This is a genomic window from Pseudomonas sp. JDS28PS106 (assembly GCF_036706555.1).
Lineage (GTDB): Bacteria > Pseudomonadota > Gammaproteobacteria > Pseudomonadales > Pseudomonadaceae > Aquipseudomonas.
In genome coordinates, this window is the sequence record NZ_JBAJGT010000011.1 from 1 (window position 1) to 56805 (window position 56805).

General features: G+C 63.3%; 51 protein-coding genes, 3 tRNA genes and 1 pseudogene (1 of these 55 only partly in view). 34 read left to right on the forward strand and 21 right to left on the reverse strand.

Translation table 11 applies throughout. The features are described from left to right. Positions 1-81 (forward strand): annotated as a pseudogene (gene glnQ, locus TRP66_RS17450) (glutamine ABC transporter ATP-binding protein GlnQ); the annotation flags it as partial. A gap of 102 nt (positions 82-183) precedes the next feature. Here glnQ and TRP66_RS17455 read toward each other — a convergent pair. Both TRP66_RS17455 and potE read right to left on the reverse strand, forming a co-directional pair. After that, positions 184-2469 (reverse strand): Orn/Lys/Arg decarboxylase N-terminal domain-containing protein, encoded by a 2286-nt coding sequence (locus tag TRP66_RS17455; protein ID WP_333405059.1) that lies wholly within the window; start codon positions 2467-2469, stop codon positions 184-186. Next, complete coding sequence (gene potE / locus TRP66_RS17460) at positions 2466-3884, reverse strand: putrescine-ornithine antiporter (RefSeq protein ID WP_333405061.1); 1419 nt, start codon at positions 3882-3884, stop codon at positions 2466-2468. The genes TRP66_RS17455 and potE overlap by 4 nt, the downstream gene beginning before the upstream one ends. A 283-nt stretch (positions 3885-4167) precedes the next feature. Here potE and TRP66_RS17465 point away from each other — a divergent pair, with 283 nt between their 5' ends. Beyond that, positions 4168-4647, forward strand: a complete 480-nt coding sequence (locus TRP66_RS17465; RefSeq protein WP_333405063.1) for a transporter suffix domain-containing protein — start codon at positions 4168-4170, stop codon at positions 4645-4647. A gap of 197 nt (positions 4648-4844) precedes the next feature. On the opposite strand, the gene TRP66_RS17470 is transcribed toward TRP66_RS17465, so the two are convergent. Continuing rightward, positions 4845-7595: a beta-glucosidase gene (locus tag TRP66_RS17470; protein WP_333405065.1), complete on the reverse strand. Its 2751-nt coding sequence runs from the start codon at positions 7593-7595 to the stop codon at positions 4845-4847. A 481-nt stretch (positions 7596-8076) separates the two neighbouring features. Here TRP66_RS17470 and TRP66_RS17475 point away from each other — a divergent pair, with 481 nt between their 5' ends. Genes TRP66_RS17475 through gspD form a run of 12 tightly spaced genes read left to right on the forward strand, consistent with a single transcriptional unit; the run spans position 8077 to position 18220 of the window. Continuing rightward, entirely contained in the window at positions 8077-8277 is a 201-nt protein-coding gene (locus tag TRP66_RS17475; RefSeq protein WP_333405067.1) for a hypothetical protein, read from the forward strand. Continuing rightward, a complete protein-coding gene (gene gspE / locus TRP66_RS17480) occupies positions 8216-9979 on the forward strand; it encodes a type II secretion system ATPase GspE (RefSeq protein ID WP_333405069.1) in 1764 nt (587 codons plus the stop codon). Before TRP66_RS17475 ends, gspE begins: the two co-directional genes overlap by 62 nt. A gap of 23 nt (positions 9980-10002) precedes the next feature. Continuing rightward, positions 10003-11208, forward strand: a complete 1206-nt coding sequence (locus TRP66_RS17485) for a type II secretion system F family protein (RefSeq protein ID WP_333405071.1) — start codon at positions 10003-10005, stop codon at positions 11206-11208. An 11-nt stretch (positions 11209-11219) separates the two neighbouring features. Further along, complete coding sequence (gspG, locus tag TRP66_RS17490) at positions 11220-11630, forward strand: type II secretion system major pseudopilin GspG (protein WP_333405073.1); 411 nt, start codon at positions 11220-11222, stop codon at positions 11628-11630. Continuing rightward, complete coding sequence (locus TRP66_RS17495; protein WP_333405075.1) at positions 11627-12073, forward strand: GspH/FimT family pseudopilin; 447 nt, start codon at positions 11627-11629, stop codon at positions 12071-12073. Before gspG ends, TRP66_RS17495 begins: the two co-directional genes overlap by 4 nt. After that, a complete protein-coding gene (locus TRP66_RS17500) occupies positions 12070-12438 on the forward strand; it encodes a type II secretion system protein (protein ID WP_333405077.1) in 369 nt (122 codons plus the stop codon). Before TRP66_RS17495 ends, TRP66_RS17500 begins: the two co-directional genes overlap by 4 nt. Then, positions 12435-13055 (forward strand): prepilin-type N-terminal cleavage/methylation domain-containing protein, encoded by a 621-nt coding sequence (locus TRP66_RS17505; RefSeq protein ID WP_333405079.1) that lies wholly within the window; start codon positions 12435-12437, stop codon positions 13053-13055. Before TRP66_RS17500 ends, TRP66_RS17505 begins: the two co-directional genes overlap by 4 nt. Next, entirely contained in the window at positions 13052-13774 is a 723-nt protein-coding gene (locus TRP66_RS17510) for a general secretion pathway protein GspK (protein WP_333405081.1), read from the forward strand. The genes TRP66_RS17505 and TRP66_RS17510 overlap by 4 nt, the downstream gene beginning before the upstream one ends. Positions 13775-13783: 9 nt before the next feature. Beyond that, positions 13784-14809: a PilN domain-containing protein gene (locus TRP66_RS17515; protein ID WP_333405083.1), complete on the forward strand. Its 1026-nt coding sequence runs from the start codon at positions 13784-13786 to the stop codon at positions 14807-14809. Further along, positions 14784-15401, forward strand: a complete 618-nt coding sequence (gspM, locus tag TRP66_RS17520) for a type II secretion system protein GspM (RefSeq protein ID WP_333405085.1) — start codon at positions 14784-14786, stop codon at positions 15399-15401. Before TRP66_RS17515 ends, gspM begins: the two co-directional genes overlap by 26 nt. Further along, a complete protein-coding gene (locus TRP66_RS17525) occupies positions 15398-15949 on the forward strand; it encodes a hypothetical protein (protein WP_333405088.1) in 552 nt (183 codons plus the stop codon). Before gspM ends, TRP66_RS17525 begins: the two co-directional genes overlap by 4 nt. A 21-nt stretch (positions 15950-15970) precedes the next feature. Then, positions 15971-18220: a type II secretion system secretin GspD gene (gspD, locus tag TRP66_RS17530; RefSeq protein WP_333405090.1), complete on the forward strand. Its 2250-nt coding sequence runs from the start codon at positions 15971-15973 to the stop codon at positions 18218-18220. A gap of 167 nt (positions 18221-18387) precedes the next feature. Here the strand turns inward: gspD and TRP66_RS17535 are convergent, their stop codons facing one another. Next, on the reverse strand, positions 18388-18663 hold the full coding sequence (locus TRP66_RS17535) for a peptidylprolyl isomerase (RefSeq protein WP_017133756.1): 276 nt from the start codon (positions 18661-18663) through the stop codon (positions 18388-18390). A gap of 71 nt (positions 18664-18734) precedes the next feature. Here TRP66_RS17535 and TRP66_RS17540 point away from each other — a divergent pair, with 71 nt between their 5' ends. After that, complete coding sequence (locus TRP66_RS17540; protein ID WP_333405096.1) at positions 18735-19907, forward strand: PilT/PilU family type 4a pilus ATPase; 1173 nt, start codon at positions 18735-18737, stop codon at positions 19905-19907. A gap of 21 nt (positions 19908-19928) precedes the next feature. Here the strand turns inward: TRP66_RS17540 and TRP66_RS17545 are convergent, their stop codons facing one another. From TRP66_RS17545 to TRP66_RS17590, 10 genes are all read right to left on the reverse strand, one after another. Next, positions 19929-20690, reverse strand: a complete 762-nt coding sequence (locus TRP66_RS17545) for a 3-hydroxybutyrate dehydrogenase (protein ID WP_442965217.1) — start codon at positions 20688-20690, stop codon at positions 19929-19931. A gap of 10 nt (positions 20691-20700) precedes the next feature. After that, entirely contained in the window at positions 20701-22092 is a 1392-nt protein-coding gene (locus tag TRP66_RS17550) for a GntP family permease (RefSeq protein WP_333405100.1), read from the reverse strand. 278 nt (positions 22093-22370) lie between these two features. Beyond that, positions 22371-23789 (reverse strand): sigma-54 interaction domain-containing protein, encoded by a 1419-nt coding sequence (locus TRP66_RS17555; RefSeq protein ID WP_333405342.1) that lies wholly within the window; start codon positions 23787-23789, stop codon positions 22371-22373. 164 nt (positions 23790-23953) lie between these two features. Further along, positions 23954-25564, reverse strand: a complete 1611-nt coding sequence (locus TRP66_RS17560) for an ABC transporter ATP-binding protein (RefSeq protein WP_333405102.1) — start codon at positions 25562-25564, stop codon at positions 23954-23956. Next, positions 25565-26587 carry an ABC transporter permease gene (locus TRP66_RS17565; RefSeq protein ID WP_333405104.1) on the reverse strand — a complete coding sequence of 341 codons (1023 nt, stop codon included), beginning with the start codon at positions 26585-26587 and terminating at the stop codon, positions 25565-25567. After that, positions 26587-27645, reverse strand: a complete 1059-nt coding sequence (locus tag TRP66_RS17570; RefSeq protein WP_333405106.1) for a microcin C ABC transporter permease YejB — start codon at positions 27643-27645, stop codon at positions 26587-26589. Before TRP66_RS17570 ends, TRP66_RS17565 begins: the two co-directional genes overlap by 1 nt. Further along, complete coding sequence (locus tag TRP66_RS17575) at positions 27646-29526, reverse strand: extracellular solute-binding protein (protein ID WP_333405108.1); 1881 nt, start codon at positions 29524-29526, stop codon at positions 27646-27648. 198 nt (positions 29527-29724) lie between these two features. Then, entirely contained in the window at positions 29725-30006 is a 282-nt protein-coding gene (locus TRP66_RS17580) for a peptidylprolyl isomerase (protein WP_264427973.1), read from the reverse strand. Positions 30007-30088: 82 nt separating this feature from the next. Beyond that, entirely contained in the window at positions 30089-31168 is a 1080-nt protein-coding gene (locus TRP66_RS17585; protein WP_333405112.1) for a 3-deoxy-7-phosphoheptulonate synthase, read from the reverse strand. 703 nt (positions 31169-31871) lie between these two features. Beyond that, entirely contained in the window at positions 31872-32093 is a 222-nt protein-coding gene (locus tag TRP66_RS17590; RefSeq protein WP_333405114.1) for a DNA-binding protein, read from the reverse strand. A gap of 82 nt (positions 32094-32175) precedes the next feature. Between TRP66_RS17590 and TRP66_RS17595 the strand changes: the two genes are divergently transcribed. From TRP66_RS17595 to TRP66_RS17620, 6 genes are all read left to right on the forward strand, one after another. Beyond that, positions 32176-32541, forward strand: a complete 366-nt coding sequence (locus TRP66_RS17595; protein WP_333405116.1) for a helix-turn-helix domain-containing protein — start codon at positions 32176-32178, stop codon at positions 32539-32541. A gap of 135 nt (positions 32542-32676) precedes the next feature. Then, positions 32677-33321 (forward strand): response regulator transcription factor GacA, encoded by a 645-nt coding sequence (gacA, locus tag TRP66_RS17600; protein WP_333405118.1) that lies wholly within the window; start codon positions 32677-32679, stop codon positions 33319-33321. Positions 33322-33323: 2 nt separating this feature from the next. Further along, positions 33324-35147 (forward strand): excinuclease ABC subunit UvrC, encoded by a 1824-nt coding sequence (uvrC, locus tag TRP66_RS17605; RefSeq protein WP_333405120.1) that lies wholly within the window; start codon positions 33324-33326, stop codon positions 35145-35147. Between the two features lie 32 nt (positions 35148-35179). Further along, positions 35180-35740 (forward strand): CDP-diacylglycerol--glycerol-3-phosphate 3-phosphatidyltransferase, encoded by a 561-nt coding sequence (gene pgsA / locus TRP66_RS17610; protein ID WP_333405122.1) that lies wholly within the window; start codon positions 35180-35182, stop codon positions 35738-35740. Positions 35741-35803: 63 nt separating this feature from the next. Further along, positions 35804-35879, forward strand: a tRNA-Gly gene (locus TRP66_RS17615). 48 nt (positions 35880-35927) lie between these two features. Then, positions 35928-36001: transfer RNA gene (locus TRP66_RS17620), tRNA-Cys, on the forward strand. A gap of 144 nt (positions 36002-36145) precedes the next feature. Here TRP66_RS17620 and TRP66_RS17625 read toward each other — a convergent pair. Together TRP66_RS17625 and TRP66_RS17635 are read right to left on the reverse strand one after the other, a co-directional pair. Continuing rightward, positions 36146-36439: an addiction module antidote protein gene (locus TRP66_RS17625; protein WP_333405124.1), complete on the reverse strand. Its 294-nt coding sequence runs from the start codon at positions 36437-36439 to the stop codon at positions 36146-36148. Between the two features lie 645 nt (positions 36440-37084). Continuing rightward, positions 37085-37170, reverse strand: a tRNA-Leu gene (locus TRP66_RS17635). A 438-nt stretch (positions 37171-37608) separates the two neighbouring features. Between TRP66_RS17635 and TRP66_RS17640 the strand changes: the two genes are divergently transcribed. Beyond that, positions 37609-37998 carry a helix-turn-helix domain-containing protein gene (locus TRP66_RS17640; RefSeq protein WP_333405126.1) on the forward strand — a complete coding sequence of 130 codons (390 nt, stop codon included), beginning with the start codon at positions 37609-37611 and terminating at the stop codon, positions 37996-37998. 22 nt (positions 37999-38020) lie between these two features. Here TRP66_RS17640 and TRP66_RS17645 read toward each other — a convergent pair whose 3' ends face one another. From TRP66_RS17645 to TRP66_RS17665, 5 genes are all read right to left on the reverse strand, one after another. After that, complete coding sequence (locus tag TRP66_RS17645; protein WP_333405128.1) at positions 38021-39076, reverse strand: DNA topoisomerase IB; 1056 nt, start codon at positions 39074-39076, stop codon at positions 38021-38023. Between the two features lie 72 nt (positions 39077-39148). Continuing rightward, positions 39149-40237, reverse strand: coding sequence for a molybdenum ABC transporter ATP-binding protein (gene modC, locus TRP66_RS17650; RefSeq protein ID WP_333405130.1), 1089 nt, complete (start codon positions 40235-40237; stop codon positions 39149-39151). A 24-nt stretch (positions 40238-40261) separates the two neighbouring features. After that, positions 40262-40942, reverse strand: coding sequence for a molybdate ABC transporter permease subunit (gene modB, locus TRP66_RS17655; RefSeq protein ID WP_333405132.1), 681 nt, complete (start codon positions 40940-40942; stop codon positions 40262-40264). Beyond that, positions 40943-41701 carry a molybdate ABC transporter substrate-binding protein gene (gene modA, locus TRP66_RS17660; RefSeq protein ID WP_442965218.1) on the reverse strand — a complete coding sequence of 253 codons (759 nt, stop codon included), beginning with the start codon at positions 41699-41701 and terminating at the stop codon, positions 40943-40945. Between the two features lie 94 nt (positions 41702-41795). Next, positions 41796-42872, reverse strand: a complete 1077-nt coding sequence (locus tag TRP66_RS17665; protein WP_333405134.1) for an NAD(P)H-dependent flavin oxidoreductase — start codon at positions 42870-42872, stop codon at positions 41796-41798. Positions 42873-43001: 129 nt separating this feature from the next. Between TRP66_RS17665 and acuR the strand changes: the two genes are divergently transcribed. The 12 genes from acuR to TRP66_RS17725 form a co-directional block, all read left to right on the forward strand. Beyond that, positions 43002-43637, forward strand: coding sequence for an acrylate utilization transcriptional regulator AcuR (acuR, locus tag TRP66_RS17670; RefSeq protein WP_333405136.1), 636 nt, complete (start codon positions 43002-43004; stop codon positions 43635-43637). A 36-nt stretch (positions 43638-43673) separates the two neighbouring features. Beyond that, complete coding sequence (gene acuI / locus TRP66_RS17675) at positions 43674-44657, forward strand: acrylyl-CoA reductase (NADPH) (protein WP_333405138.1); 984 nt, start codon at positions 43674-43676, stop codon at positions 44655-44657. Between the two features lie 380 nt (positions 44658-45037). Then, positions 45038-45430, forward strand: a complete 393-nt coding sequence (locus tag TRP66_RS17680; RefSeq protein WP_333405140.1) for a cupin domain-containing protein — start codon at positions 45038-45040, stop codon at positions 45428-45430. Continuing rightward, positions 45423-46922 (forward strand): methionine--tRNA ligase, encoded by a 1500-nt coding sequence (locus tag TRP66_RS17685; protein WP_333405142.1) that lies wholly within the window; start codon positions 45423-45425, stop codon positions 46920-46922. Before TRP66_RS17680 ends, TRP66_RS17685 begins: the two co-directional genes overlap by 8 nt. Before the next feature lie 14 nt (positions 46923-46936). Then, complete coding sequence (locus tag TRP66_RS17690; RefSeq protein WP_333405144.1) at positions 46937-48067, forward strand: NAD(P)/FAD-dependent oxidoreductase; 1131 nt, start codon at positions 46937-46939, stop codon at positions 48065-48067. Then, positions 48064-49092, forward strand: a complete 1029-nt coding sequence (locus TRP66_RS17695) for an ABC transporter substrate-binding protein (RefSeq protein WP_333405145.1) — start codon at positions 48064-48066, stop codon at positions 49090-49092. The genes TRP66_RS17690 and TRP66_RS17695 overlap by 4 nt, the downstream gene beginning before the upstream one ends. After that, a complete protein-coding gene (locus TRP66_RS17700; protein WP_333405147.1) occupies positions 49089-50426 on the forward strand; it encodes a lysine N(6)-hydroxylase/L-ornithine N(5)-oxygenase family protein in 1338 nt (445 codons plus the stop codon). Before TRP66_RS17695 ends, TRP66_RS17700 begins: the two co-directional genes overlap by 4 nt. Positions 50427-50434: 8 nt before the next feature. After that, on the forward strand, positions 50435-52441 hold the full coding sequence (gene sbnB, locus TRP66_RS17705; protein ID WP_333405149.1) for a 2,3-diaminopropionate biosynthesis protein SbnB: 2007 nt from the start codon (positions 50435-50437) through the stop codon (positions 52439-52441). Positions 52442-52445: 4 nt separating this feature from the next. Continuing rightward, positions 52446-54206 carry an FAD/NAD(P)-binding protein gene (locus tag TRP66_RS17710; RefSeq protein WP_333405151.1) on the forward strand — a complete coding sequence of 587 codons (1761 nt, stop codon included), beginning with the start codon at positions 52446-52448 and terminating at the stop codon, positions 54204-54206. Between the two features lie 47 nt (positions 54207-54253). Continuing rightward, positions 54254-54898: a LysE family transporter gene (locus tag TRP66_RS17715; protein ID WP_333405153.1), complete on the forward strand. Its 645-nt coding sequence runs from the start codon at positions 54254-54256 to the stop codon at positions 54896-54898. Positions 54899-54915: 17 nt separating this feature from the next. Then, on the forward strand, positions 54916-56091 hold the full coding sequence (locus tag TRP66_RS17720; protein ID WP_333405155.1) for an iron-containing alcohol dehydrogenase: 1176 nt from the start codon (positions 54916-54918) through the stop codon (positions 56089-56091). Next, positions 56072-56805 carry the 5' portion of a serine hydrolase domain-containing protein gene (locus tag TRP66_RS17725; protein ID WP_333405157.1) on the forward strand. It continues 415 nt past the right edge of the window, so the window shows 734 of its 1149 coding nt (coding positions 1-734); its start codon is at positions 56072-56074; its stop codon lies off the right edge, out of view. Before TRP66_RS17720 ends, TRP66_RS17725 begins: the two co-directional genes overlap by 20 nt.

A 56805-nucleotide genomic window follows, 5' to 3' on the forward strand; every position in this document is an offset into this window, starting at 1 on the left:
GAACAGGCCGCGCCGAACGACTTCTTCGACAACCCACAGAGTGACCGGACCAGGCTGTTCCTGAGCCAGATCATTCATTAAGCCTGGGGCCGCTTTGCGGCCCTATCGCCAGCAAGCTGGCTCCTACAGCCCGTAGGAGCCACCTTGGTGGCGATCCGTCCTGGTGGCGATTTTCCGCTCAACTCACCTTAACACCAGCAACCGGTACACCCCGGCCTCGCTCTCGATGCCGTGGGTATCGTGGGTGAATCCGGGAAACGAAGCGTCGAACGACTCCAGCGCGGTCAGGTATCCGAGCAGCGGACCGTCCGCCGGGCCGGCGTTCTCACCCGGCATCAACAACGGGATTCCAGGCGGGTAGGGGACGATACCGGTGGCGACGATGCGCCCCGCGGCTTCGGCAAGGGTGACCAGCTCAACCTCGTTCCTGACCAGTTTTTCATAGGCTTCCACCGGGCTGAATTCGGCTTCGGGCAACAGGCCGAAAGCCCTGGCCATGGTGGCCGTGGTCCGGTGTTTCTTCATCGCCGCAAAGATCTCTTCCGCCAGATCCTTGAGCCCCATGCCCGCATATCGTTGCTGATTGGCCGTCAGCAGATCCGGCAGGCACAGCTCCAGTTCCAGGTTCTGATCGTAGTCGCGCTTGAAGTCGAGCAGGGCATTGACCAGCGTACCCCACTTGCCTTTGGTGATGCCGATGGAAAACAGGAACAGGATGGTGAAGTCAGTGGTTTTCTCCACGACGATGCCCTGATGGCTCAAGTAGGCACTTAGCACGCAGGCCGGGATACCGAAATCCAGCAGTTCGCCGTCGTCGCCCATGCCCGGGCTGAGTACCGAAACCTTGATCGGATCGAGCATGCAGTAGCCGTCTTCGATATCACCGAAGCCATGCCAGACTTCATTGGGATGCAGTACCCAGCAGTCCGGATCGCTTTTCAGCAACACCGGATCTGCCTCATGGAACGGGACTTGCCCGCCCTCGACCCGGACCGTCGGTGGCTGCCAGCAGGAGAAGAACCAGTCGTCCTGCCCCGGCATTTCGCTTTTCATTCGCGAGATGACCTGACGAAAGGCGATGGCTTCCTCGATGGATTCGTTGGTCAGGATATGCCCGCTGGGCGCCTCCATCATGGCGGAGCTGACGTCGCACGAGGCCATGATCGCGTAATTGGGCGAGGTCGAGGCGTGCATCATGAACGACTCGTTGAAGCGGCCATGGGGAATCGGATTGCGCCCGTTGCGTACATGGATCATCGAGGCCTGGGAAAGCGCCGCGAGCAGCTTATGCGTCGACTGGGTCGCGAATACCGTAGGTCCTGACGGGTCATGGTCGTCGGGGCTGCCGTGCATGGCGAATCGGTCCTTGTACAGCGGGTTGAAGCGCGCGTAGCCGTACCAGGCTTCGTCGAAGTGCAGCCGGTCGACGCTATCGCCCAACAGTTGCTCGACACGGGTGACGTTGTAGGTCAGGCCGTCGTAGGTGGAGTTGGTGATGATCGCGTGGACCGGCGTGGGGTCGATGCGCGGCTTGACCAGCGGGTTGGCGGCGATGGCTGCGGCGACGCCCTCGCGACTCAGCGTTTGCGGCAGGATCGGACCGATGATGCCGTATCGGTTACGGGTGGGGACCAGATAGGTCGGAATTGCACCGGACAGGGTCATCGCATGCTCGGCGGACTTGTGGCAGTTGCGATCGCACAGCGCGATCTGGTCGCGGGTGACGCTGGCCATCAGGATCACCCGATTGGACATCGATGAACCGTTGGTCACGTAGTAGGTGCGATGCGCGCCGAACACTTTGGCGGCGTAGCGTTCGCCCTGGCCGATCGGGCCGCTGTGGTCGAGCAGCGAACCCAGCTCGCCGACCGAGATCGACAGGTCCGAACGCAGCAGGTTCTCGCCGAAGAACTCGTAGAAGGCCCGGCCAGCCGTGCTCTTGAGGAACGCCGTGCCACCTGCGTGGCCGGGCGTGTGCCAGGAATATTCGTAAGACCTTGCGAACTTGAGCAGCGCCCCGAACATGGGCGGCAGGACCGCCTGCCGGTAGCGCTCGATGGCGGCGTAGATGCGGCCACTGAGAAAGCGGCTGGTGTCTTCCGGCAACCAGATGAAGTCGTCGGCATGTTGCATGACAATCAGTGGAATATTGGTCGCAGTGCTGCGGTCGCTGATCAGAAACACCGGGACGCGAGTATTGCGTTCGCGCAAGTCGGTCAGCAGCCGGATGCATTCGACGCGGCCCTCGCTGTCGTCCATCTCCCAACTCAGCAACACGCACTGGATAGCCGGATCGGAATGCAGAATGGAGGTTGCATCCGCCAGGCTTTCCGAGAGCAGGATGCTGATGGATCGACCCTCGACGTCGGTGATCAACTGGTTCAGCGCGCGGCCAAACACGGTACGTTTGTCCGGCGCGCTGCTGACCAGCAAGGCCAGCATGCCAAGGAGGTGGCGTTGTTCGGTCATGCTCTGATCTCCTGCGTGGTGTGTTGGAAACTGCCCAGATCGTTGACCGGAACCGGCTCGCTGGTGATGTGCTGCGCGCTGACGGTCTGGGTCGGCACGCTGTTGTTCAGCGCCTCCAGGCGGATCAGCCGATTGTTGACGAAGCCGAACAGGGTGTAGCCGAAGATGGTCGCCACCCCGCCGAGCATCAGGGCCTGGGCCCCCGAGCTATACAGCGCCAGGTAGGCGTAGGCCGCGGCGATCCAGGCCACGATATTGCTCAGCAAGGCTTGTCGGCGCGGCACGCCGGACACCATCTGAATTGTCATCAGCGAAGCCATCGACAGGATGTACGGCACCAGATTGGTCACCACCGCCAGGTTGACGAGGATGTCGAACTGCTTGGTCAGGTCAGGACTGATGGTGAGCAGCGCCAGCGCGGTCTGCAGTGCGAGCAGGATCAGCATGCCGACGATGGGGGTTCCGGCCTTGTTGGCCCGGGCGAAGATCGGGATGAAGTATCCGGTGTCAGCGGAGCTCTTGAATACCTGGGCAATGGTGAACTGCCAGCCCAGCAGCGAGCCGATGCACGCCAGTACCATCAGGCCCATGACGGTATTGCCCACTTCCGGATTGAACATCTTGGCGAACACCAGACCGAAGGGTGCGGTCGAGCTGACCAGTTCCGCGTTGTCGACGATGCCGGCGATCACGTTGGTCGACAGAATGTAAATGACAGCGGCGCCCAGCGTGCCGCCGAGCACGGCTATGGGCACGTTCTTCTCGGGATTCTCCACCGCGTCGGTGTTGGCACACGCCGATTCAAGCCCGAGAAAGGCCCAGAGCGTGATGGCGACCGAGGCGCCGGCAGCTTCGAACCAGCCCTTGCCATGGGGATTCCAGCCGGCGGCGTAGACCGAACTGTCGAACCAGAACCAGCCAATCGTGGAAACCAGTACTACGGGTGCAATAACGCCCCAGACCGTGACCGCGCCGATCTTCCCGGTAATTCGCGCGCCGCCGAAATTGGCAAAGGTAGTAATCCACAATAACGCGATGGTCGCCAGCCCGACTTGCAACGAAGAGAGTTCGATCTTGAGAAGAACCTGGATATACCCGACCGCCGTTATACTGATCGCCACGTTGGCAATCAACAGCGATAGTCCGTACGTGTAATTGGTGATGTAGTTGCCCGCCTTGCCAAATGTATATTCGGCATACCCGCCCATGCCGCCGGTCTTTCGACTCAACATCCCGCACCGCGCGAAAGCGTAGGCCAGAGCCAGCGAACCGGTGGCGGTGACCAGCCATGAGAGAATCGATATAGCGCCAATTTCGGCAAGTTTGGAGGGGAGTAGCACAATTCCTGAGCCCAGCATATTGACCGCGGTCAGCATTGTCAGCTGAGTGACGCTCATCTTCTTTGCGCCTGACATCGGGATATCTCCAGGATACGACGAGGAATCTTAGGCATAGCAAAGATTCAGTGCGGAGCAAGTATCGAATGGGATTTTCTGTCGGTCGGTAGTTGCGATATGGATAAAAGAACAGTTAATAGCATTGAAGCACGTAGTTGGGGCCGCTGCCTTCCCGTGCAGGGACAGATCAGGGTTTTAAGTGTCTTGAAAATTAAGGTTTGCACTTCGCGATGTGCTGCTAGTCTGTTGAATGCCTTTATCAGCTGCCGCAAGAGGAGTGAGGGCGATGACCGAGCGAGCGATGACTACTTCATGGCGTTTTCGTTGCGGGCTCGCCATGATCTGTGCGGCGGCTCTGTCATGGACACTGGTGCCCCTGGCATCGGCTGCCGGGGTTTCCGGCGCGCGTGTCGCGAGCCTCGCCGGCATCCTGTTCATCAGCAACAAGATCCTGTTGCTCGCGGCCATTGCGGTAATGGGCAAACCAGGGTTCGCCGAACTGAAATCCAGGCTGCACAGCCATGTGAAATCAGTGGTGGCCTGGCCTGTGGAAGTAGGCGTCGTTCGGCACCGGATCGGCCTGGTGCTGTTCTGCGTACCTTTGGTGGCGGCGATTCTGGATCACCACATGGATATCATGGCGCCACAGCTGGCACCCTACAAAATATGGATACGCGTGGTGGGCGACCTGATGCTGGTCACCAGCATTTTCCTGCTGGGCGCCAACTTCTGGGACAAGCTGCGGGCGCTGTTCATTCGCGATGCAAAAGTCGCTGTATAGGAGCGGCTTCAGCCGCGAGGGCGTGCCCGGCCGGAATATCTTCATCGTCTGTTGGCGTGTCTCGCGGATGAATCCGCTCCTACGACACATTGAGCGCCCGTAGGAGCGGCTTTAGCCGCGAGAGGGATGACCCTGACGACGCACTCTGTCAGACAAAGCGCGTCGGTGCCTGCGGGTCGGCCCCGAACGAATCGCAATTACTGGGTACTGCCACCCCCTTCAGTCGGCGGTGTGGTAGGCGGGGTCACCGGTGGCGAAGAGGGATCGTCATCCTCATCCGCGCTGGCCTGATCCGCATCGGGGCTGCGCGCCAACTGCCGAGCTGTGACGCGGGTCGAGGCGATCACCGAACGGGGCAGCGGGTTGCTGTCGTCCACCGACAAGGTCTGGCGGTACAGGCTGCGCAGGCGCGTTGTCAGGCGGATATCGTCGGAAGCGGCACCCACGCTGACGTCGAACACGTCCGCATCGATCACCCAATTGGTATCGCTGGGGTTGAAGTACGCCAGCGAGCGCCCGTTGAGTTCGATGGTGACCCGGCGGCTCTGGCCCGGTTGCAGCAGGACCTTGCGATAGCCCTTGAGCTCCTTGACCGGGCGCTCCTGACGCGGCTCGCGCTGCCCGACGTAGAGTTGCGCGACTTCCGCGCCCGCCCGCTGGCCGGTGTTGGTCACATCGAACGACACGCGCACCGGCAGATCGCCGATGACCACCGACGGGGTAATGCGGATGTCCGAATACTGGAACTGGGTATAGGACAAGCCGTAGCCAAACGGATAGAGCGGCCGGGTGCCTTTCTTCTCGTAGCCGCGGTAGCCGAGCAGTAAGTCGTTGGAATAGCTGATCTCGGTGACATTGCCCTCGTTGTCGAACTGCGGGAAGTAGGGGTAGAGCGGGTTGTCCTCGATGTTGCGCTCCAGGCTGATCGGCAGCTTCGCCGACGGGTTGACCCGACCGAAGAGGATTTCAGCCAGTGCCTGCCCACCGTTCTGTCCGGGATAGAACGCATGCAACAGGCCGGACACCTGGTCGATCCAGTCGCTGACCTTCAGGCCGGTTCCGCCATGCAAGGCCACCACGGTCTTGGGATTCTGGCTGGCGATGCTCTGAATCAGCTGGCCCTGGAACTCGGGCAGCTCGAACATATGGTCCCAGCCTTCGCCCTCGTATTCGTTGCTATTGCCGGCCGCGACCAGCACCACATCGTAATCGGCGATGTCAGGCGGTGCGACCAGCGATGCCCAGCTCATGCGCACGCCGGTGAAACCGCCCAGCGTGGCGACGTAACCCGGCCGGCGCGAATACTCCAGGGTGACGTCGTAGTTCTGGCCCGCCTGCAGGTCGATTTTCGCGTATTCGGGGATGGTCGGCGGGATCTGGTTGTCGGGCAGCGGCAGGCCGTCGCCATTGTCGATGATGCGCTGACCGTTGACCGTCAGGCGAATGACCCCGTCGGCGCGAACCTTGAAAATGTGCTCCCCGCTGATCGTGGGCGTGACCCGGCCGCTCCAGCGAATCGAAGTGTTCTGGTCATTGCCGTCGGTGGGCAGATTGCTGTCGCTGTCCCAGTCGATGTTCACGACATTCTCGCTGCGGGTCGCCGCCGGAGTGCCGGACCAGTCGGCATTGGTGAAGTACTCGGCCGTCAGGCCCGACACCGAGGTGGTGCCGTCGGTATCCAGGTGGCTCCAGACAGCAGCGGTGGGGTCCAGCGACAGGTTGTCGAGGAAGGTCACCTGGGCGTTGGAGGCGACCTGCTGCATGCCGCTCACTTCACTGATGTAGTTACGCGGCGAGATGTACGCGCTGCCGAACCCGGTAGGCGGGGCATATTTGCCGAGATGACCGACCACGGCGATGCGCCTGATGGCGTTGCGGTCCAGCGGCAGGAAGTTGTTCTGATTCTTGAGCAGCACGATGCCCTCGCGGGCGACGTTGAGCGCGGCCTGATTGCTGGCCGGGTTGTCCATGTCATGGTTGGTCAGGCGGCCCTTGATATCGAAATCGAACAGGTAGATCTGGCGCAGGATCCGCAGCACCTTGTCATCGATGGTGGCGATGCTCAGCTCGCCACTTTCGATATAGGGCGTCAGGGTTGCGCTGTTCATTCTCAAACCCAGCAGCATGTCGACATCGGTGCCGGCCTGGGCGGCGTTGAGGCCGTTGATCACCGCGCCGTAGTCCGACTGCACGATGCCGCCCCAGCCCCACTGATCCTTGAGGATTTCGCGAATCAGATGACGATTTTCGCAGGCGAACTCTCCGTTCACTTTCTGGAAGGCGCACATCATCAATGCGACCTTGCCGTTCTTGGCCGCGGACTCGAAGGGCGGCAGGGTGATTTCGCGCAGCACGCGTTCCGGAGTGACCTGGTTGAGGATGAAACGATTGGTTTCCTGATCGTTGGCGGCGTAGTGCTTGGCATCCGCCCAGACGCCTTGCGACTGGATGCCGTTGATCACCGCTGGCGCCATGCTGGCGCCGAGAAACGGATCTTCGCCGGTGAGGTATTCGAAGTTTCTGCCGCCCCAGGGCATCCGGTAGGTGTTCATGCCAGGGCCCGTGATGTAGTGATAGCCGCCGGTCGCCGTGTCATAGCCCAGCGCCCGACCGAAATCCACCGCGCGGCGCAGGTTGAAGGTGGCGGCCAGGCTCGGACCGCTGGGGTAGGCGACGCCCTGTTCGTTGCCCTGGTTGGTGTAGCGCACACCCAGCCCGCCATCGGCGCCCAGAATCTGCGAGAGCCTGAAACGCGGCTGGGGTTTCAGGTCCCAACCGCCGGTGCCACCCAGATAATCCAGTTTTTCTTCAAGGGTCATTTGACTGAGCGTCTGTTGAGCCAGAGCTTCGGCATCCTGGGCGCTGCGGGCCCAGGCCGGTGCCTGGGCAATACTTAACGCCAAAAGCGAAAGAGCAGATACAAGTGTGCGCGAGTTTGTTGTTCTCATGTTGATTACTCCCACCAGCGAACGGCTCGAAAGAGTCGGGCGTAATAATAATGAACAGAGTCAAACTGTTAATGGGGCGATACAGATTCAGCCATTGATAGCCTTTTTAATAGGCAGCGGCAGGCGCCTGCCAAACCGCGCAGTTCAATGTAGGCTGGCCCACAAGGCCCGCGTTGTCTAGCTGATGTCATTGTGCGGAAGGGTGATTCAGACCCTCTTCAATGACCGTTGCATAGGACTCCCAAAGCCCGGCATATGTCAAACGGCAACGGCGCAACGGTAATTGTAATTATCCATGGGTCGCCTCCAAATTATAGTGTCTAACGGCGTGCCTTATCCAGGCTGCGGGGTTTGACAATATATGTTTGCGGGTGATGGTATAGCCGACTAAGGTGATAAAAGTTCGATGCTCAGGGAGGAAATATCGGTCGGGATAATAATTGCTTAGCTACCTAAGTTGGAGAAGTATATGAGGCGTTCCATGTTCAACTGCACTGTCATCATCGCCCTGCTGGCCATCTCGACAATGGCCAGTGGGGCAGATTCCACCAATACCTCGGGCGCGCCCGACTCGAAGGTCATGACCCAGACTCACGATAGCAAAGCGGCGGGCAGCAAGCATGGCGACGCAACCAAGGGCGGACGCCCCGCCAGCCAGACAGGCTCCACCAGCCGGCCATGAGACGGCTGCCGACCGGGATGTCATTGCCGCGCTATGTGACTGGCTGATTCGCCGCGCTGGTCTGCGCCACGCCGATCTCGCTCGCGCCGAACGCTTGATGGACGACGAGGGTGGACGCAGCCGGTTGCCAGGGCTGCTCGTGCGACTGGGCGTGGTTTCCGAAGTTGAAATGGCGAGTGCCTGGGCCGCGGTCCTCGATCTGCCGCTGATGACCGCCGCGCAGGCACCCCCGACGCTTGAACCCTTGCCGGCGTTGAGTGAACGCTTTCTACGTCACCACCACGTCGTGCCCATCAGCCGGGACGCACTGGCACTGCACCTGATGACCGCCGACCCGCTGGACGACTATCCGTTGCAAGCAGTGGCGTTCGCGTGCCGGGCGCCGGTACGCAGAATGGTCGGTAGCCGCAGTGAGATCGACAGCCTGATCGAGCGGTACTACGGAACCGGACGCTCCGCCATGGGGACTCTCGTGGAAAACATCGACGGTGAAAGCGGGACGCAGGCCGAGGACATCGAGCATCTGCGCGACCTGGCCAGCGAAGCACCGGTGATCCGCATGGTCAACCTGATCTTGCAACGCGCCCTGGACCAGCGCGCGTCTGACATACATGTCGAGCCTTTCGAAGCGCGGTTCAGAGTGCGTTACCGGATCGATGGTGTGCTGGTGGACGGCGAGGCGCCGCCGGTGGCGGCCGCGCCGGCGATCGTGTCCAGGATCAAGATCATGGCGCGACTGGACATAGCCGAGCGACGTTTGCCTCAGGATGGGAGAATCATGCTGCGCATGCAGGGTCGCGAGCTGGATCTGCGGGTGTCGACCGTGCCGACCGGCTTCGGCGAGTCGGTGGTGATGCGCCTGCTGGACCGTGAAACAGTGAATTTCGACCTGCCCGGTCTGGGCTTCGATACCCGACAGCTGCCGGATTTCCTGGCGCTGCTCGACCGGCCACACGGCATCCTGCTGGTCACAGGACCAACCGGATCCGGCAAAACCACCACGCTGTACACCGCGCTGACTCGCCTCAATACGAGCGAACGCAAGATCATCACGGTCGAGGACCCGGTGGAATACCAGATCCCGGGTATCAACCAGATCCAGGTTAAGCCGGCAATCGGTCTGGATTTCGCCATGACCTTGCGGTCGATCGTCCGGCAGGACCCGGACGTGATCATGATCGGCGAGATGCGCGACCTGGAGACTTGTCGCATCGCCATCCAGTCATCGTTGACCGGGCATCTGGTGCTGTCGACCCTGCACACCAACAGCGCGGCGGCCAGCATCACGCGCCTGCTGGACATGGGCGTGGAGAGCTACATGATTGCCTCGACTGTCATCGGCGTGCTTGCCCAGCGTCTGGTGCGCAGACTCGATCCGGCGCAGTGCGAGGCTTACCAGGTGCCGGCCGCGCTGGTGGCGGCTCACGGGTTGCAGCGGTTCACCGATGCGCGACCGATCGTCATGTTCAGGCCCCGGCCGGGCGCGCCGAACGGCGGCTATCGCGGGCGCTGCGCGATCACCGAGTTGCTGGTGATGAACGACGAGCTGCGCGGGCTGCTGATGTCGCACGCCGATGCATCGACCCTGGAACTGGCGGCCCGTCGCGGCGGGCTGCGTACGCTGTACGAGGACGGATTGCGACAAGCCGTGGCCGGCGTGACGACGCTGGAAGAAGTCTTGCGCGTGACGCGCAGCGAATGACGCCCGACCAGGAGCGATGGGTCATGACCCTGTTTCGATACCGCGTGCTGGAAAGCGACGGCAGCACTCGGCAGGGCCTGACGGAGGCCGCCGACGCCGATGCGCTGGCCCGCGAGCTGCAACGTCAGGGCGCGCTGGTGCTCAAGGTCGAGACCGCGGGTCTGAGCTGGCGCGGCTGGCGGCCGGACCGTGGACTTGGCGCCGAGGCTCTGGCCTCGGTCACCGGGCAGTTGGCGACCTTGCTCACCGCCGGGCTGACGCTGGAGCGGGCCCTGGGCGTACTGATCGGTCAGCCCGGCAAGCGCCAGCTGCGTGCCCAGGCCGTGCTGGCCCGCATACGGGAGCGCGTGAAAGGTGGTCTGTCCCTGTCAGCGGCTCTGGCCCAGGAGCAAGGGCTGTTCGCCGGTCTGTATCTGAGTCTGGTGCAGGCCGGGGAGGCGGGCGGGGCGCTACCGCAGAGCCTGCAGCAACTGAGCGAATATCTGGAGCGCAGTCAGGCGCTGCGTGGCGAGATCATCAATGCGCTGATCTATCCGGCGTTTCTGGTGGCAGGCGTGCTGGGATCGCTGGCCTTGCTGCTGGCCTATGTCGTGCCGCAATTCGTGCCGATCTTCCAGGATCTCGGGGTGCCGATTCCGTGGATGACGGGGTTCATTCTTGGCCTTGGAGAGTTCATCAACCGTTTCGGGCTGCTGATGCTGGCGGTGCTGATCATGACCGGCCTGCTCGTCGCGCACCTCATGGGCAAACCCGCCTGGCGGCTGCGTCGCGACCGGCGGCTGCTGACCTGGCCGGTGCTCGGGCCGCTGTGGCAGCGCATCGAGGCGGCGCGTCTGGCCCGCACGCTGGGCACCTTGCTGCAGAACGGTGTCCCTTTGCTTGCGGCGCTGAAGATCGTCGCCGACGGTGCCTCCAACCGCGCCATTCGCGCCCGGCTGCGGGTCGCGATCGAAAGCGTCAAAGGGGGCGGGGCGTTGGCGACCGCCCTGACCGACGACGGACTGCTTCCCGACCTGGCCCTGCAGATGATCCGGGTCGGCGAGGAAGCCGGGCAGCTCGACGACATGCTGCTCAAGGTCGCCCAGGTATTCGATGCCGAGGCGCGACGCAGCATCGCCCGGCTGCTGGCCGCGCTGGTGCCGACGCTGACCATCGTCATGGCGGTGATGGTGGCGTTCATCATGCTGGCAATCATGCTGCCGTTGATGAGCCTGACCGCCAACATCTGAGGAGTTCGATCATGTCTGTTCGCAGGGTGTCTCGGGGCTTTACGCTGCTGGAAATGCTCGCGGTGATCGTGCTGCTGGGTATCGTCGCGACCATTGTCGTGCGGCAGGTGGGCAGCAACGTCGACAAGGGCAAATACGGCGCGGGCAAGGCGCAACTCGCCAGCCTCAACATGAAGATCGCAAGCTACGGCCTGGACATGGGGTCGCCACCCAGAGCGCTCGCGCAACTGGTGGAAAAGCCGGCCAGCGCGTCCCGCTGGGCCGGCCCTTATGCCAAGCCCTCGGACCTCAAGGACCCGTTCGGCCATGACTTCGGTTATCGGTTTCCCGGCGAGCATGGCAGCTTCGATCTGGTGTTCTACGGCCAGGACGGCCAGCCCGGCGGCGAAGGCTACAGCGCCGACTTGGGCAACTGGGAATGAGTTCGCGCGCGGCACTGGCCGCCTTTACCTTGCTGGAGTTGATCGTGGTCATCGCCCTGATGGGCGTTGCGCTGAGCGTGCTTGGCGTCGGCTTGGGTCGGGGCCTGGAAGCTGCGCGGGAGCGCCAGGTGCTGGGCGAGATGGTCGCCGCGTTGCGTCAGACCCGGATTCAGGCGGTACTGCGCGGCGACAGCCAGCGGCTGCGATTCGATCCTGAATCGCGCAGCTTTCAGATGCCCGGCCACTCGCCGCGTCTCTGGCCCGCGGACATGGCGCTGCGGGTGACCGGGGCGGCGGAGGCCGCGCAGACAGGTGCTGCCATCGAATTCTATCCCGACGGCAGTTCCAGCGGCGGGCATGTGCTGCTCGAGCGTTCCGGCCAGCGTTGGCGGATCGACGTCGGCTGGCTCACCGGCCAGGTGCGCTGGCAGGTCGTCCCTTGAAGCGCCGGGCCAAGGGTTTCGGTCTGCTGGAGATGCTCGCCTCGCTGGCGGTCTTCGGGCTGGGCTGCGCGGTGCTGCTGCTGGCCTTCGGACAAGCCGCGCGATCCCTGGAGCAGGTGCGCGCCAGCGACCGCTTGACGCTGAAACTCAGGACGCTGGTCGACGACCAGCGTGACCGCCTTCTGCGCCCGGGCACGATCCAGGGTGTCGACGATGGCATCGCCTGGAGCGTGCAGGTCATCCGCGAACCGGGCGATCGCGGCACGCTGACGCTGTACAGGATGCAGGCGACGGTCGAAGAAGCAGGCAGGGCCTTGAGCGCATCGACGCTATTCGTTCAGTCGACCCCGGATGCAATACGATGAACCGCCGGGCACGGGGATTCACGCTGCTGGAAATGCTCCTGGCCATCACGCTGCTGGGGATGCTGCTGACGCTGCTTGCGACGGCGCTGGTGGGCGCCAACCGCGCCGCCGTCAAGGGCGAGCGCTATGGCGAGCGTCTGGACGAGATGCGCGCGGCGCAGAATTTTTTGCACCGCGCCCTGGGCGCCACCCTGCCGCTGGACCTTTCCGACACCGACACCGACCGGCTGGTCGTATTCGAAGGAAGCGCGCAGAGCATGCGCTTCGCCGCCAGCCTGAACAACGCACTGGGCGGCGGTATTCGCCTGCACATTCTCGAAAAAGTGCCCGCCGGCAACGGATCGGCGCTACGGGTGCGATTCGCCAGAGCGGCGACTGCGGGCGGCGGCGAATGGGGGCAGCCGCAGATTCTGGTCCGTGACGTCCGCGCCCTGAGGTTCAGCTATCGGGGTCGTGACGAACGTGGCCAGGCCACCGGCTGGCTGGACCGCTGGCCCTGGCCATCCCGCTTGCCGCAAGCCGTACGGATCGAGTTGACTGGCGACGGAATGGTCCGCTGGCCGGCGCAGGTGGTGGCGCTTCGTCTGGAACTGAGCGCGCAGCGGGTGGCGCCATGACGCGGCAGCGTGGCATGGCCCTGTTGCTGGTGCTCTGGGCGCAGGCATTGCTGACCGTCGCGCTCGGCGCCCTGGTGATCGAGGTCCGCCAACAGATGCGTCTGGCAGCCTGGCAGCGCAGCCAGTTGCAAGCGACGCTGGCGGCCGAGGCAGGTATCAGCCTGGCGATCATTGCGCTAGGCGATACGCTGCCGGCTCGCCGCTGGGTTGCCGATGGGCAGGTGCGGATCCGCTCGTTCGAGTCGGCCCGGCTGGAAATAACGGTGCGTAGCGAGCGCGGCAAGCTGGACCTCAATACCGCGCCGGGGGCCCAATTCGTTCGCCTGCTCACCGTGCTAGGGGCCCCGACGGGTCAGGCACGAGCCCTGGGCGAAGCGCTGGATCGTCGGCGCGGCGCGGGGCAGCCGCCCCTCAGGGCAGTCGAGGAACTGCGCGACCTGGCAACCATGAACAGCGCGCTGTACCGCGCCGTCGCCGCGGAGGTGACGGTATGGAGCGGACTCGAAGCGCCCGACCCGGCGTTTGCCAGCGAGGCGGTGCGCAGCGCCTTGCGTCTGCCCCACATTCGCGGCCTGGCCGGCGACCCGGGCCAGGCGCTGGAAATCAGGGCACGGGCTTACCTGCCGGATGGCGCCAGTGCACGGGTCGACAGCACGGTGGTGCTGTCCGGCACGGGAAACGGCGCGTCGCCGTACAGAGTGGTGCGTTATGACCAATGAGGGGCGCCCATGATCGGCAGGCTGTGGCGGGAGCGGCTGCGAGCACGATGGCAGGGCAGTCCGGCGCAGGCTTTTCTGCGGGCCTGGGGTCATGAGCTGCTGGCCGGTCTGCCCGCAGGCGTGCGGCGCCGCTTGCGGCCGAACGCAGACCCGCCACATCTGGACTGGCCGCTGCCCGAAACTCTGGCGACAGGGATGCATGGGGTCCTGATGCTGCCGGCGGCGGATGTTCTGGTCCAGCGGCTGGCGCTGCCGACAGCCGTGGCTCGGGATGTGCGTCAGGTGCTGCATTTCGAACTGGACCGATTCACCCCGTTCACGCCCGACCAGGTGTATTACACCGCGCGGCGCGAAGGCATCACGGACCAGCGCCTGTGGGTCACGCTGGCGCTGGTGCGCCGAGAGGTTCTGGACGCTTGTCTGGAGCAATGTGCCGCGCGCGACCTGGTGCTCGACGGCGTGGACGTGAGGGATGCTCAGGGCAAGCCCATGGGCCTGGATTTGCTGCCCCATACTTACACGGTGCGGCGCGCCGATCGACCCGCGAGGCTGATCCTCGGCTTGAGCCTGACTTGCGCGGCAATGGTGGCGGCCATGCCTTTGCTGTGGATTCACAATCGCGAAGCGGCGCTGGCCGCCATGCAGAGCGACGTTCAGGGCTTGCGTCGCCAGGCCGCCGAGGTCAGCGCGTCACGCACCGCCCGGGGCGAAGACCGTGAAGCCCTGCGACGGCTGACCGAGCGGCGTCTGGGGCAGCCTCCACGCGCGCAGTTGCTGGGCGAGCTGACCCAGTGCCTGCCCAATGACGCCTGGTTGCAGAGCCTGGAAATCCGCGCCGACGGGCAGCTCGACATGGGCGGCATGAGCGTCCGCGCCAGTGCCTTGATCGGAGACATCAAGCGCTGCGCGCACCTCACCGATGCGCAGTTTCAGGGCGTGATCCAGCCGGATCTGGCCAGCGGTCGTGAACGATTTTATCTGCGGGCGCGGGTACGCGGGGAGGCCGGCGATGCAGCGCCCGCTGACCCCACGTGAGCGGCGCATCGGCGCCTGGCTGCTGCTGGCGGCGCTGTTCGCGCTGTTTTACGCGTTGATCCTGCAACCACTGTACATCGGTCCCTGGATCCGGACCGAGCAGCAGATCCGCGCCGTGGCCGAACAGCGCGAGCACTATCGGGCGCTGTTGGCCCGCGATGACCGCACCGTGCGCGATACTCCGGATGACCCGACGCAGGCGGCGCTAAGCAGCCTGCTGCTGCAGGGCGATGATCCCAGCGCCGTCGCGGCCGACCTGATGCAGACCGTGACGCAGCAGGTGACAGAGCACGCGCAACGCGGCGCGGGTTGCCGACTGACCCAGCGCATGCCGATCGTGGCCCAGGACACCACCGGACCGCTTGGCGAGGTGCGCCTGAGCCTCGATCTGGAGTGCGCGACCGAGCCGCTTTTACGGCTGCTGCATCGACTCGAATCCGGCGAGCCATGGCTGTTCGTCGATGAATTGGTCATTCGCAGGGCCGGCAATGCTTCGGGCGAAGCCGGTCCCGGACGCTTGAGCGTGCACCTTCTGGTCAGCGGTTTTCTGGCGGTCGCGCCGGCAGACGGAGCTCCGGAGATCGCGCGATGAGGACGATCAAGTTCGGCGCGGTGACCTGGCTGGCGAGCCTCGCAGTGCTGCTCGGCGTGCTCTGCATCTGGCTGGCGAGCGGCGTCGGCAGTGAGCCGTCCTGGCTGACGCCGGGTACTTCGACCACGCCCGCCGCCCTGGACCAACAGAACCCCATGCAACCGCAGTCCGTGGTCGAAGTGAACACGCTGAGCCATGTGTGGCGTACGCCGCTGTTCAGCCCGTCCCGGTCGCCGGACGTCGTGCAGCGTAGCGCGGAGCCGGGCCTGGATCTGGGCGGCCTGAAGCTGACCGGAATCGTCATTGCCGACGGCGTGCGTCAGGCGCTGTTCAGGCAGGCTGACGGCAAGGACCTGGCCTTGCGCGAGGGCGCTGCGCTGGGCGGATGGCGCTTACGGCACATAGAGGAACAGGCCGTCCAATTCGAGCTCGACGGCCGCAGCCAGCGTCTGCGGCTGCCGGCTCCTCGCTTGCCGAACATGAACAGCGCGCCGCCTGTCCCGCCGGCGAGGCCAATCCATCCACCGCAGGCTTCCGAGGGTCGCTGATCCATGCCACTGGCAATCGCTATGTTCATCTGGAGTCTGATCGTGGGTGCCGGCCTGGCCGGCTGCACCGTGCCGCATAGTCTGGAGGAGGATGACAGTCTGGCCCGCGAAGCCTTGCGCGGGACGGGGCTGCAGCGCGGCGCTATCACCGAAACGACGACCGAAACGACGACCGGGATGACGGCGCCCACGCCGAATGCAGCGGCGCCGGTCGCCGGCAGCGCTCCGCAGCGCCAGATCATTCGTGGCAACCAGCGCTTCATTCAAGGGCCGGGCAATGACGCCGGGCGCCCGGTGCCGGTCGGCCCGCGTCAGGGTGATGGAAGCGGCGGCGTGATGTTCAACTTCAACAACCAGTCCATCGTCGCGGTCATCAACACCATCATGGGCGACCTGCTGCAGGAAAGTTACAGCATCTCCCAGGGCGTGACCGGCGAGGTGTCGTTTTCCACCTCAAGGCCGGTTGACAAGGCGCAGTCCATGGCAATCCTCGAATCGCTGCTGTCCTGGACCAACAATGCGATGATCCGCCAGGGCGACCGCTATCTGATTCTGCCGGCCAGCCAGGCGGTGGCCGGTCAGTTGGTGCCGTCACTGGGCATGCGCCAGCCCGGCGCGGGACTCTCGGTGCGCCTGTTCCCGCTGCGCTTCATCTCCGCCACGGAAATGCAGAAACTGCTCAGGCCGTTCGCGCGCGAGAACGCGTTCCTGCTGGTCGATCCGGCGCGCAACGTACTGGGCATGGCCGGCACCGCCGACGAGCTGGCTAACTACCAGGCCAGTATCGACACCTTCGATGTGGACTGGCTCAAAGGCATGTCCATCGGCGTGTTCGGCTTGCAGCGGGCGACCGTGGCCGAGTTGCTGCCCGAATTGCAGAAAGTGTTCGGCCCCGACAGCGGCACGCCGCTTGCCGGCATGCTGCGCTTCATGCCCATCGAACGGACCAACTCGGTGGTCGCCATTTCCTCCCAGCCGCAGTATCTCCAGGAGGTCGGCGAATGGATTCGCACCATCGACAACGGCGGCGGCAACGAAACCCAGCTTTACGTCTACGACGTGCGCAACATGAAAGCCACGGACCTGAGCCGTTACCTGCGCCAGATCTATGGCTCGGGAGCGGTGGAACAGGAGGCCGCCGCCGAGGTTGCGCCGGGCCTGACCACGACCACCTTGTCTTCGCCCATCGGCAATAACCGGAGCAGCGGGGCAGGCTCGCTGGGCGGCATGAGCGGTGCCGCTAGCCTGGGCACGACCAGCCGTGGCAATAACTCGGCCTTCCAGGACACCACCAGCCGCGCGACATCTTCCCCGGATGCCGAGGAAGCCGAACCCGAAGAGTCCAGTGGGGACAGTCGTCGGCAGGCGGACGACGGCACGCGTATCACGGCGCAGAAGAGCAGCAACCAGCTACTGATCCGCACTCGTCCCAGTCAGTGGGCAGAGATCGAAAGCGCCATCCGCCGCCTCGACAACCCGCCCATGCAAGTGCAGATCGAGACCCGCATTCTCGAAGTGGCTTTGACCGACGAGCTGGATCTGGGCGTGCAATGGTATCTGGGGCGCCTGGCGGGCAACTCGACCACGCCCGGCATCGCCAACGCTTCCGGCAGTCAGGGAGCGCTCGGCGCGGGCGGGGCGGGGCTGGGCCTGACCGACACTTTTTTCTACTCGTTCGTCGGCGGCGATCTTCAGGTGGCGATCCGGGCGCTGGAAGCCAACGGCAAGACTCAGGTCCTGTCCGCGCCCTCGCTGGTGGTGATGAACAACCAGGCGGCGCAGATTCAGGTGGGCGACAACATCCCGATCAGTCAGACCACCGTCAACACGATCAATACCGACACGACCCTGAGCAGCGTGGAATACGTGCAGACCGGAGTCATCCTCGACGTCGTGCCACGCATCAATCCCGGCGGTCTGGTGTACATGGACATCAAACAGCAGGTCAGCGACGCCAGTGCCACCACCGATCCGGACGTCAATCCGAGAATCTCGACCCGCTCCATCGCGACCCAGGTGGCGGTGCAAAGCGGGCAGACGGTGCTGCTCGGTGGGCTCATCCAGCAGGACGATGCGCAAGGGGTGAGCAAAGTGCCTTATCTGGGATCGATTCCCGGCTTGGGCTGGCTGTTCGGCGCCACTTCGCGAAGCAAAGGCCGCACCGAGCTTATAGTCCTCATCACTCCAAGAGTCGTAACCAGCAATAGCGAAGCCCGGGACATCACCGATGAATACCAGCGGCGGTTCAAGCTGATCGAACCGGGGCGCTGACCGAAGCGCATGATTTCGTAGGAGCGGATTCATCCGCGATGGATCGGACAGGCGCAGCATCTTTATCGTCTGGTAAATCGTTTCGCGGATGAATCCGCTCCTACAGGTTGTGTGGGAGCGGATTCATCCGCGATGGATTGCGCACGTGATCGAGGAAGCTGCGTCGGTCAATCCCGGTAAAACACTTGCACCAGGTGGTAGCCGAATTTGCTCTTGATCGGGCCGTGCACGGTGCGCAGCGGTTTTTTGAAAATAACCTGGTCGATGGCACCCACCATCTGGCCAGGTCGCACTTCCCCCAGGTCCCCGCCACGCTTGCCCGAAGGGCAGGTCGAATGCTTTTTCGCCAGCACATCGAAAGCCTCGCCCTTGGCAATACGCTGTTTGAGCTGTTCGGCCTCTTCGGCGGTCTTTACCAGAATATGGCGGGCTTGGGCTTTCATGTCGCGATTTCACCTGTCGGAAAAGGCTGCCATTATGCCTGTCAATGTCTCCTCTGGATGCGGTGTCTCTTATGGATTTTCCAGCGTTGTTGAAGATTCTGGCCAGTCAGGACGGATCGGACCTTTACCTCTCCACCGGTGCGCCGCCGTGCGCCAAGTTCAATGGCGTGCTCAAGCCGCTGGGTACCGAGACGTTCAAACCTGGCGAGGTTGCGGCAATCGCTCAGGGCCTGATGGACGAGGAGCAGCGCGCCGAGTTTCAGCGCGAGCTGGAGATGAACCTGGCCGTATCGCTGCCCGGCATCGGCCGTTTCCGCATCAATATCTTCATGCAGCGCAACGAAGTCTCAGTGGTCGCGCGCAATATCAAGCTGGACATTCCGCGTTTCGAAGACCTGCGCCTACCCCCGGTGCTGCTCGACGTGATCATGGAAAAGCACGGGCTGGTGCTGTTCGTCGGCGCGACCGGTTCAGGCAAGTCGACCTCGCTCGCGTCGCTGATCGACTACCGCAACCGCCACGCCAGCGGTCACATCATTACCATCGAGGACCCGGTGGAATTCATTCACCGGCACAAGAAATCCATCGTCAATCAGCGCGAAGTGGGTGTCGATACGCGCAGCTTCCACGCCGCGCTGAAGAATACGCTGCGTCAGGCGCCGGACGTGATCCTGATCGGCGAAATCCGCGACCGGGAAACCATGGAGCATGCCCTGGCCTTCGCCGACACCGGGCACCTGGCGATTTCCACGCTGCACGCCAACAACGCGAATCAGGCGCTGGACCGGATCATCAACTTCTTTCCCGAGGAGCGTCGTGACCAGCTGCTGCATGATCTTGGCAACAATCTCAAGGCGTTCGTTTCCCAGCGGCTGGTCAAGACGGTCGACGGCAAGCGTCGCGCAGCGGTCGAGGTGATGATGGGTTCGCCGACGATTCGCGACCTGATTCATCGCAATCAGCTAACCGAACTGAAGGGCATCATGGAAAAGTCCGCCAACCTGGGCATGCGCACCTTTGACGGTGCCTTGTTCGAGCTGGTGGTGGAGGGCGCGATCAGCGAGGAGGAAGCGCTCAAGAACGCCGATTCGATGAACAACCTGCGGCTGCGGCTCAAGCTGCATGGCGAGAACGGCGCCTCGACGCTGACCACGCCGCCGCCACCACCGGTGGCCACGCCCAGCGAGAACCCGTCGCAGTGGGGACTGGTGGAGGATCAGGACGAGCCGGGAGGTCAGGCCTGATCCTTTGCGGCTCGAACGGGGCTATTGAGCCAGCCAGCCGCCGTCCACGTTCCAGGCCGCGCCTCGCACTTGAGTCGCGGCGTCGCTGCACAGAAACAGCACCAGTTCGCCCAGTTGCTGCGGCGTGACGAACTCCAGTGACGGCTGTTTCTCTGCCAGCAAGGCTTCCCGCGCCTGCGCGGGGTCTCCGCCACGCTTGTCGATCTGTTGCTGCACCAGGGGCGTCAGCACCCAGCCGGGGCAGATCGCATTGCAGGTCACGTTGCTGCGAGCGGTCTCCAGCCCGGTGACTTTGGTCAGGCCCACGACCCCGTGCTTGGCCGCCACGTAGGCCGCCTTGCCGGTCGAGCCCACCAGCCCGTGAACCGAGGCGATGTTGATGATGCGTCCCCAGTCCCGCTCGCGCATCCGTGGCAGGCACAACCGGGTGCTGTGAAAGACCGACGACAGGTTGATGGCAATGATCGAGTCCCAGCGCTCGACCGGGAAGGCCTCCACGCTGTCGACGTGCTGGATGCCAGCGTTGTTGACCAGAATATCCACGCCCTCGAATTCGCGCGTGGCGTAGTCGATCATGTCGGCGATTTGCGCCGGATCGCTGACGTCGGCCGGATGATGGCCGGCCTGGATGCCCAGTGCCTGGAATTCGGCCACCAGCGCCGAAGCGTCGCCGAAACCGTTGAGCACCAGATTGGCGCCCGCGTCGGCCAGTACCCGAGCGATGCCGAGCCCGATGCCGCTGGTGGAGCCGGTGACCAGCGCTGTCTTGCCTTGCAGATTCATAGTCATGTCCTCAAACGATGCCGGTGGCGTAGAAGGTGCCGATGACCACGAACACCCCCAGCGTCTTGATCAGCGTGATGCCGAAGATGTCTTTGTAGGCTTCCCGATGGGTCAGGCCCGTCACTGCCAGCAGGGTAATGACTGCGCCGTTGTGCGGCAGTGTGTCCATGCCGCCGCTGGCCATGGCCGCGACCCGGTGCAGCACTTCGAGGGGAATGTTGGCGGCATTGGCGGCGTCGATGAAGGTCTGCGACATCGCGGCCAGCGCGATGCTCATGCCTCCCGAAGCCGAGCCGGTGATGCCGGCGAGCAGGGTCACGGTGACCGCCTCGTTCACCAAGGGGTTGGGAATACTTTTGAGACCGTTGGCCAGCACGATGAAACCTGGCAGCGAGGCGATGACGGCACCAAAGCCGTATTCCGAAGCGGTGTTCATGGCGGCCAGCAGCGCGCCGCCGACCGCGCTCTTGCTGCCTTCGGCCAACTTGTCGCGCAAGGTGCCGAAAGCGAATGCCAGCACCATCAGAATGCCGACCAGCAACGCTGCTTCCACGGCCCAGATCGCCGTCAGCTTGCTGACTTCGGTCTGCACCGGTGTCGCCATCCCCGGCAAGGCGAGCGTGTGGGTCTTGCCATACCACTGGGGTATCCACCAGGTGAACAACAGATTCATCACACCCACCAGCACCAACGGCGAGAGCGCGAGCCAGGGGTTGGGCAGGCGCAGGTCGGCAGCGGTTTCCGGCTCGTTGCGCAGCTCCTTGCCATAGCCTTCGCCGGCGCGCTGAGCCTTGCGGCGTTGACGCTGCAAATACAGCATCCCGACGCCGAACACGAACAAGGTGCCGATCACACCCAGCCATGGCGCGGCCCAGGCGGTGGTGTTGAAGAAGGTGGTAGGAATGATGTTCTGGATCTGCGGGGTGCCGGGAAGGGCGTCCATGGTGAAGGAAAATGCGCCCAGGGCGATGGTCGCGGGGATCAGGCGCTTGGGAATATCGCTCTGGCGGAACATCTCGGCGGCGAACGGATAGACCGCGAACACCACCACAAACAGCGATACGCCACCGTAGGTGAGCAGCGCACAGACCAGCACGATCACCAGCATGGCCTGGCGCGTGCCGAGCAGACCGATGGCAGCGGCCACGATCGAACGTGAAAAGCCCGACAACTCGATCAGCTTGCCAAACACAGCGCCCAGCACGAACACCGGGAAATACAGTTTGATGAAGCCGACCATCTTGTCCATGAACACGCCGGTGAAGGCGGGCGCCACGGCGGCCGGGTCGGTGAGCAGGACCGCTCCCAGTGCGGCGATGGGGGCGAAAAGGATGACACTGTAGCCGCGATAGGCGGCGACCATCAGCAGCGTGAGCGCTGCCAGGGCGATGAGCACACTCATCTGTTTCTCCAGTCGTTATTGTTGTTGTACTGCGGGTCGCCAATGCGTTAGCGCGAATCGTGCCAATACGCCAAGTACTTGTATTTGCTGGAGATCCGGGGACGGACCGGGAAACGCGGGCGCTGGAATGTCTCGAATCATGGACGAGCGCCCTGCGACGCCATTGCCCATAACCGTATCAGGCCCTGATTCTGCGAGGAAAAGATCGGTAAAACCCTGAACCGGAAGGGAAGCGCGCATGCGGGCGCGCTGTCCGGAAACAGAGACCGACAATCCCCTTATTGAGACTCGACGATGCCCAGCAGCGCCATCTTCTTGTAGAGCGTCGAGCGCCCCAGCCCCAGCAGCGTGGCCGCGCGTACCACGTTGCCGCCGCATTGCATCAGGGTGGTCTCGATCAGATGCCGTTCGAAGCGCATCCGCGCCTGACCGAAGCTTTCGTGGCCGCACTCGTCAGTGGCTCGCGAAGGCGGGGCGGCGCTGGCGGGCACCACGGTGCCGATGGCGGCACGAATATCGCTGGCCGTCAGGATCAGTTCATCGCTGAGCAGGGCGGCGCGCTCCAGAACGTTGCGCAGTTCGCGCACGTTGCCTGGCCAGGCATGCTGGGCCAGCAGTGCCAGCGCTCCGGCGTCCAGTTCATGGCGACTGCGCAGTTCTTCGAGAATCGCCTCGCTCAGGGCCGGCACGTCTTCCAGGCGCTGGCGCAGGGGCGGCACGTTGATGGGCAGCACGTTGAGGCGGTAATAAAGGTCGGCGCGAAAGTCCCCGCGCCGGATGGCCGCTTCCAGGTCAGTGCTGGTCGCCGCGATCAGTCGCACATCGCTGTGCAGCACTTCGTTGGAGCCGACCGGTTCGTATTCCTTCTCCTGCAACACCCGCAACAACTTGCTTTGCAGCGTCAGCGGCATGTCGCCGACCTCATCGAGAAACAGCGTGCCGCCTTGCGCGACCTTGAGCTTGCCAGGGCGGCCCTTGCGGTCGGCGCCGGTGAATGCGCCCGGGGCGGTGCCGAAGAACTCGGCCTCCAGCAGCGCTTCAGGAATGGCGGCGCTGTTGATGCTGACGAAGGGCCCGCCGGCGCGGCTCGAAGCATTATGGATGGCGTGGGCCAGCAGCTCCTTGCCGGTCCCGGTTTCGCCCAGCAGCAGGATCGGCGATTCGGCCGATGCGCCACGCCGTGCGCGACGTTTGACCTCCAGCGTCGCATCGCTGATGCCGATGAAGTGCGCGAAGCTGTATTTCGCCTGGCGGGCCTTTAGCAACGAACGAGTCGTCGCCAGCTCCTGCTCCATGCTCATGTAGCGCTTGAGCAAGGGGGAGAGACTTTGCAGCTCGTCGAACAGAGCAAAGCCGATGGCGCCGATCAGCGCGCCCGCGCCGTCGTGGATCGGCAGACGCATGACGACCAGCGGGTCCCTGGCGGTGTCCATCATGTCCAGCAGGATTGGCTGGCCATTGCTCGCCACCTGGCGCAGCAGGCTGCCGGGTATCACGCTTTCACAGGGTTTGCCGATCGCCAGGCTCGGGTCCTGCAGGCCGAAACGCCGTGCATAACGCTCGTTGATCCAGACGATGCGTGCGTCCTTGTCGACGATGACGGTTCCCTCGCTGGACTGTTCGATGATCTCGAACAGCGACCGGATCGCCAGGCGCTGGACGCGCTTGTAGTCATTGAGGGTATCGCTGCCTTTCATCGTGCCGCTGTCTTTCATGGAGCCGTGGGCAGCGAGGCCATCGGGGCCATGTGTATCGGGGCTATGGGTGTTGAGGCCATGATTCTTGGGGCCGGAATTCGTAGGGCCATGCTTCATGAGAGTCCACCGTCCTTGAGCCGGCATCTGGCGGCACAGAAAGCCCGTTATGATTCTTTACCACTGCTCGCCGGCGCATTGAACTGCGGATGCGCCGCCGCCAGCAGCTCCCGGGTGTAAGGATGGCGGGGCGCGTCGAATATTTCATGGCTGGCGCCACGCTCGACGACCTGGCCGTCCTTGACCACGATCACATCATGGGCCAGCGCCTTGACCACGGCCAGGTCATGGCTGATGAACAGATACGTCAGCCCATGCTTGTCTTGCAGCTCGCGCAACAGCGTCACCACCTGCTTCTGCACCGTGCGGTCCAGTGCCGAGGTCGGCTCGTCGAGCAGGATCAGCGCCGGCTTGAGCGCCAAGGCCCGGGCGATTGCGATCCGCTGACGCTGTCCGCCGGAAAATTCATGCGGATACCGGTGACGACTGTCCGGATCGATACCGACTTCTTCCAGTGCCCGCACCACCGCCGCGTCGCACTGCGCGGCGTCCAGACGTTCATGCACTTCCAGCCCTTCAGCGATGATCTGCGCCACCGACATCCTCGGACTCAAGCTGCCGTAGGGGTCCTGGAACACCACCTGCATCTCCTTGCGCCAAGGCCGCATCTGTTTCCGGGTCAGGCCCTCAAGCGCCTGGCCCTGGAAACGGATACTGCCATGAGATTCCAGGAGCCGCAGGATTGCCTGACCAAGTGTCGATTTTCCCGACCCGGATTCGCCGACGATGCCCAGCGTCTTGCCGCGTTCGATGCTCAGGCTGATATCGTCCACAGCCTTGAGGTATTCCCGATGCCGGCGCAGCCAGCCGCCGGCCAGCGAAAACCAGACCCGCAGGTTGCGCACCTCCAGCACCGTTTCGCGAGTCTCGCGGCACAGCGGCTCGCCGCCAGGCTCGGCATCCAGCAGCAGGCGGCTGTACGGATGCCGGGGCGCGCGGAACAACGACCGGCAGTCGGCCTGTTCGACGATTTCCCCGGCACGCATCACGCAGACACGCTGGGCGATGCTGTGCACCAGGTTCAAATCGTGGCTGATCAACAGCAACGACATATTCAGGCGTTTCTGCAAAGACTTGAGCAACAGCAGAATCTTGCGCTGCACGGTCACGTCTAGCGCCGTCGTAGGCTCGTCGGCGATCAGCAGCTCTGGCTCGCAGGCCAGCGCCATGGCGATCATCACTCGCTGGCGCTGACCGCCGGACAGTTCATGGGGATAGGCCTTGAGGCGTTTGTGCGGCTGCTGGATGCCGACCAGCTCCAGCAGTTCGAGAATTCGCGCCTCGGCCTCGCGGCCGCCGATGCCACGGTGCAGCAGCAGGGTTTCGCCGATCTGGCGCGATATCGTGTGCAGCGGGTTCAGCGACGTCATGGGCTCCTGAAAGATCATCGCGATGCGGTTGCCGCGCAGTTCCTGGAGCGTGCGGTCACTGGCGCCGAGCAACTGTTTGCCACGCCAGGTGATGCTGCCGGTGCACAGGGTTCCGGCCTTGGGCAGCAGTTGCAGGATCGAGTGCGCGGTCACGGACTTGCCGGACCCGGACTCGCCCACCAACGCCAGGCACTCGCCGGCCCGGACGTCCAGATTCAGATGTCGAACGACCTGCTGGCCATTGAAGGCCACGCTCAGGTCGCGAATTTCAATCAGGTTTTCCGGCATCTAGGACCTCGGATCAAAAGCATCGCGCAGCGCTTCGCCGATGAATACCAGTAGCGTCAGAATCAATGCCAGTGCGAAAAAGGCGGTCAGGCCGAGCCAGGGCGCTTGCAGGTTCTGCTTGCCCTGGGCAATCAGTTCGCCCAGCGAAGCGCTGCCGGCGGGCATGCCGAAGCCAAGGAAATCCAGGGCCGTCAACGTCGAGATGGCGCCGGTCAGAATGAAGGGCAGATAGCTCAGGGTCGCGTTCATGGCGTTGGGCAGAATGTGTCTGCGGATAATCGTGCGATCGTTCAGGCCGAGCGCCCGCGCGGCTTTGACATATTCGAGGTTGCGGCCGCGCAGGAACTCGGCGCGCACCACATCAACCAGCGCCAGCCAGGAGAACAGCGCCATGATGCCCAGCAACCACCAGAAGTCAGGCTCGACGAAGCCCGACAGAATGATCAGCAGATACAGCACCGGCAGCCCGGACCAGACCTCCAGCAAGCGCTGACCGATCAGATCGACCCAGCCGCCATAATAGCCTTGCAACGCGCCGGCAGTGATACCGATCAGTGCGCTGATCGCGGTCAGCGCGAGGGCGAACAGAATCGAGACACGGGTTCCAAAGATCACTCGCGCGAGCACGTCGCGAGCCTGGTCGTCGGTACCCAGCCAGTTGTCCGACGAAGGCGCGCTGGGCGCGGGGGCGGTCAGCTCGTAATTGGGCGTGTCGGCGCTGAAGGGGATGGGCGGGAACAGCATCCAGCCGCCGGCCTTGCCGATCAGTTGCTGCACGTACTGGCTGCGGTAATCGGGCTGAAAGGGCAGTTCGCCGCCGAACGCCTGTTCGGTGTAGCGTTTGAAGGCAGGGAAGTAGAGCTGGTCCTGATAACTGACGACCAGTGGCTTGTCGTTGGCGATTAGCTCGCCGCCCAGGGTCAGGGCGAACAGGGCGCAGAACAGCCACAGCGACCACCAGCCACGCCGGTTGCCACGAAAGCGTTCCAGTCGGCGCCGTGCCAAGGGAGAAAGGCGGCTCATCATGCGCGCCTCGCGCTGAAATCGATGCGCGGATCGACCAGGGTGTAGCACACGTCGCCCGCCAGCTTTATCAGCAGGCCGAACAGGGTAAAGATGAACAGCGAGCCGAATACCACCGGATAGTCTCGGGAGACGGCGGCTTCGTAGCTCATGCGGCCCAGACCGTCCAGGGAGAAGATCACCTCGATCAGCAGCGATCCGGCGAAGAACACGCCGATGAACGCCTGCGGTATGCCTGACACCACCAGCAGCATCGCATTGCGAAACACATGTCCGTAGAGGACGCGCCGCTCGCTCATGCCCTTGGCCCGGGCAGTGGTGACGTACTGCCGGGTAATCTCGTTGAGAAACGAATTTTTGGTCAGCAGCGTCAGGGTGGCGAAACCGCCGATCACCAGGGCGCTGACCGGCAATACCAGGTGCCAGAAATAATCGGCGATCTTGCCCGTGGTCGACAGCTGATCGAAGTTATCGGAGACCAGACCGCGCACCGGAAACCAGTTCAGCGAAGTGCCACCGCAGAACACCACGATCAGCAGCATGGCGAACAGAAAGGCCGGCATGGCGTAACCGATGATGATGGCGGTACTGCTCCAGATATCGAATTGACTGCCATGCCTGACCGCCTTGCGAATGCCCAGCGGGATCGACACCAGATAGGTCAGCAACGTCGCCCACAGGCCCAGCGACAGGGACACCGGCATCTTTTGCAGGATCAGGTCAGTCACCGTTGCGCCGCGAAAAAAACTGGTGCCGAAATCGAGTCGTGCGTAGTTCTTCAGCATCAGCCACAGGCGTTCATGCAGCGGCTTGTCGAAGCCGTACTGCCGCTCGATGTCCTTGATCAGCTTGGGGTCCAGCCCCCTGGAAGCCCGGGAACCACTACCGGCGCTTTCCGAGGCTGAACCGATCGACGATCCGCCGATGCCCTGCAGACGCGCGATCGCCTGTTCGACCGGCCCACCGGGCGCCGCCTGAACAATGAAGAAATTGACCAGCAGGATGCACAGCAGCGTAGGAATGATCAGCAGTAGGCGTCGGATGATGTAACCCAGCATTCAGCGCATCTCCGAGGCAAGGGCCGAATCGCCGCGCCGGGCGGCGAACTGTTCGTTGGTCAAGGGTTCGGGACTCACTTCCCACCAGGTCTCGATGGCTTCGCTGTTGCTGGCCTGAACCTTGGGGATGCCGAAGCGATTCCACCAGACGGTCGAAGAGCCGGGCGGATAGTAATTGGATATCCAGTAGTAGTTCCATTGCAGCACCCGGTCGAGGCTGTGGGCGTGTTCGATCATGCTCTGCTGATCATCGGCCTTGACCAGTCCTTCGATCAGGCGATCGACCGCCGGATCGCGCAGGGCCATGTAGTTGGACGAGCCTGGGTCCATCGCGACCCCGGAACCGAAATTGTTGTACAGGTCCGAACCTGGCGAGCTGGTCACGGTATAACCGGTGACGATCATGTCGTAGTCGCGGGCCATGACCCGGTTCAGATACTGGGCCGGATCGATGCGGCGAATGTCGAACTGGATGCCGATCTGGGCCAGGGTGCGCTTGTAAGGCAGCAGCATGCGCTCGATGCCGGACTGGGCGTTGAGGAAAGTGAAGCGGAAGGGTTCGCCTTGGGCGTTGACCAGATGGTCGCCCTTTGGCGTCCAGCCGGCGGCCTCCATCAATTTCAGCGCTTGCAGCTGTTTGTCGCGGATAAAGCCGGTTCCGTCGGTCCGCGGCGACCGGTAAACCTGGGTAAAGACCTCGTCGGGTACGCTGCCGCGCAGCGGTTCGAGGATTTTCAGCTCGGCGGGCGTCGGAAGTTGCGTGGCCGCCAACTCCGAGTTTGAAAAAAAGCTGTCCTGACGAATGTACATGTCGCGCATCATCTGCCGATTGGTCCATTCGAAATCCCACAACAGGTTGAGTGCCTGTCGCACCCGGCGATCCTGAAAGATCGGCTTGCTCAGGTTGAACACATAGCCCTGAGAACTCTGGACCGCGCCTTTGGCGAGATGGGCTTTTTGCAACAGGCCCTGGGTCAGCGCCGGGCCGTCGTAGCGAATCGAATAGCCGGTGGCGGAAAACTCGCGGTTGTAATCATAGGCGCCAGCCTTGAGCACCTGACGCGCCACGTCGATATCGCCGAAATACTCGATGCTGAACGTATCGAAGTTGTACATCCCGCGACTCACCGGCAGGTCCTTGCCCCACCACTGCGGATCGCGCTCGAAGGTGATGGTGCGGCCCGGATCGACGTGACCGATCCGGTAGGGACCGCTGCCGGGCGGGATCTCGAAGCCCGCGCCCCCGGCGAAATCCCGGCTCTTCCACCAGTGTTCGGGAAACACCGGCAATGATGCGATGTCCAGCGGCAGGGTCCGGTTTTCACTGTTGCGAAACTCGAAGCGGATCTTGTCGGGTGATTCGACCTGCACGTCTTTCACCGCATCGAAGCGGGTCCGGTACTGCATGCTGCCCTGGGTCATCAGCAGCTCGAAGGTGTACTTGACGTCGTTGGCCGTGATGGGCGTCCCGTCGGTGAAACGCGCGGCGGGATTGAGGTGAAACCGCAGCGTCAGCCGATCATCACTGAGGTCCATCCACTGCGCGACAAGGCCATAGACCGTGTAAGGCTCATCCAGGGAGCGCACTGCCAGCGGCGAGTAAAGCATGCCGCTGATCTGGGCGACGCCGGTGCCCTTGTCGATGTAGGGCATCAGATGGTCGAACTGGCCGATCTCCAGTGCCGAGCGGCGCATGCTGCCGCCCTTGGGTGCATCGGGATTCACGTAGTCGAAGTGCTGAAAGTCGGCCGGGTAGCGGGGCGCTTCGCCATAGACGGTCAGTGCGTGGCGCGGCGTGGCAGTCGCGGCGCCCGGGCCTGTGAGCAGGCCCGCCAGCACGAACAGTCCCGCAACCAGCAAAGATGGAAAAGCGTGGCGCATCAAGCGAATCCTGGCAGGTATCGGCGAAGGGTTTCAGCGGGGACGGCGCAAGCACCGGCGCGCGCCAGGTAACAGCGGCGCCGAATCGTCATACGTTGTAACGACCTTTGTCGGGAAATGCCAGCGTCCAAGCTGGGGCCGCGCAAACGAAAACGGCCCGTCACAGGACGGGCCGTCTGGCACTGTCAGCAGTCAGGATCAGTCCTGGCGGCTGGTGACTTCCAGCAGGTGGTAGCCGAACTGAGTCTTGACCGGACCCTGTACCACGTTGATCGGGGCGCTGAACACAACGGTGTCGAATTCCTTGACCATCTGGCCGGGACCGAACGAACCCAGGTCTCCACCCTGGCGGCTGGACGGGCAGCTGGAGTTGGCCTTGGCGACTTCAGCGAAATCGGCGCCGCCTTCAATCTGTGCCTTGAGCTCGTTGCACTTCTCTTCGCTCGAAACCAGGATGTGACGGGCAGTGGCTTTAGCCATGATAAATATCTCCAAATCATATAAAAGAAAGCAGCGTACCCGAATTGGTACGCCGTTTCCCGGAAAAGTGCCCTCGTGTGCGTCAGCGATACCGCAGACGGTCCACCGCGTTGCACAACAATTGTTCGGTTGCGTCCCAGCCAAGGCAGCCGTCGGTCACTGACACGCCGTAGCGCAGTGACTGGCCGATGGGCTGGCAGCCCTCGAACAAGTGGCTTTCGAGCATCAGGCCGATCAGCGAGGTGTCGCCGTCGAGGCGCTGCTGCAGCACGTCGTTGAAAACCTCAGGCTGGCGCAGCGGGTTCTTGCCGCTGTTGGCATGACTGCAGTCGACCATGATTCTGGCGTCCAGCTTGTCCCGGGCCAGCGCCTCCCGCACTTGCGCAACGCTCTGGCTGTCGTAATTCGGCCCGGCGTGCCCGCCGCGCAGTACCACGTGAGTGTCCGGGTTGCCGGGGGTTTCGATGATCGCCGGATGGCCGGAGGCGTCGATCCCGAAATGCCGGTGGCCGTGGGCAGCCGAACGTATGGCATCGCTGGCGACGCCGACGCTGCCGTCGGTGCCATTCTTGAAGCCCACGGCCATGGGCAGGCCGCTGGCCATTTCCCGGTGGATCTGCGATTCGGTCGTGCGGGCGCCAATCGCCACCCAGCTCAGCAGGTCATCAAAGTAGCCGGCTGCCATAGGCTGGAGCAATTCGGTCGCGACCGGCAGGCCCAGCTCGACCATGTCGAGCATCAGGCGACGCGACAGGGCCAGACCGGCGGCCATGTCGTCGCTGCCATCGAGGTGCGGGTCGTAAGCCAGGCCTTTCCAGCCCACGGTCGTGCGTGGCTTCTCGACATAGGCACGCATCACCACGAGTAATTGGTCGCTGACCTGAGCGCCGAGATCGGCCAGGCGCGCGGCGTATTCAAGCGCGGACTGCGGATTGTGGATCGAACAGGGGCCGACGATCACCAGCAGCCGGGAGTCTTCACCGGTGAGAATGGCGCGCACGGCGCGGCGCTGGTCTTCGATACGGGCGGCCAGGGCGGACGAAAGCGGCAACTGGTGTTTGAGTTCCCGGGCACTGGGCAGGCGACGGGAAACGGGGGCGTCGCACAGTGCAATGGTGGCGGCGGACAGGCTGGACGGTTTTACGGCAACGGACGATTTCATATCAGGCTTCCTGGGCTGGCGGGCGCATCCCGCCAGGCCCTACTTGGGTGTTCGACAATTCGCCGGGCTGGCGCTGGATAGAGAAATGCCACCTGGCAGTGACCGAACGGAGGCGGCAGGCTGTCCCGAACGGAGGGTGGTAAATCGCCAGGCGAAGTCGATGTCGTTGCGGTAATAGGTGGCGTAGTTCATGTCTTGATCCTCGTCATGCAGTTGAGTGCAGCTGAAATTATCCGGGCCCGGAAAAACAAAACCCCCGGTCGGGGAGCCGACCGGGGGTTAGAGAGTTCTCTGGTTGGCGTCCCGTTTATCTGGGCGCCGGAGGGGTATCAGGCGCGCCAGTGGCTAAACCAATACCCATAATAAAAATCGACTGGAACGGACACCGTGTTCGCCGCCGTCCACGCGCTGGCAGGCACCACGACGCGACAGACGTCAGTGCGATGCGACAGCGAAGAGGGAAGGGCGTGCAACATGTGTGTCTCCAGAAGTTGACCCGAGCTTACGCCACATCAGGTGGCGGATTCAATCGGAAATTCCAATCGCGCCTGCCGCCAGCGTCGATCCGCGGACGTCCCTGGAGCGCAGGTTCTGGCCAGTCTGGAGCGATAGACTGATCTGGTAGGAGAAGGCGACTCGTAATGCGGGCGCGAACCGGTGCTCCGCAGCGAAAATTCGGCATGTGGGCGGACAGCGCTGGTACTCACTCCGTCATCGGGTTTACCGGTTCAGGGATGCTGCCGACCTTCATCCCCAGCAGAACTGCCACTTTATGGGCTTCGCCGCGGCGACCCTTCTTGCGGCCGGCCAACACTTGGTAGGTGGTTGCCGGATCGATGCTGTGTTCGCGCGCAAATTCCTGAACGGATTTCCCTTGTTGATCGAGCCAGGCCTTGGCTTGTACAGCGGTGCGTATTCCGGGCATAGTTCAAAACCGTTCAATTCAGTTCAATTCTGTCCGGAGTCTACCATTCGGAAGGGTGTCGTCAACAAGGTTAAGTATTCAAATGAGTGGAATCGGGTACAGGCTAAGAAAAGAAAGGGAGCGTCTTGGGCTTTCTCAGCGTGCCTTTGGAGAGATCGGTGGCGTGGAAGCCAACGCTCAGGGAAAGTATGAAAGCGGCGACCGCGCACCCAAGGCCGATTATCTGGCTGCGGTTGCCGCCAGAGGCGTAGACGTGCTGTACGTCCTGACCGGAAAGCCCACCCCCATGGCTGTCGACAACCTCAGCGTGGCCGAGGAAAAAGTGCTGGGCAGTTACCGTGTGCTGACCAGGGAGGATCAAGATGCAATCAGACGATTGACGACCACCATGGCGGAGCTGTCTGCTTCCTACGCGAGCGGCAGGGAGCTTTCCTCCGACGGCGACTGACCCGTCGCGTGGGACGTACGGCCGGCAGGGGCAACCTGAACCGCCGGGGACTGAATGTGTCGACGCTAGGTCCAACGGGTGGTTTTTTGTTATGGTGAGCGGCAAATCGTTATGACTGGTGCATGAGGTGTCTGCTTGATTAAGGTGCTAGTTGTAGATGACCATGATCTTGTCCGCACAGGCATCACCCGGATGTTGGCCGACATCGACGGCCTGCAGGTCGTCGGGCAGGCAGAATCCGGCGAAGAGTCGTTGAAAAGGGTACGCGAGCTCAAGCCCGACGTGGTGCTCATGGACGTCAAGATGCCTGGCATCGGCGGGCTTGAAGCCACGCGCAAGATGATGCGCAGCCACCCCGACATCAAGGTTGTGGCAGTCACCGCCTGCGAGGAAGACCCATTCCCGACCCGTTTGCTGCAAGCTGGCGCCGCCGGCTACATGACCAAGGGCGCCGGGCTGGCCGAAATGGTCCAGGCGATACGCCTGGTGTTCGCCGGGCAGCGGTATCTCAGCCCGCAGATAGCCCAGCAGCTCGCACTCAAGTCCTTTCAGCCACAAGTCAACAATTCGCCCTTCGACCTGCTATCCGAACGCGAGATCCAGATAGCGCTGATGATCGTCGGCTGCCAGAAAGTCCAGACCATCTCCGACAAGCTGTGTCTGTCCCCGAAAACCGTCAATACCTACCGTTATCGTATTTTCGAGAAGCTCTCGATCAGCAGTGATGTCGAACTTGCTTTGCTGGCTGTACGTCACGGCATGGTGGATGCCAGCGCCTGAACATGACCCTTACGTTTGATCCCAGTGCCTTTCTCGCGACCTGCAGTGGTCGCCCCGGTGTCTACCGGATGTTCGACGCCGAAGGGAAGCTGCTCTATGTCGGCAAGGCCAAGAACCTCAAGAAGCGTCTCGCCAGCTATTTTCGCAAGACCGGTCATGCGCCCAAGACCGGCGCACTGGTCGCCCGCATCGCCCAGATCGAGACGACCATCACCGCCAACGAGACCGAAGCGCTGCTCCTGGAGCAGACGCTCATCAAGGAATGGCGTCCGCCGTACAACATCCTGCTGCGCGACGATAAATCCTATCCTTATGTCTATCTGTCCGACGGTGCCTATCCGCGCCTGAGCATCCATCGCGGGTCGAAGAAAGGCAAAGGGCGTTATTTCGGGCCGTATCCAAGCGCCGGGGCGATTCGCGAGAGCCTGAGCCTCCTGCAGAAAACCTTTCAGGTCCGCCAGTGCGAGGACAGCTACTACAAGAACCGCAACCGACCCTGCCTGCAATATCAGATCAAGCGCTGCAAGGGGCCTTGCGTGGGTCTGGTCGAGCCTGAAGTGTATGCGCAGGACGTGCGTCACTCCGTGATGTTTCTCGAAGGACGCAGCAACGCCTTGAGCGACGAACTCAACGCCGCCATGGAAAAAGCCGCCATGGCGCTTGACTTCGAGCGCGCGGCCGAGCTGCGTGACCAGGTTGCGTTGCTGCGCCGGGTCCAGGATCAGCAGAGCATGGAAGGCGGCAGCGGGGACGTCGACGTGATTGCGGCGTTCGTCAACCCGGGCGGCGCCTGTGTCCATCTGATCAGTGTGCGCGGCGGCCGGGTGCTGGGCAGCAAGAACTTCTTTCCGCAGGTGGGCATCGAGGAAGAAGTCGGCGAGGTCATGTCGGCGTTCCTGGCCCAGTACTACCTGGGCGGCGTGGATCGCGAGCTCCCGGCCGAAGTGATCGTCAACGTCGTCAACGAGGATTTCCCCGCGCTGATCGAGGCGATCGAAGAATTGCGCGGTCGTGAGCTGACCATCAGTCACCGTGTGCGCGGCACCCGTGCCCGCTGGCAGCAGCTGGCGGTTACCAACGCAGAACAGGCCCTGTCGGCACGCTTGGCGAATCGACAACATGTCGCTGCGCGCTTCGAGGCACTGGGCGAGGTGCTGAACCTCGATGAGCCTCCGACCCGGCTGGAATGCTATGACATCAGCCATTCCAGCGGCGAAGCTACCGTAGCCTCTTGCGTGGTGTTCGGGCCGGAAGGTCCGGTGAAGGCCGACTACCGCCGATTCAACATCGAAGGTGTCACCGCCGGCGACGATTACGCCGCCATGCATCAGGCACTGACACGCCGCTTCAGCCGCATCATGGACGGTGAGGGCAAACTGCCCGACGTTCTGCTAGTGGACGGCGGTAAAGGTCAGATGGCGATGGCTCGCGACGTGTTGAACGAACTGGCCGTTCCAGACCTGATCCTGCTAGGCGTGGCGAAGGGCACGACCCGCAAGGCGGGGTTCGAGACCCTGTATCTCAACGACGCTGCCCACGAATTCACCTTGCCCGGCGACTCGCCGGCGCTGCACCTGATCCAGCAGATCCGCGACGAGGCACACCGCTTCGCGATTACCGGCCACCGCGCCCGGCGGGGCAAGACACGGCGTACCTCCACACTCGAAGGGGTGGCGGGGGTCGGGCCGACCCGGCGCCGGGATCTGCTCAAGCACTTCGGCGGATTACAGGAATTGTCCCGCGCAAGCGTCGATGAAATCGCAAAAGCGCCGGGAATCAGCAAAAAGCTGGCAGAGTCGATTTATGCAAACCTGCACAGCGAGTAGAATGCCGATTCACCTCGTAGCCAGTTGTGCCGATGAATATCCCTAATCTGATCACCGTTCTGCGCGTTTTACTGATTCCGATCTTCATTCTGTTGTTCTACCTGCCTTATCACTGGAGCTACGCAGCCGCCAGTACGGTGTTCGCGTTTGCCGCAGCCACCGACTGGCTGGATGGCTATCTGGCCCGGCGCCTGGAGCAAAGCACCCCGTTCGGCGCCTTTCTCGATCCGGTCGCGGATAAGCTCATGGTGGCGGTTGCGCTGGTGCTGCTGGTCCAGACCCATGCCAATCTATGGCTCGCCTTGCCGGCGGCGGTGATCATTGGCCGGGAGATCGTGATCTCCGCGCTGCGCGAATGGATGGCGGAAATCGGCGCGCGCGCCCAGGTCGCGGTATCCAGCATGGGCAAGTGGAAGACCGCGGCCCAGATGCTGGCGCTGGTGATCCTGCTCGCCAACCCGCCGGGCTTGTCTTTCTGGGTCGTGTCCGGTTATGCGCTGCTGATTATTGCCGCCGGGCTTACATTGTGGTCCATGGTGCAATACCTGCGCGCCGCGTGGCCGCACCTGAAAACCACCGCAGAAAAAAAATAAGTTTTTGAATCAAAGGCTTGACGAATGTTTTTGAGCGTATAGAATGGCGCTCGTTACCAAGACGCGGGAATAGCTCAGTTGGTAGAGCACGACCTTGCCAAGGTCGGGGTCGCGAGTTCGAGTCTCGTTTCCCGCTCCAGTTTCAAGTGTTATTACGTTTGATGTCGAAGTTGGCATTGCGCGTTCAGGCCGAGTAGCAAAATGGTTATGCAGCGGATTGCAAATCCGCCTACGCCGGTTCGATTCCGACCTCGGCCTCCACACTGAAAGCCCCGCAGCCTCTGGCTTGCGGGGCTTTTTTCATTTGAGGCGGATTTTATTCGCCGCTGCGTTTGGGACAATTGAGGGACAGTAGGATTGATTCCATGTCCCAGGGTGTCCGGCAAAATCCGCGTCATAACTTGATCAGTGATGTGGGGCGACCGTCGGCTGCAGTTTGATGCCGATGGCATTCATGACCTTGATCATCGTTTCAAAGCGCGGCTTTGCGCCTGGCGCCAGAGCCTTGTACAGGCTGGCCCTGCCCAAGCCTGAATCCTTTGCAATTTGAGCCATGCCGCGGGCCTTGGCGACATAGCTTACCGCGCGGATCAGCTCGTCAGCATCGCCCTCGGCCCACACCTGGGCGACGTACTCATTGATTGCTTCATCGCTGTCGAGCATCGCCGCCATATCGAATGGCACCAGAATCTCGCTCATGTTCAAACCTCCTTGGCCATCTTCCAGGCCATTTGATATCCGCACGCTGGGTGGATTTGGCGCCACCCACCGGCAGGATGATCAGCACGTGGTCACGGATTGTGAAGTAAACCCGGTAACCGGGGCCCACGTCGATGCGCATCTCGGATACCCCACCACCCGGGTTTTGACCTCGCTCAGGTCACCTGCGCAGGCCTGTTCGATTCGCCGGGCGATTGCGATTTCGCTTGCAGATCCCGGACGGCGGCATGCCCCTGAGCGAAAATTCCGGTCTGCTAAATCAAATAGGTCATGTGCGCAAAGTGTATCCGGGCGGAGACACGAGATCCAATGGCGCAGTAGCCGCTTGTCTATAAAGGCTTTGGGCCAGTTCTCCGGCCTGCTTGCTCTGCCGTGCTTGCTCATGAGTCTTGCTCGCGGCATTAGCCAGCTTGCGGTCATGAAAGGGTTATAACGGCTGATTCAGTCCGGCAGCAGTTCTGGATGGCGAGTGCTCTCGGATGGCGGTGGCGCAAAGAGTTGATCGCGATTGGCAGGACGCCAGAGAAGGGGGTAAACGCTGAATTGCGACACGATTGCTGAGTTGCGGCAATTTCATCGGCACATTTGCTGAGCAGACAAGCTCGCAACTCATTGATTTATCAATGGTGCCCCGAGCCGGGGTCGAACCGGCACGCCCAGAGGGCGAGGGATTTTAAGTCCCTTGCGTCTACCAATTTCGCCATCGGGGCGGTAGCGCCAAGGCAGGGAATATATACACCCAAACTCGGTGAAGCAAGCACGGAAGACCGCTGAGCGTCACAATCCCCATGTTTTCGATAAAAATAAAATCTCGTTAAATCATGAGGCTACGACGGAACGACACTCGTTTGCGTGTTTTAGGGCCGTGGGGTCCAGGCGATTGGCAACCCGGGTTTCCTTCACAGCCATGCGACTGTTGGCTATAACTGTCTCTGTAGCAGGACAAATTTCTCCGTGAATGGAGACGACCCGGAAATCGTGTCGAGGAGCGATAAACGCCAGTTGAAATTTTGCCGGGATTGTAGGAGAACACTTGACGAAGGGTCCCCGGCACGCGCAGCAGGGCGCTCGCCAGGTAAATCTATGAGGTTGATCCGGCTGTTCAGCAACCACTGACCGTTTGATAAGGGGACGGGGGTGATCAGGCCATGAGCGACATAGGTTCACGTTTGAGACAGGAACGCAAACGCATGGGTCTTTCGCAACGAGAGATCGGTCAGTTGGGTGGCGTGGCGGCCAATGCACAGGGCAAGTACGAAAGCGGCGAGCGGGTCCCCAAGGCCGACTATCTGGCGGCGTTGGCGAACAGTGGGGTGGATGTGCTGTTTGTGCTGACTGGCCGACGGGCCAGTACCATCGCCATGGATAATCTGCTGAGTCGGGTTGCGGTCAAGGGGGGCGAACCGGCGGCGATGTTTGTTGAAGTGCAGCAGGCGGTCAGTCAGTTGGTCACGACCATCGAGCAGATTTCCAACGCCTATGAAGTGGACCTTGGCAAGCCGCCTCGGTCCATGCTGCCGTTCGTGGCGCGGGAGTAACGCAGCTGCTGCACCGGCTACTTTATGCAGTGGACTCTTCGATGACTTCCTCGACCTTCTCTGCCAGTGCCCTGAGGTAACTGGCGAGCGCGACTTCTTCTTCGCGCAGACCCTTGCGCTGCCGGATCCTTGGCAATTTAGCCAGACTGCCCATCAGAAAGCCTTCGAGCACGGCAGGATGGATGTAGCATTTGCGGCAGATCGCCGGCGTGTTGCCCAGCAGTCGCGAGACTTCCTTGACCATTTCGACGATGTGCCGCTTGGCGTCGGCTTCCGGCTCCCAATGCAGTTTGCGCAGGGTCGCCAATGCCATGGCGCTGGCCGCCCAGGTCCGGTAGTCCTTGGCCGTGAAGTGCGCGCCGGTCAGGCTGTGCAGGTAGGCGTTGATGTCCGACGAGGTCACTTTGTGTCGGACGCCGTCGTCATCCAGGTACTGAAAGAGGTTTTGTCCCGGCAGTTCCATGCAGCGTTTGATGACGTTCGCCAGCCGTCGATCGTTGACGCTGACACTGTGTTCGACTCCGCTCTTGCCGCGAAACTCGAACAGGATCTTTCCGCCACGCACTTCGACGTGCTTGCTGCGCAGGGTCGTCAAGCCGTAGGAGCGGTTCTCCCGGGCATACTGGCTGTTGCCGATCCGGATCAAGGTGGCATCGAGCAGGGAAACCACGGTTGCCATAACCTTTTCCCGGCCCATGCCGGGTTGCGCGAGCTGCGCTTCGATCTGTTTGCGCACTTTGGGCAAGGCGTGCCCGAACTGGATCAGGCGCGCGTATTTGTTCTGGTCACGGATTTCACGCCAGCGCGGGTGGTAACGATACTGCTTGCGACCACGGGCATCGCGTCCGGTGGCCTGCAAGTGGCCGGCCGGGTCCGCGCAGATCCACACATCGGTGTAGGCCGGCGGAACGGCGAGGCCGTTGATGCGCTTGATCTCGGCCTGATCGCGTATGCGTTTGCCCTCGGTGTCGAAATAGGCGAACTTGCCTCGCAGTAGGCGGCGAGTGAAACCTGGCTGGGTATCGTCTACGTAATGCAGGTCCGGAAGGTCGGGGAGAATCTCGGTCGAGTCGGGCATGGCAAAAATCCAGATGCGGTTAATCACACTGACCGTTGCGGCCCTCGATTGGTGCCGGAATTTTTGCGGGCCTCAGGCAAGCACGGCCACCGCCTTGATTTGTGCCCACAAGCGCTGGCCGGTTTGAATCTGCATCTGATCGAACGAATAGCGCGTGATACGCGCCAGAAGCGGCGTGCCGCCGGCGTCCAGTTGCACGATCACATGCGCGTCGTTGTCTGCGGAGACGCTGTTGGTCACGGTCACCGGCAGACGGTTGAGAATGCTGCTGTGGGCCTCAGCCTGCAGGTTGAGGCTGACGTCCCGCGCCTGCACTTTGATACGCAGGTTCTTGCCCGCGTCGATCCGCTGGTGGGCCACCCGGATCGACAGCTCGCTATGGGGCAGCGCCAGGCTTAAAAGCTGGTACTGCGCGTCGTAGGCTACGCAGGTGCCCTCGATGGTGACGCCCGCGTCGTCGCCTTGGGCCAGCGGCAAATCGAGGCGGGTCAGCGTTTCGCCTATAGGCCCGCTGGCCAGGGCCTTGCCCTGGTCGAGCAGCACGATGTGGTCGGCCAGCCGGGCGACTTCGTCCTGGGCGTGGCTGACGTAAAGCATCGGAATGTTCAGCTCGTTATGCAGACGCTCCAGGTAGGGCAGGATCTCGCCCTTGCGACGGCTGTCCAGGGCGGATAGCGGTTCGTCGAGCAGCAGCAGGCGCGGGCTGGTTAGCAGGGCGCGGGCGATGCCTATCCGCTGGCGCTCACCGCCGGACAGCCCGTCCACGCGCCGGTCCAGTAGATGGTCCACGCCCAGCAGCGCGGCAGCATCGTTGAGTTGCAGATGACGGTCCGCGCGGGGTATGCGGCGCAGACCGAATGCCATGTTGCCGCGCACCGTCAGGTGGCTGAACAGGCTGGCTTCCTGAAACACATAGCCGATGGGGCGCTGGTGCGGCGGCACGAACAGGCCGCACGTGGTGTCCTGCCAGAACTCGCCATTGACCTGGATCACGCCATGCCGCGCGCGTTCCAGACCTGCAATGCAGCGCAGACAAGTCGTCTTGCCGGAGCCGGACGGTCCGAACAGCGCTGTAACCCCTGAACCCGGCAGATGCAGATCGACATCCACCTCGAAGTCGGGGTAGCTCATCTGCAGGCGAACGTGGATTTGCGTTGTCATGGTCAGACTCTCATCTTGCAGCTTTCAGCGCCATCCGGTGCTGGTCTTGTTGCTGGAATACAGTGCCAGCAGCACCACAAACGAGAACACCAGCATGGCGCCGGCCAACCAGTGGGCTTGCAGGTATTCCATGGACTCGACATGGTCGAAGATCTGCACGGACACCACCCGGGTCTTGTCAGGAATGTTGCCGCCGATCATCAGCACCACGCCGAACTCGCCGACCGTATGAGCAAAACCCAGGATCGCGCCGGTCACGAAGCCAGGCCGGGCGAGGGGCAGGACTATGGTGAAGAACGTGTCCCAAGGCCCGGCTCGCAGCGTCGCGGCGACTTCCAGCGGGCGCGAGCCGATGGCCGCGAAGGCGTTATGCAGTGGCTGTACGACAAAGGGCATCGAGTACACCACCGAGCCGATCACCAGACCCGTGAAGCTGAAGGTCAAGGTTCCTAGCCCCAGGCTCTGGGTAAGTTGCCCGACCGGACCATTGGGCCCCAGCAGCAGCAACAGATAAAAGCCGATGACCGTGGGCGGCAGCACCAGCGGCAAGGCCACCACGGCACCGACCGGCCCTTTGAGCCAGGAACGGGTCCGAGCGAGCCACCAGGCGATGGGCGTCGCAATGACCAACAGAATCAGGGTAGTCAGCGACGCCAGTTTCAGGGTCAGCCAGATCGCCGCGAAGTCGGCGTCGCTCAGGTGCATTTACAGCTGGTACCCGAACGACTTGATGATTTCCCCAGCCTTCGGACCTTTGAGATAGTCGACCAGCGCTTGCGCGGCCGGATTGTCCTTGCCCTTGTCGAGAATGACCGCGTCCTGGCGGATCGGGTCATGCAGCTCGGCGGGCACGACCCAGGCCGAGCCGCGGGTGAGCTTGCCGTCCTTGTAGATCTGCGACAATGCCACGAAGCCCAGTTCGGCGTTGCCGCTGGAAACGAACTGGTAGGCCTGGCTGATGCTCTGGCCTTCGACCAGCCGGGAGCGGGTCGCTTGGGTCAGCCCCAGCTTGTCCAGCACCTGGGTAGCGGCCAGCCCGTAGGGCGCCGCCTTGGGATTGGCGATCGACAGGTGCTGATAGCTTTGACCCTTGAGCACCTCGCCCTTGTCATCGACGTATCCCGGCTTCGCTGACCAGAGCGCGAGCGTCCCGGTTGCATAGGTGAAGCGCGAGCCCTTGACGGTTACGCCTTCGTTTTCCAGTTTGGCCGGCGTCGTGTCGTCGGCGGACAGGAATACTTCGAAAGGCGCGCCATTGCGAATCTGTGCGTAAAACTGGCCGGTCGCGCCGAACGACGCCACCAATTTGTGGCCGGTGTCTTTCTCGAAGTCTTTGGCGATGGCCTGGATCGGCGCGGTGAAGTTGGCGGCGACCGCGACCTGTACTTCATCGGCCAGCGCGGCGCCTGACATCAAGACGGAACAGGCGAAAAACAGGGCGTTGCGCAGGGCAGGGGCTTTCATCAGAGAATCCTGGGGCAGGGGAATAGAGGCCTGGGCGGCCAATCGCTATATACGAGAATATATAGCGATATCCTGCTCCGATGGAAGCGCCGCGTCAGCCGCGTCCAAGTCGTTGCAGCGCTTGTTCCGCCAGCAGGCGTGTCAGTTGCGCGGCTGAAAGCTCGTGTTTGATGCCGACGGCCTGGCCTGCCCACAAGTTCATGAAGTCGCCACTGCCGGACGGTTCGGAGGCCGCGCGTAACGGCATCAGAGCGCCGCCCGCCAGCGGAAAAGCCGGCGCGAGGGGACTGATCGGTCCGATCTCGCGCATGATCCGGTTGACGATGCCCCGGGCCGGGCGGCCGGTGAACAGGTTGGTGACGGCGGTCTGACTGTCCGTGGCTTCCCTCAGCGCTCGACCGTGTGGCTGGCTGACCTTGGCTTCAGGGCAGAACAGATAAGCCGTTCCCATCTGGACGCCGGATGCGCCGAGCATGAATGCCGCCGCGATACCCCGACCGTCAGCGATGCCGCCCGCGGCAATGACCGGGACTTTGACCGCGTCGACGATCTGCGGCACCAGGGCCATGGTCCCCACCTGCGTATGCAGTTCTTCGCTGAGAAACATGCCTCGATGGCCGCCTGCTTCGTAGCCCATGGCAATGATGGCGTCGCAACCGTGGCGTTCAAGCCATCGCGCTTCGTCCACCGTGGTCGCCGAGGAGATGATTCGGGCGCCGGTGGCGCGTACCCGTTGCAGCAGCCCTGCTTCGGGAAGGCCGAAGTGAAAACTGACCACCTCGGGCCGCAGGCTTTCGACCAGCGCGCAGGCGGCTTCATCGAACGGCGCCCGGTTGGAAACCGGCGTCGGGGCGTCGAAGTCGGCCTGCAACTCTTCATAGTAAGGCTTGAGCGCCTGCTTCCAGCGTTCCGCGCGGTCGCTGTCGTACGAGGGCGGCGTGTGGCAGAAGAAGTTCAGGTTGAGTGGCGCGCTGCTGTGCTGGCGGAAGGTCGCGACTTCTTCGAGGATCTGCTCGTGGGTGAGCATCGCGCAGGGCAGGGAGGCGAGCCCGCCGGCTTCAGCCACGGCGATGGCCATGGCCGACCCGGTCGCGCCAGCCATCGGCGCCTGTAGAATGGGCAGTTCAATCTTGAAAAGGTCCAGCAGGCGGCGATCCGGCCAAAGGGTCATGGAACAGGCTCCGGGCAAGGCGTGGCTGATCACATTGAACCAGCCGGCCCCGTCAGTCCAGCGCCGAAATCGAGACCGATGTCACGATTGGCGATTGACAATAAAAACGATCGGTCTAATCATGGCGCCATGACTGAATCTACTCCCAAGCCAAGACGCGTCGGGCGTCCTCCGAAGATAGATCGCGCTCCTCAGGAAACCCGCGAGGTGCTGTTGCGTCGCGGCCTGGAAATCATGACCGAGCAGGGCTTCACCAGCACTGGCCTGGATTTCCTGCTCAAGCAGGTGGGCGTGCCGAAAGGCTCCTTCTATCACTACTACGAGAACAAACAGGCGTTTGGCTTGGCCGTGCTCGATGAATACGCGCGCTACTTCGCCGAGCGCCTGGACCAGTGGCTGCTCGACGAGAACCTGTCGCCACTGGAGCGGCTGGTTGGTTTCGTGCAGAGCGCCAAGGCTGGCATGGCCCGGCACGACTACCGCCGTGGGTGTCTGGTCGGCAACATGGGCCAGGAAATCAGCCTGCTGCCTGAAGCCTTTCGCGATCCGCTGGAAACCATCTTTCTTGACTGGCAGGCGAAGCTGACCCGTTGTCTGCAAGCCGCGCAGCAGGTTGGCGAGCTCGGTCGGCAAGCCAATTGCGCCGAATTGGCCGCCTTCTTCTGGATCGGTTGGGAAGGCGCTGTGCTTCGCGCGCGGCTGGTCAGAAACGACGCGCCGCTCAATACCTTCATCGCCGGGTTCCTGCGCGGTCTGCCGCAGTGACCCGATTGAAACGATCGGTCTAAAACCGGAGGCGACATGTTCAAAGGCATTCTGATCGACAAGGACGAGCAGGGCTATCAGGCCCGGCTGACCTCCATCGACGAGGCATCGCTGCCAGCCGGCGATGTGACGGTCCGGGTATCCCACAGCACCCTGAACTACAAGGACGCTTTGGCCTTGACCGGCCAGAGTCCGATCGTTCGCACCTTCCCGATGGTACCGGGAATCGATCTGGCGGGCATCGTCGAATTCAGCGAGTCGCCGCGTTTCAAGGCCGGCGAGGCGGTACTGCTCAATGGCTGGGGCGTAGGTGAGTCGCACTGGGGCGGTCTTGCCGAAAAGGCCCGTCTCAAGAGCGACTGGCTGATTCCCTTGCCCGACGCGTTCAGCGCCGCGCAAGCCATGGCGATCGGCACGGCCGGCTATACCGCGATGCTCAGTGTGCTGGCGCTCGAACGTCACGGCGTCAAACCCGAGGACGGCGAAATTCTGGTCACCGGCGCCAACGGCGGGGTGGGCAGTTTCGCCATCGCGCTGCTGGCACGGCTCGGATATCACGTAATCGCGTCCACCGGCCGACCGCAGGAGAGCGATTACCTGCGGCAACTCGGCGCTACCGGCATCATTGACCGCGCGAGCCTGTCCGCGCCGGGCCGGCCGTTAGCCCGCGAGCAATGGACGGCCGCCATCGACTCGGTCGGCAGCCATACCCTGGCGAACGTCTGCGCGGGGATCCGTTACCGGGGGATCGTTGCAGCGTGCGGTCTGGCCCAGGGCATGGAACTCCCGGGCTCGGTGGCGCCTTTCATTTTGCGCGGCGTAACCCTGGCCGGTATCGACAGCGTGACCCGACCCACCGCCGACCGCCTCGAGGCCTGGTCTCGGCTGGCCCGTGATCTCGATCCCGGCTTGCTGGCGTTGATCAGCCGCGAAGTGGGCTTGTCAGAGGTCATCGATCTGGCCCCGCAGTTGATTGCCGGTCAGGTTCGGGGCCGGCTGGTGGTCGATATCGCCCGCTAGGCCTACCTCGACCGGGATAAAAAAAGGCCGCTGCACAAGGTGCGACGGCCTGAAAGATCTAACCAAAGGAATGATGAAGAAGAGCATGTATTCATGTGCCCGCGATGCGGATTCGCGGGGGACAAAGACGTGTTCAACCATCGCCGGCAACGTTAACACCGTGTGATCGCGAATGACTATCACCAGCATTGATAGTGACTATCGCCATTGGTAGCTTGCTATCCATTTCCCCCGCCACTCAATCCCCGCAAACATGATCCAGGGCCTGTCGGCCGCCATCCGGAAATTCGATTCGTCGCAACTGAAGTATCGATGGATCGAATAGCCGACGCCGCCGCGAAATTCCATCCTGACCCGGTCAATCACGCACGGGTCTGAGCATGGAACAGTTCGACATTCACCGCAGGATCAACTTCGACACTCTGGTTCACGAATATGGCCTGGACGGCAGCCGACTGCTGCCTTGGCAGGGCTACCCGATGCCGTTCGCGGGCGGCTGGTGTGTGGTGCGTCCCGGCACGCGCAGCGAGCCGCACACCCAGATCGATCAGGAAATCTTCATTGCCATCAAGGGGGCTGCCCGACTGGTGGTCGGCGACCGTGAAATGACGTTCGCCGCCGGCGATATCGCCGCAATCCCCAAGCACACCGACCATTACGTCATCAACGACACCGCCGAGGATTTTCACTTCTACGTGATCTGGTGGGACATGAACCATGTGAATGCTTTCGTGGCGCAGCACAGCGAAACCACGGGGTGCCTCCATGACTAGGTTCATTGTCACCATCACTCCGCCCACGCCCAACGGCGATCTGCACATTGGTCATATCGCCGGGCCGTTCCTGGCCGCGGACGTGTTCACCCGTGTTCAACGCCAGCTGGGGCATGAGTGCGTGCTGCTGTCGTATTCCGACGATTACCAGTCCTACATGCTGCGCAAAGGGCTGGAAACCGGCGAAGACCCGGTTAGTCTGGCGCGGCGCAATACCGACCGTATCGAAGCTTCATTGGCGGCGGTCGGGATTCGGCCTGATCACTGGATGCGCCCCTACGACAATCCCTGGTTCGCGCAAGCAGTAACCGAGGTATTCGGCGCACTCCAGGACGCCGGCTTTATCGATTATCGCGAATCCCAAGAAGCCTGGTGTCCGGATTGCAAAGTCTGGGGCTACGAAGCCTTCGCCCGTGGTCTGTGCAATTACTGCGGCGCCGATTCGGATGCCAGCCAGTGCGAAAGCTGCGCTCAGGCACCCGACGCTCACTTGATGACCGACCTGCGCTGCAAGCTGTGCAGCAGGCCGTCCGAGTGGAAGAACACCCGACGGGCCTTTCTCAAGCTGGCCGCCTTCGAACCGGCGCTGCGTGAGCGGCTGCTGAATCGCACCTGGCGAGCCCCGCTCAACACGTGGCTGCGCGAGACCCTGACGCATCTGCACGACTGGGGCGTAACCCGCCCGGAGGACGGCGGACTGGACCTCGCGGCGGATGGCAGTTGCCGGGTCCACACCTGGTTCATGGGCCTGGCCGGCTATCTGGCGGCGTTCCGCGAATACGCCGCCAATAGCGGGCAGCCCGAGCTGTTCCGTCAGTTCTGGCAGTCAGGGCAGGGCAACCTGGTGCACTTTCTCGGCTTCGACTGCGTATTCAGCCATGCCATCGTCTATCCGGCGCAGCTCTCTGTCCTCACCGAACTGAATGTCCAGCAGCGCTTCATGCCCAATCAGTTCCTCAAACTGGACGGCTTGAATCTGTCGACCAGCCGCAACCACGCGATCTGGGTCGCCGATCTGGCCCGACAGGCCTGCGCCGACAGCGCCCGTCTGTATCTGGCAAGCGTGGCGCCGGAACAGAGCGAGGGCGATTTCCGCCTAGGCCAGTTCCTGCAATGGCGCGCCGAAATATTCGACGATTTTTTCCCGACCCTGCTCGAAGCGGGCCGCAACGGCCCTCGCGACTGGTGGGCCGGCTCGTGCGGACCGGATGCCGGGCTTCTGGAAGCCCTGCGCGTGCGCTGGAGCAGGGCAGTCGACCCTGAGCACTTTTCGATGAAGGGCATGGCGCAAGTGCTGCTGGACGCCATCGCCATGGCGCGAGTCCGGCTGGCGGACGGACGCCCCGCGCAGCATCTGGCCGCATTCATCGCCATGGCCGGCAAGTCGCTGATCCCCGAGACATCGGCCCGCATCGTCAGCGCGTTCGCGCTGCCGGAGGACCGGGTGAACGCCACCCTGATGTCCGGTTCCGCCGCCGAATATTCCATCTGAACGGATGCACGACCATGTCCATGGACTATCAAGTCGTTGTGATCGGCGCTGGAATCATCGGCGCCAGTATCGCCGCGAAACTCACGCATCTGGGTCTGTCGGTCGCGCTGATCGAGCGGGGAACGGCAGGAGCAAGCGGCGCGAGCAGCCATTCTGGCGGTTTGCTGCGGTTGTATGACGATGATCCGCTGCTGATGGCGCTGGCGGCCCGCTCGATCGATCTGCTGAATGACGAGCCTTTCGCCAGCGCTTACACACCCGCGTTGCAGCGCACCGGCATGCTATACCGCGCGGCACCGCAAGCGCTGGATTCGATGCAAGACGCCATCGCACGCTACGGCTCTGAGCGGTATCCGCTGCGTCTGCTGGATCGGCAGCAACTGGCCGCCTTGTATCCGTCTTTACCGGCCGATCAGGAGCGCATCGATCTGTTCGAGCCGCATGCCTGGGTCGGCAATGTACGCCAGGCTGCGGCAGCGCTCGCGGGGCAGGTGCGGCGCAGCGGCTTGCTGCTGGAGCATGCCGAGGTAACGGCCATCGACTGGCTGTCTCGCCATGAAGCGCGCGTGAATGTGGGCACTAACAGCCTGACCTGCCGCGCGGTGGTCATTGCGACCGGGGCCTGGAGCGGGCGATGGCTGCCCGGCGGCCTGGAAGTACGCTCCATTCCGCTGGCGCGAGTGCGGAGTGCCGAGCCCTGGCCGTTGCCGGTCATCGATGCCGTTAGCCAGAGCTACGGCATTCCGCTGGCGGCGCGGCTGGTGCAGACCGGTTGCCAACCGCGAGCCGTGGCAAGCTGCCCGACCGGGCTCCCGACACCCAATGAGCAGCATGCGGCGGATGGCCTCGCGCGCATCGGGTGTCTGTCTGGCGCGGGCGAACATCAGGTGATCGACGTGCTGGCGGGATTCGACGGCTACAGCCCGGACGGGCGGCCCCTGGTCGGCTTTCTCGACCAGGCAAGTCCGCTGTACATCGCCACGGGACTGTCCGGCGTGGGGTTCAAACTGGCGCCTGCCATTGCCGAACTGGCCGCCGGGCAGCTGCGCTGTCACCTGTCGGGCGAGGCGCCGGGAGTCGAATGGCCAGGCGTGTCGCCGGCACGCTTGATGGAAACGCCCGACAGGCAAGGAGGGCGGCCATGAGTACGGCTTCCTCTGCTCAAGTACCGCTGCGTGTGGGCGTCAGCGCGCTGTTCGACCCGGCCGACACGCCCCATGCCCGGACGTTCATGCGAGCGCTGTGGGTGGCGCGCAACTTCGTCAAAGGCCTGCACAACGTCCAGTGGCACTTTCTTGACGATGGCGCCGATCCGCTTCGGGGCGCCGACGTGGCTCGGCGTTTCATCGACTGGGGCGCGGACGTCGTCATCGGGCATTTCTCCTCGGACGCGGCAGTCGCGGCCGCCGGGCTTTATCGACAGGCCGGCATCGCGCTGCTGACGCCGGCGGCCACCCTCGATCGCTTGACGCTGGAGCACGACAACGTCTTCCGCTTCTGTCCTTGCGACCGCCGACTGGCGGCGGATCTGGCCGGCTGGCTGAAGACGCGGCGCTGGCAGGTGGTGCATATCGACAGCGACGACAGCGCCCACGGTCGCGCGCTGGCCGAGGCCCTGAAACAGGCTGCAAAAAACACCGGCCTGCGCCACGTCTCGCTCAGAGAGCAGGCACAGGTGGAGATCTTCGCCGGTCGCCTGCGCACCAGTCGCCAGCACTGGCACGCCCGGCGTCTGGCCGGAAGCACCCGACCGCTGGTGCTGACCGATGATGCGGCCACCCCGCGCCTGGGCCATGCGCCGCCCTGCGACCGCGACATCTATGCCATCGGCTTCGGGCATCGCGAGGCGCCGCACTGCCCAACGGCAGCGCTGCACCGCGGGTTCTTCGCCGAAGACCCCGACACCTATTACCGGGAAAGCCTGCTCGCGCTTCACGTCGTCGGTCAGCTGGCGACGGGCGCCAGGCGCGCAAGTTGCCTGATCGAAGCACTGCGCGAGACCCGTTTCGAGACCCCGTCCGGCGCAGTCGCATTCGAACGTGGCGAGCGGCCTGACGCTTTCACCCGAATCTGGCGGATCGGCGAAACCGGGCTGATCCCCGCCGACCGCCCGACCCCGTGCGTACCCCGACAACTGTTCTGCCTCACTTCCAGGGATGAAGACTCATGACCTATCCGACACTCAACACTCACGCCTGCGACGCCGTCTGTATCGGCTTCGGTCCGGCAGGCATCGCTTTGTCCTGCGTGGTGCAGGACGCGCGCGAGGCCGATCAGCCGCTGGGGGAACTCGACCTGCGCTACTTCGAAGCCGCCCCGGATACTCGGTGGCATCCGGAGCTGCTGCTGGAGGGGACCGACATCAACCACCATGTCCTGCGCGATCTGGTGACGCCCCGCAATCCTCGCAGTCGTTTTTCCTTTGCCATGTACCTCAAGGCTAAAGGACGGCTGTTCGATTTCGGCCTGCTGGGACGTCCCGCCAGCCGCCATGAATGGTCCGATTACATTGCCTGGGTCTCCTGCCAGGTGGACGCCGATACGCGCTTCGATACGCCGGTGAGCGAATTGCTGCCGGTCCTGAGCGAGGGCCGCCTGAGCGCGATCAAGGTGGTCACGCCTCAGGAGACGCTGATCACGCGCAATCTAGTGCTGTCCAGCGGCAGCACGCCGCGGATTCCCGACTGCTTCGCGCCATTGCTCGGACCGACGCTGTTTCATACCTCGCAGTTCCTGACCCGGCTGGGCGCGTTCGGCGAAGCCTTGCCCAAGCGCTGGCTGGTGCTGGGCTCCGGCCAGAGCGCCAGCGAATCGGTACTGGAGCTGCTGGGGCGCGACCGAGAGATTGAAGTGCACTCGGTGCACCGTTCGGCAGGCTTCAAACTTACCCAGCTAGGGCAGTTCCCGAACCGGGTGTTCGGGCCGGACCACGTGGATTATTTCCACAGCCTTGAAGCCACGGACCGCCATCGCTTTCTGGAATGGAGCCGTTCGACCAACTACGCGGGCATCGACCCCGACGAAAGCCAGAAGCTGTTCTCGGTCGTTTACGAGGATCGCATCGCCGGTAGGCAGCGCCTGCACACCCACGCCTACCGGACCCTGACCGACATTCAGCCGATCGCGCAGGGCTACCGCGTTGTGCTGACCGATACCTTCAGCCGCCGCAGCGAGACCCTGGACGTCGATGCCGTGGTGCTGGGCACTGGCTACCAGCAGCTGCTGGTGCCGCCATTGCTGGCCGGTCTGCAACCCTGGCTGGAGGCCGACCGCGATGGCGGCCTGCTCATCGACCGTGACTACAGCGTTGCGACCCGTCCCGATTGCGACGCGCGGATCTGGGTGAACGGCTTGTCCGAGCGCAGCCACGGGATCAGCGACAGCCAGTCATTTTCGCTGCTGGCCCTGCGCGCCGAGCGCATCGCCCACGCCCTGGAAAGCGCAGTGCGGCATCAGCGCGCGAGCGCTCAAACCCATTCCACCGATCCTGTACCGGCACAGTGAAGGCTTCCATGTACGAGACCATCAGTGACATCGTTCACGACCGGACCTTCCTCAAGGTTCGCGGGCTGGGTCCCGACTTCCTGCTCAAGCTGGAATCGCTCAACCCGGCCGGATCCATCAAGCTCAAGACCGCCACCGGTCTGATCGACGATCTGCAAAGTCGCGGCCTGATCGGGCCGGACACCATTCTGATCGAGTCGTCCTCCGGCAACCTCGGGGTGGCGCTGGCGATGATTTGCGCCGAGCGGGGCATCGCCTTCACCTGCGTGGTCGATCCCAATACCTCGCGCCACAACGTGCGCATGATGCACAGCTACGGCGCCGAGGTGGTCCGCGTCGACATGCCGGACGCCAACGGCGGATACCTGGGCACGCGGATCGCCCTGATCCGCGACAAACTCGCCGGCGATTCGCGCTATGTATGGCTGAACCAGTACGAAAACGCCGCCAATCCCCGCGCCCACGAGCGGACCACGGCGCGCTCGATCTCCCGCGAAGTGGGCCATGTCGATTACCTGTTCGTCGGCGCCGGCACCACCGGCACGCTGATGGGCTGCGTACAGCACTTCCGGCGCCATCACCCCACGACCCGGATCATCGCCGTCGACAGCGTCGGCTCGGTCACTTTCGATACGCCGCCGGGTCGCCGCTTCATACCGGGGCTGGGCACCAGCCAGCGACCGCCGATCTTCGATATCGAGGGCATTCACGCCCTGGAGTTGGTGCCCGAATCGCGCACGGTCGCCATGTGCCGGGTGCTGGCGCGGACCAAAGGAATGCTGGTCGGCGGCTCGACCGCCACGGTGATCGCCGCCGTGCATGCCTGGCGCGAGCGCATCGAGCCAGATTCGGTAGTGGTCGCCCTGTCGCCGGACTGGGGCGAGCGTTATCTGGACACCCTGTATGACGACCAATGGGTCGAGCAGCACTTCGGAACCGAGGTGCTGAACATGACTCTGGCCGACATGCCTGTCGTGCCGGGCTGGACGCGCTATCTTGCCGCCGAACGCTCATCCGCCGCGTTTCATGTGGTCGACGGTCAGACCGTGGCGCGCTTGCTGGATGCCGATCCTCTTGCCTGCATCGAAGACGTCCGGCAGGCCTATATCGCCCATCACGCGGGCCAGACGATCAATCCGGACAGCTATTTCCTGCGCTTTCCCGATGCTCCGGCCAACCGGATCATCGCATTGCCGGCCAGCCTGTCCGGCGACCGGTCGGTGAGCGGGATCAAGTGGATTTCCAGCTTTCCGGGCAACATCGAGGAAGGTCTGCAACGCGCCTCGGCGGTGCTGATTCTCAACGACCCGCGCACCGGCTATCCATTCGCCTGTCTGGAAGCATCGCGAATCAGCGCCATGCGCACGGCGGCCTCGGCGGTGCTGGCCGCGCGCTGGCTCCATCGCCAGCAGCGTCAGGTCGTGCGCACCGCGTTCATTGGCGCCGGCTTCATCGCCCGCACGGTGATGGACATGCTGTGCGCCGACGGCTGGAGCCTGGGGCAGGTCAGCGTCCATGACACCGACGCGCGGTCGGCCGCCGCGCTGCTGGCGCACGCCACGGAGGTGCGCGGGTTGTCGGGTGCCCTTTGCGGCCTTGAGGCCTGCCTGCAGGCCGATCTGGTGGTGTTCGCCACGACCGCCGCCACGCCCTGGGTGCTGGAACCGGTGTTTCGCCCGGGCCAGATCGTGCTGAACATTTCCCTGCGCGACCTGGGACCACGGGTGATCGCGGCCGCCAACAACATCCTCGACGACGTCGACCACTGCCTTAAAGCGGATACCTCGGCTGACCTGGCGGTGCGTGAGTACCAGAGCCGCTCGTTCATCACCGGCACCCTGGCGCAACTGATGTCGGGCGACATCGAACTGAGCCCGGACAAAGCGTCGATCTTTTCGCCGTTCGGCCTCGGCGTGCTGGACCTTGCCGTGGGCCAGCGTCTGTACCGGCAGGCGCTCGCCGACGGCAGCGCGCTGGCGGTGCCGCATTTCTTTCATCAATCCAAGCGCTGGTGACCCTATGAAAAGCACTTTCACAGACCACTGGGCCGCCCGCATGGCACACGACGTCAGCATCGCAATCGTCGGCATGGGCTCGCGCGGCTTCAGCGTGCTTGAACAGCTCGTGGCGCTGGCGCGCCAGACTCCGAGCCTGCGGCTGCGCATCGATCTGTTCGATCCGCGCACGCCGGGCGTCGGGCTGCACGACCCCGAACAGCCCGATTACTTGATGCTCAACACCATGGCAGGGCAGCTCAGCGCGTTTTCGTCCGCTTACCCGGCCGACCAGCAGGTCGGCGAGACCTTCCTGCAATGGTGCCAGGCGACCGACGTGCGTCTGGACGAGCGCGGTCATGTCGCGGCCAGCGGCAGAGCGGTGGCGTATGGCGATTTCGTGCCAAGGCGCCTGCTCGGACGCTATCTGCAGCACTGCTATCGCGTGCTGCTGCGCCAGTGTCCGGCGAATGTCAGGGTCCGGCATCAGGCCGAGACCGTCAGCCGCTGCGAAGCTTTGTCCGAGCGCCCCGGTTTTCGGCTGACCACGGCCAGCGGCTGGCGGCAGGCTTTCGACGCGCTGTTCGTCACCCTCGGCCATGCGCCTTGTGCGAATTTCACCGAGGACTGCGGGGCGCGGGTCGCCATCGAAGGTCTCGGCCTGACGGCCATGGATACGCTGGCCAGGCTCACCGAAGGGCGGGGCGGGCGCTTTGTGCGGGATGCCGGTTTCGCTGGCTGGCGCTATCAGCCATCGGGCCGGGAACCCCAGCTGTTTCTGTATTCGCGCAGCGGCTTGCCGTTTCACGCGCGCCCGGCCGGGGCAACGTCCTCGACACGCGGGTGGCCGCGGCTGTTTCTGACCTTCGAGGCCCTCGATGCCTTGCGTCGCGAGCGGGCTGGCGGTCGGCTGGACTTTCGCGCCGATGTACTTCCGTTGCTCGAAGACGAGATGCGCGCGGTCTATTACCAGGCCGTGGTCGTACGCGAAAAGGCCGGCTGTCTCACGCCATTGCAGGAGCGGCTGCGGGATGCGACCTCACTGGGCGCCCGACAAGCGCTGTTCGAGACGCTGGTCGGGGAGTGGGGCCGGTTCGAGCCTTGCGACTGGATGCCCACTGCAACCTGGCAAGGCAATGGCGAGGACTATGCGCAGTGGTTCCGGCGCTGGATCACCGAAGACCTGGCGCTTAGCCGCCTTGGCACGGCTGGAAGTCCGCTCAGGCAGGCGCTGGAGCTGTGGCGCGATTGCCGGGACCTGTTGCGCCACGCGGTGGACCGCGGCGGGCTGACCGAGAACTCGACCCATGATTTCTATGCGGTCTGGGCCGGGGTCTCCAATCGACTGGTGGGCGGCCCGCAGCTGGAGCGTTATGAGGATCTGCTGGCGCTGCTGGAGGCCGGAGTGGTCACGCCGCTGGCACCCGGCGCCGCACGTCAGATGCGCTTCGACACGGTCATCCGCGCCCGCGTCGTGCCGGGCGGAATGTCGGGCCACGGCGAGGGCCTGCTGGCCGATCTCCATCGGCAGGGCCTCGTCCGCGCCGCACATCAGGCTCCGGCGGACGGCATCGAGACCGATGCTTTCAATCGCGCCCTTTACCGGGACGGCACCGTTCATTCACGCCTGTGGGTGCTCGGCCCGAGCGTGGAGGGCTGCACCTTTTATAACCACTACGTCCCGACCCCAGACCCTCAGTGCCTGGCGCCTCGGCAAGCGCGGATCGCTGCGCAGAGTTGCCTGGACAGCCTGATCGAGGCCAGCGCTCGGGCGACCTGCGCCTGACCCTGATTCCCATTCGATTACGACTCAACCACAAGGAAATACCACTCATGTACGAGATCACCTTACTCACGGCGCTTGCCGGCGCTTTCATCGTCCTGATCATCAGCCCCGGCCCGAATTTCCTGGTCATCACCCAGCTGTCCTACAGCCAGTCGCGCCAGCAAGGCATCTGCGCCGGGCTTGGCGTGGCGTCCGGGAGCATCATCTGGGCGTTGCTGGCGGCGACCGGCCTGGGCCTGATGTTCCAGCAGCTGCCGTGGCTGCAACCGGCCCTGCAACTGCTGGGCGGGCTGTACCTGACCTGGCTGGGCACCAAGAGCCTTCGCAGCGCCGGCAGCCAGCCCAAGCCACGGGATCTGGACGCGCTGGGCATCGGCAGCCTGAGCCGCGCCTACCGCTTTGGTCTGCTGACCAACATGACCAACCCCAAGGCGCTGGCGTTCTACACCAGTGTCTTCACCACGGTGACCACCCCTGGCATGCCGATGTGGGTGCGCGGCGCCGGCGTGTCGATCATCGCCGTGCTCGCCATCTCCTGGTTCGTGCTGCTCGCCACGCTGTTCTCGATTCCGGCGATCCAGCAACGATATCAGCGCATGAAGAAGGTCATCGACGTCATCACCGGCCTGTTCATGGTCGTCTTCGGCCTGCGCCTGCTGCTTGGCCTGTTGCCGCCCGGTCTGATCGTCTGAGAATGGGGAGAACAACCATGCTGTGCAACGACTGGAACTACCCGACCTCGATCCGCGTCGGTATCGGCCGAGCCGCCGAACTCGCCGATGCCTGCCGCGAAGCTGGGATCGAGCGCCCGCTGCTGATCACTGATCGTCAGCTTGGCCAGACCTCGATGGTGGCGCAGGCGCTGGCCCGCTGCCGGGAAGCGTTGGGCAATTGCGCGCTGTTCGATGACGTGAAAGGCAATCCCACCGGTGACAACGTCGCCAACGGACTTCGGGCGTACCAAAGTGGCGGCCATGATGGCGTCATCGCGCTGGGTGGCGGCTCGGCGCTCGACGCGGCCAAGGCGGTCGCGCTGATGTCCGGACAGACGCGTCCGCTCTGGGACTTCGAAGACATCGGTGACAACCACCGACGCGTGGACCCGGCAGGCGTAGCGCCGGTCATTGCCTTGCCGACCACGGCGGGGACCGGCTCGGAGGTCGGTCGCGCGTCGGTCATCACTGACGAGCAGGCGCGGGTCAAGCGCACCATCCTGCACATCCGCATGATGCCCCGGGTGGCGATCCTCGACGCCGAGCTGACCCGCGAGCTACCGGCTCACCTGACCGCTGCGACCGGGATCGACGCGCTGACTCACTGCATGGAAGCCTGGTGTTCGCCGGTCTACCACCCGATGGCCGAAGCCGCGGCGGTCCGGGGCATGCAACTGATCAAGGAGTATCTGCCGCGCGCTGTCGCCAACGGCGCGGACATGGAAGCGCGTCAGCAGATGCTGGTGGCCTCGAGCCTCGGCGCCGCCGCTTTCCAGCGCGGTCTGGGGGGCGTGCATGCCATTGCGCAGACGCTGGGCGCGCTGTACGACCTGCATCACGGGCTGCTGAACGCGATCCTGTTGCCCTATGTCCTGCAGGCCAATCGGCTGGCGCTGACGCGGCAGATGGATGATCTGGCGGTTTTCCTGAGGTTGCCGCGCGCGGGCTTGGGCGGGGTCATGGACTGGCTGTTCGGCTTGCGCGAGCAGATCGGCATTCCGTCCACGCTGGCCGCGCTGGGGCTGGACGACCGGGATGCCGCGCAGGTGGGGCGGATGTCGTTCGCTGACGGCTGCTCGCACACCAATCCGGTCAGGCATTCGCCAGAGGCGTATACACGCATCTTCCTTAATGCGCTGCAGGGCCGTTTCGATGACGTCGATGCTCGCTGAAGCGCGCGTCCAGCGAATGGCTGAGCACTGGCGACTGTGGGTGGATCAAGGCTGGATCGTCGGCGGTGTGCTGCTGATGGCCGAGCATGGTGTGCTGCGCTACGCCGAAGCGCGAGGTCTGCGGGATCGGCAGCAGGGGCTGGTGATGGCCCGCCGGACCCGCTTTCGGCTTGCGTCGCTGAGCAAACTGCTGACGTCAGTGACGGCGCTGCGCCTTTGCGACGCTGGCATGCTAGGGCTGGAGGAGCCGGTCGCCACTTGGCTGCCGGAGTTTCGCCCGCGTCTGGTCAACGGCCGTGAACCGCCGATCACCCTGGCGCATTTGCTCTCGCATACCGCCGGATTGGGCTATGGCTTCGAAATGCCGCCCGGCAATCCCTATGCGAACGCCGGGGTGTCGGACGGGCTGGACCGCACCGATCATGATCTGGCCGAGAACCTGCGACGGCTGGCGAGCGTGCCGTTACTGTCCGAGCCCGGTCACGCCTGGCGCTATTCGCTGGGGACGGAGGTGGTGGGGGCGATCCTGGAACGGGCAACCGGGGAGTCCCTCGCTGACTGCGTGGCTCGGTGGGTCACCGGCCCGCTGGACATGGCGCTGACCGGCTTCCCGGACGATCGTGACAGCGCGCCGCTGAGCCTTGCCTACAAAGACGGTCGGTACGGGCCGCAACAGCTGGACGCCGATGATCAGCTGGAACTCGACACCGGGGT

Coding starts and splice junctions, on each gene's coding strand:
- TRP66_RS17455 (WP_333405059.1), bottom strand. CDS start 2,469: ATGACCGAACAACGCCACCTCCTTGGCATGCTGGCCTTGCTGGTCAGC.
- potE (WP_333405061.1), bottom strand. CDS start 3,884: ATGTCAGGCGCAAAGAAGATGAGCGTCACTCAGCTGACAATGCTGACC.
- TRP66_RS17465 (WP_333405063.1), top strand. CDS start 4,168: ATGACTACTTCATGGCGTTTTCGTTGCGGGCTCGCCATGATCTGTGCG.
- TRP66_RS17470 (WP_333405065.1), bottom strand. CDS start 7,595: ATGAGAACAACAAACTCGCGCACACTTGTATCTGCTCTTTCGCTTTTG.
- TRP66_RS17475 (WP_333405067.1), top strand. CDS start 8,077: ATGTTCAACTGCACTGTCATCATCGCCCTGCTGGCCATCTCGACAATG.
- gspE (WP_333405069.1), top strand. CDS start 8,216: ATGGCGACGCAACCAAGGGCGGACGCCCCGCCAGCCAGACAGGCTCCA.
- TRP66_RS17485 (WP_333405071.1), top strand. CDS start 10,003: ATGACCCTGTTTCGATACCGCGTGCTGGAAAGCGACGGCAGCACTCGG.
- gspG (WP_333405073.1), top strand. CDS start 11,220: ATGTCTGTTCGCAGGGTGTCTCGGGGCTTTACGCTGCTGGAAATGCTC.
- TRP66_RS17495 (WP_333405075.1), top strand. CDS start 11,627: ATGAGTTCGCGCGCGGCACTGGCCGCCTTTACCTTGCTGGAGTTGATC.
- TRP66_RS17505 (WP_333405079.1), top strand. CDS start 12,435: ATGAACCGCCGGGCACGGGGATTCACGCTGCTGGAAATGCTCCTGGCC.
- TRP66_RS17510 (WP_333405081.1), top strand. CDS start 13,052: ATGACGCGGCAGCGTGGCATGGCCCTGTTGCTGGTGCTCTGGGCGCAG.
- TRP66_RS17515 (WP_333405083.1), top strand. CDS start 13,784: ATGATCGGCAGGCTGTGGCGGGAGCGGCTGCGAGCACGATGGCAGGGC.
- gspM (WP_333405085.1), top strand. CDS start 14,784: ATGCAGCGCCCGCTGACCCCACGTGAGCGGCGCATCGGCGCCTGGCTG.
- TRP66_RS17525 (WP_333405088.1), top strand. CDS start 15,398: ATGAGGACGATCAAGTTCGGCGCGGTGACCTGGCTGGCGAGCCTCGCA.
- gspD (WP_333405090.1), top strand. CDS start 15,971: ATGTTCATCTGGAGTCTGATCGTGGGTGCCGGCCTGGCCGGCTGCACC.
- TRP66_RS17535 (WP_017133756.1), bottom strand. CDS start 18,663: ATGAAAGCCCAAGCCCGCCATATTCTGGTAAAGACCGCCGAAGAGGCC.
- TRP66_RS17540 (WP_333405096.1), top strand. CDS start 18,735: ATGGATTTTCCAGCGTTGTTGAAGATTCTGGCCAGTCAGGACGGATCG.
- TRP66_RS17545 (WP_442965217.1), bottom strand. CDS start 20,690: ATGAATCTGCAAGGCAAGACAGCGCTGGTCACCGGCTCCACCAGCGGC.
- TRP66_RS17550 (WP_333405100.1), bottom strand. CDS start 22,092: ATGAGTGTGCTCATCGCCCTGGCAGCGCTCACGCTGCTGATGGTCGCC.
- TRP66_RS17555 (WP_333405342.1), bottom strand. CDS start 23,789: ATGAAAGGCAGCGATACCCTCAATGACTACAAGCGCGTCCAGCGCCTG.
- TRP66_RS17560 (WP_333405102.1), bottom strand. CDS start 25,564: ATGCCGGAAAACCTGATTGAAATTCGCGACCTGAGCGTGGCCTTCAAT.
- TRP66_RS17565 (WP_333405104.1), bottom strand. CDS start 26,587: ATGAGCCGCCTTTCTCCCTTGGCACGGCGCCGACTGGAACGCTTTCGT.
- TRP66_RS17570 (WP_333405106.1), bottom strand. CDS start 27,645: ATGCTGGGTTACATCATCCGACGCCTACTGCTGATCATTCCTACGCTG.
- TRP66_RS17575 (WP_333405108.1), bottom strand. CDS start 29,526: ATGCGCCACGCTTTTCCATCTTTGCTGGTTGCGGGACTGTTCGTGCTG.
- TRP66_RS17580 (WP_264427973.1), bottom strand. CDS start 30,006: ATGGCTAAAGCCACTGCCCGTCACATCCTGGTTTCGAGCGAAGAGAAG.
- TRP66_RS17585 (WP_333405112.1), bottom strand. CDS start 31,168: ATGAAATCGTCCGTTGCCGTAAAACCGTCCAGCCTGTCCGCCGCCACC.
- TRP66_RS17590 (WP_333405114.1), bottom strand. CDS start 32,093: ATGCCCGGAATACGCACCGCTGTACAAGCCAAGGCCTGGCTCGATCAA.
- TRP66_RS17595 (WP_333405116.1), top strand. CDS start 32,176: ATGAGTGGAATCGGGTACAGGCTAAGAAAAGAAAGGGAGCGTCTTGGG.
- uvrC (WP_333405120.1), top strand. CDS start 33,324: ATGACCCTTACGTTTGATCCCAGTGCCTTTCTCGCGACCTGCAGTGGT.
- pgsA (WP_333405122.1), top strand. CDS start 35,180: ATGAATATCCCTAATCTGATCACCGTTCTGCGCGTTTTACTGATTCCG.
- TRP66_RS17625 (WP_333405124.1), bottom strand. CDS start 36,439: ATGAGCGAGATTCTGGTGCCATTCGATATGGCGGCGATGCTCGACAGC.
- TRP66_RS17640 (WP_333405126.1), top strand. CDS start 37,609: ATGAGCGACATAGGTTCACGTTTGAGACAGGAACGCAAACGCATGGGT.
- TRP66_RS17645 (WP_333405128.1), bottom strand. CDS start 39,076: ATGCCCGACTCGACCGAGATTCTCCCCGACCTTCCGGACCTGCATTAC.
- modC (WP_333405130.1), bottom strand. CDS start 40,237: ATGACAACGCAAATCCACGTTCGCCTGCAGATGAGCTACCCCGACTTC.
- modB (WP_333405132.1), bottom strand. CDS start 40,942: ATGCACCTGAGCGACGCCGACTTCGCGGCGATCTGGCTGACCCTGAAA.
- modA (WP_442965218.1), bottom strand. CDS start 41,701: ATGAAAGCCCCTGCCCTGCGCAACGCCCTGTTTTTCGCCTGTTCCGTC.
- TRP66_RS17665 (WP_333405134.1), bottom strand. CDS start 42,872: ATGACCCTTTGGCCGGATCGCCGCCTGCTGGACCTTTTCAAGATTGAA.
- acuR (WP_333405136.1), top strand. CDS start 43,002: ATGACTGAATCTACTCCCAAGCCAAGACGCGTCGGGCGTCCTCCGAAG.
- acuI (WP_333405138.1), top strand. CDS start 43,674: ATGTTCAAAGGCATTCTGATCGACAAGGACGAGCAGGGCTATCAGGCC.
- TRP66_RS17680 (WP_333405140.1), top strand. CDS start 45,038: ATGGAACAGTTCGACATTCACCGCAGGATCAACTTCGACACTCTGGTT.
- TRP66_RS17685 (WP_333405142.1), top strand. CDS start 45,423: ATGACTAGGTTCATTGTCACCATCACTCCGCCCACGCCCAACGGCGAT.
- TRP66_RS17690 (WP_333405144.1), top strand. CDS start 46,937: ATGTCCATGGACTATCAAGTCGTTGTGATCGGCGCTGGAATCATCGGC.
- TRP66_RS17695 (WP_333405145.1), top strand. CDS start 48,064: ATGAGTACGGCTTCCTCTGCTCAAGTACCGCTGCGTGTGGGCGTCAGC.
- TRP66_RS17700 (WP_333405147.1), top strand. CDS start 49,089: ATGACCTATCCGACACTCAACACTCACGCCTGCGACGCCGTCTGTATC.
- sbnB (WP_333405149.1), top strand. CDS start 50,435: ATGTACGAGACCATCAGTGACATCGTTCACGACCGGACCTTCCTCAAG.
- TRP66_RS17710 (WP_333405151.1), top strand. CDS start 52,446: ATGAAAAGCACTTTCACAGACCACTGGGCCGCCCGCATGGCACACGAC.
- TRP66_RS17715 (WP_333405153.1), top strand. CDS start 54,254: ATGTACGAGATCACCTTACTCACGGCGCTTGCCGGCGCTTTCATCGTC.
- TRP66_RS17720 (WP_333405155.1), top strand. CDS start 54,916: ATGCTGTGCAACGACTGGAACTACCCGACCTCGATCCGCGTCGGTATC.